Origin of the sequence: Massilia luteola, from assembly GCF_034420155.1 — a bacterium.
In the GTDB taxonomy this organism is placed as follows: domain Bacteria; phylum Pseudomonadota; class Gammaproteobacteria; order Burkholderiales; family Burkholderiaceae_D; genus Telluria; species Telluria luteola.
In genome coordinates, this window is the sequence record NZ_JAXOFN010000016.1 from 1 (window position 1) to 57,671 (window position 57,671).

Annotated in this window: 46 protein-coding genes, 1 tRNA gene and 4 pseudogenes (1 of these 51 running past the window's edge); 32 read left to right on the forward strand and 19 right to left on the reverse strand. The window is 66.1% G+C overall.

All coding sequences use genetic code 11. The annotated features are described in order from the left end of the window. Together U9J41_RS16685 and U9J41_RS16690 are read right to left on the reverse strand one after the other, a co-directional pair. Positions 1-269: transposase (locus U9J41_RS16685; protein WP_322400125.1), on the reverse strand; the 269-nt coding region annotated here is incomplete at its 3' end. 50 nt (positions 270-319) lie between these two features. Beyond that, positions 320-1,279: a hypothetical protein gene (locus U9J41_RS16690; protein WP_322403305.1), complete on the reverse strand. Its 960-nt coding sequence runs from the start codon at positions 1,277-1,279 to the stop codon at positions 320-322. Between the two features lie 372 nt (positions 1,280-1,651). Between U9J41_RS16690 and U9J41_RS16695 the strand changes: the two are divergent. After that, positions 1,652-2,007: pseudogene (locus U9J41_RS16695) on the forward strand (integrase core domain-containing protein); the annotation flags it as partial. A gap of 113 nt (positions 2,008-2,120) precedes the next feature. On the opposite strand, the gene U9J41_RS16700 reads toward U9J41_RS16695, so the two are convergent. Beyond that, a tRNA-Cys gene (locus tag U9J41_RS16700) sits at positions 2,121-2,191 on the reverse strand. 129 nt (positions 2,192-2,320) lie between these two features. Here U9J41_RS16700 and U9J41_RS16705 point away from each other — a divergent pair. Further along, on the forward strand, positions 2,321-4,102 hold the full coding sequence (locus tag U9J41_RS16705) for a PHA/PHB synthase family protein (protein WP_322403306.1): 1,782 nt from the start codon (positions 2,321-2,323) through the stop codon (positions 4,100-4,102). Between the two features lie 75 nt (positions 4,103-4,177). Here the strand turns inward: U9J41_RS16705 and U9J41_RS16710 are convergent, their stop codons facing one another. Continuing rightward, entirely contained in the window at positions 4,178-5,230 is a 1,053-nt protein-coding gene (locus tag U9J41_RS16710) for a hypothetical protein (RefSeq protein WP_322403307.1), read from the reverse strand. A gap of 241 nt (positions 5,231-5,471) precedes the next feature. Beyond that, positions 5,472-6,122 (reverse strand): NUDIX hydrolase, encoded by a 651-nt coding sequence (locus U9J41_RS16715; protein WP_322403308.1) that lies wholly within the window; start codon positions 6,120-6,122, stop codon positions 5,472-5,474. Positions 6,123-6,400: 278 nt separating this feature from the next. On the opposite strand from U9J41_RS16715, the gene U9J41_RS16720 reads away from it, so the two are divergent. The 5 genes from U9J41_RS16720 (at position 6,401) to U9J41_RS16740 (ending at position 13,059) form a co-directional block, all read left to right on the forward strand. Further along, positions 6,401-7,618: a patatin-like phospholipase family protein gene (locus U9J41_RS16720; protein WP_425260625.1), complete on the forward strand. Its 1,218-nt coding sequence runs from the start codon at positions 6,401-6,403 to the stop codon at positions 7,616-7,618. Then, positions 7,602-8,384, forward strand: coding sequence for a 3-hydroxybutyrate dehydrogenase (locus tag U9J41_RS16725; RefSeq protein ID WP_322403310.1), 783 nt, complete (start codon positions 7,602-7,604; stop codon positions 8,382-8,384). The genes U9J41_RS16720 and U9J41_RS16725 overlap by 17 nt, the downstream gene beginning before the upstream one ends. Before the next feature lie 102 nt (positions 8,385-8,486). Continuing rightward, positions 8,487-11,273, forward strand: a complete 2,787-nt coding sequence (locus U9J41_RS16730; RefSeq protein ID WP_322403311.1) for a xanthine dehydrogenase family protein molybdopterin-binding subunit — start codon at positions 8,487-8,489, stop codon at positions 11,271-11,273. Beyond that, complete coding sequence (locus U9J41_RS16735; protein ID WP_322403312.1) at positions 11,270-11,818, forward strand: (2Fe-2S)-binding protein; 549 nt, start codon at positions 11,270-11,272, stop codon at positions 11,816-11,818. The genes U9J41_RS16730 and U9J41_RS16735 overlap by 4 nt, the downstream gene beginning before the upstream one ends. Then, the gene (locus U9J41_RS16740) at positions 11,815-13,059 is read left to right on the forward strand and encodes a c-type cytochrome (protein ID WP_322403313.1); all 1,245 of its coding nucleotides are present in this window, start codon (positions 11,815-11,817) and stop codon (positions 13,057-13,059) included. Before U9J41_RS16735 ends, U9J41_RS16740 begins: the two co-directional genes overlap by 4 nt. A gap of 13 nt (positions 13,060-13,072) precedes the next feature. Here the strand turns inward: U9J41_RS16740 and U9J41_RS16745 are convergent, their stop codons facing one another. The 4 genes from U9J41_RS16745 to U9J41_RS16760 form a co-directional block, all read right to left on the reverse strand. Next, entirely contained in the window at positions 13,073-14,761 is a 1,689-nt protein-coding gene (locus U9J41_RS16745; RefSeq protein WP_322403314.1) for a beta-N-acetylhexosaminidase, read from the reverse strand. Between the two features lie 32 nt (positions 14,762-14,793). Further along, positions 14,794-15,507, reverse strand: a complete 714-nt coding sequence (locus tag U9J41_RS16750; protein ID WP_322403315.1) for an anti-sigma factor — start codon at positions 15,505-15,507, stop codon at positions 14,794-14,796. After that, the gene (locus tag U9J41_RS16755) at positions 15,504-16,082 is read right to left on the reverse strand and encodes a sigma-70 family RNA polymerase sigma factor (RefSeq protein ID WP_322403316.1); all 579 of its coding nucleotides are present in this window, start codon (positions 16,080-16,082) and stop codon (positions 15,504-15,506) included. Before U9J41_RS16755 ends, U9J41_RS16750 begins: the two co-directional genes overlap by 4 nt. Before the next feature lie 125 nt (positions 16,083-16,207). Then, entirely contained in the window at positions 16,208-17,122 is a 915-nt protein-coding gene (locus tag U9J41_RS16760; RefSeq protein ID WP_322403317.1) for a LysR family transcriptional regulator, read from the reverse strand. 102 nt (positions 17,123-17,224) lie between these two features. On the opposite strand from U9J41_RS16760, the gene U9J41_RS16765 reads away from it, so the two are divergent. From U9J41_RS16765 to pcaD, 8 genes are read left to right on the forward strand one after another with little or no spacing between them, the layout of a single operon-like run. Beyond that, positions 17,225-18,334 carry a muconate/chloromuconate family cycloisomerase gene (locus tag U9J41_RS16765; RefSeq protein WP_322403318.1) on the forward strand — a complete coding sequence of 370 codons (1,110 nt, stop codon included), beginning with the start codon at positions 17,225-17,227 and terminating at the stop codon, positions 18,332-18,334. Between the two features lie 16 nt (positions 18,335-18,350). Next, the gene (gene catC / locus U9J41_RS16770; RefSeq protein WP_322403319.1) at positions 18,351-18,641 is read left to right on the forward strand and encodes a muconolactone Delta-isomerase; all 291 of its coding nucleotides are present in this window, start codon (positions 18,351-18,353) and stop codon (positions 18,639-18,641) included. Positions 18,642-18,664: 23 nt separating this feature from the next. Beyond that, positions 18,665-19,585, forward strand: a complete 921-nt coding sequence (gene catA / locus U9J41_RS16775) for a catechol 1,2-dioxygenase (protein ID WP_322403320.1) — start codon at positions 18,665-18,667, stop codon at positions 19,583-19,585. Positions 19,586-19,594: 9 nt separating this feature from the next. Further along, positions 19,595-20,965 (forward strand): benzoate 1,2-dioxygenase large subunit, encoded by a 1,371-nt coding sequence (gene benA, locus U9J41_RS16780; protein ID WP_322403321.1) that lies wholly within the window; start codon positions 19,595-19,597, stop codon positions 20,963-20,965. Next, on the forward strand, positions 20,962-21,453 hold the full coding sequence (gene benB / locus U9J41_RS16785; protein WP_322403322.1) for a benzoate 1,2-dioxygenase small subunit: 492 nt from the start codon (positions 20,962-20,964) through the stop codon (positions 21,451-21,453). Before benA ends, benB begins: the two co-directional genes overlap by 4 nt. Before the next feature lie 11 nt (positions 21,454-21,464). Next, the gene (gene benC, locus U9J41_RS16790) at positions 21,465-22,496 is read left to right on the forward strand and encodes a benzoate 1,2-dioxygenase electron transfer component BenC (RefSeq protein WP_322403323.1); all 1,032 of its coding nucleotides are present in this window, start codon (positions 21,465-21,467) and stop codon (positions 22,494-22,496) included. Continuing rightward, positions 22,493-23,278 carry a 1,6-dihydroxycyclohexa-2,4-diene-1-carboxylate dehydrogenase gene (locus U9J41_RS16795; protein WP_322403324.1) on the forward strand — a complete coding sequence of 262 codons (786 nt, stop codon included), beginning with the start codon at positions 22,493-22,495 and terminating at the stop codon, positions 23,276-23,278. The genes benC and U9J41_RS16795 overlap by 4 nt, the downstream gene beginning before the upstream one ends. Positions 23,279-23,282: 4 nt before the next feature. Beyond that, entirely contained in the window at positions 23,283-24,104 is an 822-nt protein-coding gene (gene pcaD / locus U9J41_RS16800; RefSeq protein WP_322403325.1) for a 3-oxoadipate enol-lactonase, read from the forward strand. On the opposite strand, the gene U9J41_RS16805 is transcribed toward pcaD, so the two are convergent. The 3 genes from U9J41_RS16805 to garD are packed head-to-tail and all read right to left on the reverse strand — an operon-like array spanning position 24,064 to position 28,121. After that, complete coding sequence (locus tag U9J41_RS16805; RefSeq protein ID WP_322403326.1) at positions 24,064-25,428, reverse strand: MFS transporter; 1,365 nt, start codon at positions 25,426-25,428, stop codon at positions 24,064-24,066. The two genes, pcaD and U9J41_RS16805, sit on opposite strands and share 41 nt — an antisense overlap. A gap of 36 nt (positions 25,429-25,464) precedes the next feature. Then, positions 25,465-26,529, reverse strand: coding sequence for a porin (locus tag U9J41_RS16810; protein WP_322403327.1), 1,065 nt, complete (start codon positions 26,527-26,529; stop codon positions 25,465-25,467). Between the two features lie 44 nt (positions 26,530-26,573). Beyond that, complete coding sequence (gene garD, locus U9J41_RS16815) at positions 26,574-28,121, reverse strand: galactarate dehydratase (RefSeq protein WP_322403328.1); 1,548 nt, start codon at positions 28,119-28,121, stop codon at positions 26,574-26,576. Positions 28,122-28,430: 309 nt separating this feature from the next. Here garD and U9J41_RS16820 point away from each other — a divergent pair, with 309 nt between their 5' ends. From U9J41_RS16820 to kdgD, 3 genes are all read left to right on the forward strand, one after another. Next, positions 28,431-29,489 (forward strand): LacI family DNA-binding transcriptional regulator, encoded by a 1,059-nt coding sequence (locus tag U9J41_RS16820; protein WP_322403329.1) that lies wholly within the window; start codon positions 28,431-28,433, stop codon positions 29,487-29,489. 132 nt (positions 29,490-29,621) lie between these two features. Then, the gene (locus U9J41_RS16825; protein WP_322403330.1) at positions 29,622-31,247 is read left to right on the forward strand and encodes a methyl-accepting chemotaxis protein; all 1,626 of its coding nucleotides are present in this window, start codon (positions 29,622-29,624) and stop codon (positions 31,245-31,247) included. Between the two features lie 197 nt (positions 31,248-31,444). Further along, positions 31,445-32,356, forward strand: coding sequence for a 5-dehydro-4-deoxyglucarate dehydratase (kdgD, locus tag U9J41_RS16830; protein ID WP_322403331.1), 912 nt, complete (start codon positions 31,445-31,447; stop codon positions 32,354-32,356). A 157-nt stretch (positions 32,357-32,513) separates the two neighbouring features. Here the strand turns inward: kdgD and U9J41_RS16835 are convergent, their stop codons facing one another. Then, positions 32,514-33,872 carry an alpha-L-fucosidase gene (locus tag U9J41_RS16835; protein ID WP_322403332.1) on the reverse strand — a complete coding sequence of 453 codons (1,359 nt, stop codon included), beginning with the start codon at positions 33,870-33,872 and terminating at the stop codon, positions 32,514-32,516. 204 nt (positions 33,873-34,076) lie between these two features. On the opposite strand from U9J41_RS16835, the gene U9J41_RS16840 reads away from it, so the two are divergent. Together U9J41_RS16840 and U9J41_RS16845 are read left to right on the forward strand one after the other, a co-directional pair. Continuing rightward, positions 34,077-36,020, forward strand: a complete 1,944-nt coding sequence (locus U9J41_RS16840) for a TOL_0244 family TonB-dependent receptor (RefSeq protein WP_322403333.1) — start codon at positions 34,077-34,079, stop codon at positions 36,018-36,020. Between the two features lie 115 nt (positions 36,021-36,135). Continuing rightward, the gene (locus U9J41_RS16845; RefSeq protein ID WP_322403334.1) at positions 36,136-37,581 is read left to right on the forward strand and encodes an NAD-dependent succinate-semialdehyde dehydrogenase; all 1,446 of its coding nucleotides are present in this window, start codon (positions 36,136-36,138) and stop codon (positions 37,579-37,581) included. 106 nt (positions 37,582-37,687) lie between these two features. On the opposite strand, the gene U9J41_RS16850 is transcribed toward U9J41_RS16845, so the two are convergent. Beyond that, positions 37,688-39,106, reverse strand: a complete 1,419-nt coding sequence (locus U9J41_RS16850) for a GGDEF domain-containing protein (RefSeq protein ID WP_322403335.1) — start codon at positions 39,104-39,106, stop codon at positions 37,688-37,690. A gap of 402 nt (positions 39,107-39,508) precedes the next feature. Further along, positions 39,509-40,132: an ATP-dependent Clp endopeptidase proteolytic subunit ClpP gene (gene clpP / locus U9J41_RS16855; RefSeq protein ID WP_322403336.1), complete on the reverse strand. Its 624-nt coding sequence runs from the start codon at positions 40,130-40,132 to the stop codon at positions 39,509-39,511. Between the two features lie 162 nt (positions 40,133-40,294). On the opposite strand from clpP, the gene U9J41_RS16860 reads away from it, so the two are divergent. After that, the gene (locus U9J41_RS16860) at positions 40,295-40,984 is read left to right on the forward strand and encodes a sigma-70 family RNA polymerase sigma factor (RefSeq protein WP_322403337.1); all 690 of its coding nucleotides are present in this window, start codon (positions 40,295-40,297) and stop codon (positions 40,982-40,984) included. A gap of 118 nt (positions 40,985-41,102) precedes the next feature. Then, positions 41,103-41,474 (forward strand): hypothetical protein, encoded by a 372-nt coding sequence (locus U9J41_RS16865; protein ID WP_322403338.1) that lies wholly within the window; start codon positions 41,103-41,105, stop codon positions 41,472-41,474. A 68-nt stretch (positions 41,475-41,542) separates the two neighbouring features. On the opposite strand, the gene U9J41_RS16870 is transcribed toward U9J41_RS16865, so the two are convergent. Both U9J41_RS16870 and U9J41_RS16875 read right to left on the reverse strand, forming a co-directional pair. After that, complete coding sequence (locus tag U9J41_RS16870) at positions 41,543-42,148, reverse strand: PEP-CTERM sorting domain-containing protein (RefSeq protein WP_322403339.1); 606 nt, start codon at positions 42,146-42,148, stop codon at positions 41,543-41,545. 655 nt (positions 42,149-42,803) lie between these two features. Then, positions 42,804-43,160: pseudogene (locus tag U9J41_RS16875) on the reverse strand (thiamine pyrophosphate-dependent enzyme); the annotation flags it as partial. Here U9J41_RS16875 and U9J41_RS16880 point away from each other — a divergent pair. From U9J41_RS16880 to U9J41_RS16915, 7 genes and pseudogenes are all read left to right on the forward strand, one after another. Further along, positions 43,042-44,020: pseudogene (locus U9J41_RS16880) on the forward strand (IS5 family transposase). The pseudogenes U9J41_RS16875 and U9J41_RS16880 overlap by 119 nt on opposite strands. 1,113 nt (positions 44,021-45,133) lie before the next feature. After that, positions 45,134-45,496 (forward strand): hypothetical protein, encoded by a 363-nt coding sequence (locus U9J41_RS16890; RefSeq protein WP_322403342.1) that lies wholly within the window; start codon positions 45,134-45,136, stop codon positions 45,494-45,496. A gap of 537 nt (positions 45,497-46,033) precedes the next feature. Further along, positions 46,034-46,368 (forward strand): annotated as a pseudogene (locus U9J41_RS16895) (transposase); the annotation flags it as partial. After that, positions 46,367-46,762 carry an Lrp/AsnC family transcriptional regulator gene (locus tag U9J41_RS16900; RefSeq protein ID WP_322403343.1) on the forward strand — a complete coding sequence of 132 codons (396 nt, stop codon included), beginning with the start codon at positions 46,367-46,369 and terminating at the stop codon, positions 46,760-46,762. The pseudogene U9J41_RS16895 and the gene U9J41_RS16900, both read left to right, overlap by 2 nt. Positions 46,763-46,932: 170 nt before the next feature. Further along, the gene (locus U9J41_RS16905) at positions 46,933-47,880 is read left to right on the forward strand and encodes a hypothetical protein (protein ID WP_322403344.1); all 948 of its coding nucleotides are present in this window, start codon (positions 46,933-46,935) and stop codon (positions 47,878-47,880) included. A 92-nt stretch (positions 47,881-47,972) separates the two neighbouring features. Next, complete coding sequence (locus U9J41_RS16910) at positions 47,973-50,138, forward strand: FUSC family protein (protein WP_322403345.1); 2,166 nt, start codon at positions 47,973-47,975, stop codon at positions 50,136-50,138. 51 nt (positions 50,139-50,189) lie between these two features. Next, positions 50,190-50,984, forward strand: coding sequence for a DJ-1/PfpI family protein (locus tag U9J41_RS16915; RefSeq protein WP_322403346.1), 795 nt, complete (start codon positions 50,190-50,192; stop codon positions 50,982-50,984). Here U9J41_RS16915 and U9J41_RS16920 read toward each other — a convergent pair. Both U9J41_RS16920 and U9J41_RS16925 read right to left on the reverse strand, forming a co-directional pair. After that, complete coding sequence (locus U9J41_RS16920; RefSeq protein ID WP_322403347.1) at positions 50,962-51,939, reverse strand: tripartite tricarboxylate transporter substrate binding protein; 978 nt, start codon at positions 51,937-51,939, stop codon at positions 50,962-50,964. The two genes, U9J41_RS16915 and U9J41_RS16920, sit on opposite strands and share 23 nt — an antisense overlap. A 43-nt stretch (positions 51,940-51,982) precedes the next feature. Then, entirely contained in the window at positions 51,983-53,335 is a 1,353-nt protein-coding gene (locus tag U9J41_RS16925) for a 2-hydroxycarboxylate transporter family protein (protein WP_322403348.1), read from the reverse strand. Between the two features lie 152 nt (positions 53,336-53,487). Between U9J41_RS16925 and U9J41_RS16930 the strand changes: the two genes are divergently transcribed. The 3 genes from U9J41_RS16930 to U9J41_RS16940 form a co-directional block, all read left to right on the forward strand. Then, entirely contained in the window at positions 53,488-54,183 is a 696-nt protein-coding gene (locus tag U9J41_RS16930; RefSeq protein WP_322403349.1) for a trimeric intracellular cation channel family protein, read from the forward strand. Positions 54,184-54,402: 219 nt separating this feature from the next. Next, positions 54,403-56,988, forward strand: coding sequence for a bifunctional aconitate hydratase 2/2-methylisocitrate dehydratase (acnB, locus tag U9J41_RS16935; protein ID WP_322403350.1), 2,586 nt, complete (start codon positions 54,403-54,405; stop codon positions 56,986-56,988). A gap of 74 nt (positions 56,989-57,062) precedes the next feature. Continuing rightward, positions 57,063-57,671: the 5' portion of a sulfurtransferase gene (locus tag U9J41_RS16940; protein ID WP_322403351.1), read on the forward strand. It continues 360 nt past the right edge of the window; 609 of the gene's 969 nt are visible here — the first part of the coding sequence; its start codon is at positions 57,063-57,065; its stop codon lies beyond the right edge, outside the window.

The window sequence follows — 57,671 nt, forward strand, 5'->3', positions numbered from 1 at the left end:
GCGCCGAAATCGCCCTTGAGCGTCTTGGTGCTATGGCCGTTACGGGTGTTGGCGGTGCTGTTGGTCACCTCGCCGCTTTTGTCGTGGCCCAGGTGATCGGTCATCTCGACTTCCAGCGCGCGCTCGACCAGCATCTTGGTGAGCTGCTTGAGCAGGCCATTTTCGCCAATCAGGTCCTCCGGCTTCTGATAGTTCGCCAGCAGGCTGTCGGCCAGTTTGAGCAGTTCCGGATCGGGCTTGGCACGCTTGTTACGCTTTACAACGGTCATTGTTTCTCCTAGTGGCGGCAGTGTCCTGCCAAATGACCGTTTACACAATATTATTTACACCCTCCGAACTTTGGGCCCAAGGCGCGCGCCTGCATATCACTTAGCACAGCGCCTTTGCAACAATGGATAGCATGGGCAAGTCTTGTTGCTCCAAGACTGATGGCGCCCGACGCGCTACGATGGATACCCTGATCCGACGGAAGGGCTGTCGCGCGATCTTCCAACACCTTCTCAAGCACGGCGTAATCGAGCCGAAGGCGTTCAAGCATGTCGGGATCTGGCCACACGGCCGTTTCGCCCGCCAGGCGCACCAATTCCAGTAGAGCAAACCAACGGCATAACGCACGCGCGCCAATGATAAGTGGCGCGACCTGGGAATCGCGGCGCATGTGTGCGCCAAGTGAAAAGAAGACGTCGAGGAAGCGATCTTCCACATCGTCAAGATGGGTCGAACCTACTAACGCTGCGACGCCGCTGGTGCCACGCCGGTCACGGATACGGAGCTCGGAAATCAGCGAAAGCAACTGCTGACGCAGGGCTAATTCTGTTTGCTCCTGCATCGGCGTGGTGATTACGCGGTTACGCAAGCATTCAATCCCGCGCGGCGTCAACGAAAATTCAATTGTGCTGCCCCTGCTTTGAACTGCAAACAAGCCCGCCAGCGCCAGAAAGGCCGCCTCGTGCAGCGCGATTGCGCGCAGGGCAAAGCGACTGGAGTCGATATCGAGCCTAGGCATTGCCCCGGAGTTAGATACATCGCTCCCGGCAGCAGCAGCGTGCCGGCGTATCCAAGCGGCATCATCCCGCAATACTTCCTCAAGGAGCACAACCTGAGCCTTGAGGATTTCGTCGGGCATCAATGGCAATGCTCGCGGTCCAATTGCTTTGGCCTGCTTAAAGACCTCAGTAGAGTCATCGATTTGAGAAACTGGCAGTGAGCCAGCCCAATCTCTCCGCGTGCTAGCCACTGTGCGATAGGCCAAGGCCAATTGTGGCAGGTCTTTGTCCACGCGGTTACAGCTCTCCTCGCTGAAGGGCCGGCGCAAAAACGCCTTTAAGGAGTTCCACTCAGGCCGCACTAGCAGGGGCGGAGCCATATGGATCAGCATGACGACTGCACCGAGTAAGCGGGTAAAAACCTACGTGCGCTGACACCTGTGGTACGCGAGCGACGACAAGTATAAATTACGTAGAACAATTGGTTCGATTCCATATTGATCTGAAGATGAGAAGTAGCAATTCTATACATCCAGCGGAAGCTCGTAAGTGCACTCTCCTTGCTCGCCTCGATTATGACCTCGCATCTGCCGACAGCGACATCATGCTGGATATGTGGCGTAAGCTCAAGACTATCCGCGGCACTCATGTCCAGAGCACAGGTGCGAACCGAATTTGTGCTCGATGCACCGGAACAGGCGCTGTACGCGCGCAAACCGGGACGAAACACGCTGGGCCGTCATAGCAACTGCGGTTCTCAATACGTGTCGATAAAGTACAGTGAGCGGCTGGAAGAAGCCGGCGTCGAGCCGTCCGTGGGAAGCAAAGGGGACAGCTATGACAATGCAATGGCCGAGACCATCAACGGGCTTTACAAGGTTGAGTTGATCCACCGCCGCGCTCTTTGGAAAATGCGCAACGCCACCGAACTGGCTACGTTGGAATGGTGGCTTGGTTTAACCACCACCGGCTCAAACCACTCGGCTATATACCGCCAGCAGACGCTGAGGCAAACTATTAGAAGCAACTGAGCAGTCAAGCCTTCCCGGCATGACTCACACTAATCGGACTCCACGAAATCCGGGCGGTTCAGTTCTGAACCAGTCCTCAAGGGACTGTGTAGAGTGAATCGTGAGGCGAGGACGTGAGTCGAACACGTCTGAACGGCTTTGCAAGCCGTCGCATAACCGCTTTGCTACCTCGCCGAAGAAGATGGTACGTGTAGCGCTGCGTTCCTGCCTGCGCTGCATCAAGTAATCTCGCGCCCGTGCACGGCACCAAGCGGCGGAATCCCGGTCAAACGGTCATGTACCTTCGAAAGGAACCCGCACGCCATGAACATTCTGTCCGAGATCCCGCCGAGCGAGCAGCGGCGCGAAGCCAGCACGTGGCAGGGCGGGCCGCGGCCGCGCTATCCCGAGGCCAGCGTCGAGCACGCCCACGTCGACCTGGCGCTGAACGCCGCGCTGGGCCGCGTGACCGGCTACGTCTCGCCGGCCGCGCTGGCCGGCGCCTGGTTCGACTGGGCCAGCCACCTGCTGCTGTCGCCCGCCAAGCAGATGGAGCTGGGCGTGCAGGCCGTGAGCAACATGCAGCGCTGGCTGCAGTACAGCACCAGCGCCATGTTCGGCACGCCGGCCGAGCCCGTCCAACCGCTGGCGCAGGACAAGCGTTTCGACGATCCGCTATGGCATGCGTGGCCCTGGAACCCGCTCAGCCAGGGCTTCCTGCTGTCGCAACAATGGTGGCACCGCGCCACCAGCGGCGTGCGCGGGGTGTCGTCGCACCACGGCGACGTCGTCACCTTCGTCGCCCGGCAATTGCTGGACGGCGTCGCGCCGTCGAACTTCATCGCCACCAACCCGGTGGCGCAGCAGGTCACGTTCGCCAGCGGCGGCCAGAACCTCGTCCATGGCCTGGTCCGCGCGGGCACCGACACGCGTCGCGCGCTGGCGGGCACGACGGCGCCCGTCAGCTACCGCCCGGGACGCGACGTCGCCGTCACGCCCGGCAAGGTCGTCATGGACAACCACCTCGTCGAGCTGCTGCGCTACGATCCCGTCACGCCGCAGGTCCACGCGGTGCCGCTGCTGATCGTGCCCGCGTGGATCATGAAGTACTACATCCTCGACCTCTCGCCGCAGAACTCGCTCGTCCGCTACCTCGTCGGGCACGGCCATACGGTCTACATGATCTCCTGGAAGAATCCGCAGGCCGACGACCGCGACCTGTCGCTGGAGGATTACCGCCGCCACGGCGTGATGGACGCACTGGACACGGTCGTGCGCGAGACCGGCGCGCCCCAGGTCAATGCGTGCGGCTATTGCCTGGGCGGCACGCTGCTGGCGATCGCCGCCGCGGCGATGGCGCGCGACGGCGACGAGCGGCTGGCCAGCATGACCCTGCTGGCCGCCCAGGTCGACTTCACGGAGCCGGGCGAGCTGTCGCTGTTCATCGACGAGAGCCAGGTCAGCTTTCTCGAAGCCGTGATGTGGCAGCAGGGCTATCTGGACACGCGCCAGATGGCCGGCGCCTTCCAGCTGCTGCGCTCGAACGACCTGATCTGGTCGCGCCGCCTGCGCCACTACCTGCTCGACATTCCCGACAAGGACAACGACCTCGCCTCGTGGAATGCGGACGCGACGCGCATGCCGTTCCGCATGCATTCGCAATACCTGCGCAACCTGTTTTTGCAGAACAGCCTGGCCAGCGCGCGCTACGTCGTCGATGGGCGCCCCGTGTCGCTGACCGACATCCACGTCCCCATCCTCGCGGTCGGCACCATGACCGACCACGTGGCGCCGTGGCGTTCCGTCTACAAGATCATTCCATTGAGCGACACGCAGGTGACGTTCCTGCTGACGTCGGGCGGCCACAACGTGGGGGTCGTATCGCCGCCGGGCAAGCCGGGCCGCAGCTACCAGATGAGTACGCACGAACACGACGGACCCTATGTCGATCCCGACAGCTGGCAATCCGAAACCCGCGTACGTGAAGGCAGCTGGTGGCCGGCGTGGGAGCACTGGCTGGCGCGGCTCGCCGGTCCGTGGGCGGCGCCGCCGCCCGAGGGCCGCAGCTTGCGCGACGCCCCTGGCCACTATGTGCTGCAGCCATGAGCCTGGCCGACCCGCGCTTCGGCTGCGCACCTCGTCGCTACGCCCGTTCCGCCATGGGCGCGGGCGGGGCGGGCGTCAGTCCGGCAAGACGATGTTTGCCGTTCCCGGACAGACGTTGCGCGCAAACTCGCGCGAAAAATCGATGCAGCCGCCGTCGGCATAAATGCCGCGGCCATCGCGCAGGCGCGACATGCGTGCGACGACCGTTGCCAGCGCGGCAGGGTTGGCCGCCGTGTCCGCCACCTTCGCGTCGACGATCGCCTCGTTCATGCGCAGGTCGCCCTCCGCATCGACATAGGTGCCGTGGCGCCAGTGATACATTTCGAGGCACTTGGCGACGAGGCTGTAGGGCCGGTCGCGCTGCCAGAAATTGCTGAACAGGCCGTTGCCGAGGTAAATCACCCACGAACCTTCATAGCCCGACGCGTCCGACGACAGCGCATCCGGATTCCGGAACCAGACGCGATCGCCCGGCACATAATAGCGCGGCGGCAGCGGCGCTTCGAGGGAGCCGTACTCGACCAGGAACACGTCGTGGAAGGCGCCCGACTGGATGGCACTCGTTTCCCACTGGCGCTGCAGGGCCGCCAGCAGCGGCGGATTGACCCGTTCGAGTTCGCGGGCAATCCCGAGCAGCATCACGTATTCGCTCGCGCGGTAGCAGGAAAACGCGTACATCTGTCCATTGCCGGCGTCGGGCTGGGTGGCGAGCGTGAGCGCCTCGATCAACGGCTGTCCAGGCAGGATCGTGAAACCGCGGTCCTCGTCATACGTCCAGTGGCTCTGCGGGCGGTTCGCTTCGGCCGTGCCGAACGCGAGCTGCGTGGCACGCGCCGCCACGACGATGTTGCGGCGGATCGCGACGGCCGACAGGAACTCGGCGGCGCTCGCAAAACGCAGCGTGCGCGGCGCGGCGAGCAGCGCCAGCACGATTTCGCGTTCGAGGTGGACGAGGTTCGCGGCCGTGTCGAGGCCGAGGTCGCGGCACAGGTTCAGCGTGTCGCCGTCGTCGACGAGGGCGTGCGCGGTCTCCGCCGACAGCGCGAATCCGCGGCCGGGGCCCGTGGGTGCGAGATACGGCAGTAAAGCGAGCTCATCCAGTTTGTCCTGCACTTGGCGGTGCTGCACGGGATCATCCGGGATGAGATCAAGGCCACCTGTTTGCGGCGGGGCGAGTTCCGGGAACGCGGCTAACTTCACGGGGCAACGGCCTATAAAAAAGGACGAGAAAAAGGGCAAGAAATGCTTCCCATACGCAACAATCACGGTACGCCGCGAAACTGAGGCGAAAATTAAGATGTGCACCGCGAACATTACAGTTTGGAAAGGCTGAGCCTGTCTTGCGCCTCCTCATCACTTTTGACCTGCCTCAAACGGGCCCGTTTCCCTCCCCCAGCAGCGCCGCCAGCACGGCGCGATCCGTCTCGCGGTTCAGCAGAAGGCGCGCCTGTTCAGGCGTGACGAGGTGGACGGCCTGCGATTCCCACCCCATCCGGGCCGGATGGCCGCCGATCCGGCGGGCGACATAGAAGCGCGTGAACGTCTGCGTGCGGGCAAAGTCGCCGAGCCAGGCCGTCAGTTCCACGTGCAGGCCGGATTCTTCCCATACCTCGCGGATGGCGGTCGCCCGCAGCGTCAGCCCCGGTTCGACGCGCCCCTTGGGAAACGTGGCCGTGTAGCCGCCGAACGCGTTCGACGGCGCGACGAGCCAGAGCCGGCCGTCCGCCTCGCGCACGACGGCGCCCGCAGCCGCGTGCTTGTCGGCCGGAAGCGCGAAGGGCGGCTCGTCGAACGCCGGCGCGGCGCCCGCGCGGCGGCAGGCGTCGTCGACGGTCGACCGCGCGCACGTGGCCAGAGGTACATCGCCGAGCATGCCGTCGCACACGCTGCCGGGCACGAAGGTCAGCGCGGCCAGCGGATCGGCCAGGCCGTCGAGGTTCGCTTCGCACGACGGCGCGTGCAGGCGCACCTTGCGACCGTCGTCGTCCGGTTGCGGATGCCAGGTCCAGGTCTCGTTCATCTCCGTGTAAATCGTCGTTACGATGGCGCCGACTATAGCAGCGCGGCCGCGTAAACATGGCGCGCATCATCCAATCGTACGGCGGTCTCATCCGCAATCGGCCAGAATGGCGGACGAGGCGACGCGATGCCCGCGCTACCGCCGTTGCCTCGCCCTTCATATTGACTCAGCGAGGAATACATTGCTTCTGCCACCAATCCGATGCGCCGCACCCGGCGCCAGACAAAAAATCGCTCACATCCCGGTGCCCGGACGTGAATAGGCGCGACGAGAGCGTGCTGCATGAAGGCACGCGCGCGCCCGCCGAACCGCCGAAGCCCTGCGCCACCGAGTTCGACAGCATCGCCCTCGTGCTGCAGGGCGGCGGCGCGCTCGGCGCCTACCAGGCCGGCGTGTACGAGCGGCTGCTGGAAGCGGGTGTCGAGCCCACCTGGGTGTCCGGCATTTCGATCGGCGCCATCAACAGCGCGATCATCGCCGGCAACGCGCGCCAGGACCGCGTGGCGCGGCTGCGCGATTTCTGGGAACTGGTCAGCGCGGCCGGCGGCGGCATCGCCGGCGACGCCTGGACCGGCGTGCCGCTCGTCGACACGCTGCATGCATGGGTCAACCAACTCGCGGCTGGCCGCGTGCTCGTGCAGGGCGTGCCCGGCTTCTTCGAGCCGCGCCTGCCGCCGCCGTTCCTGACGTGGCCCGGCGCCGGCGCGACCAGTTTCTACGACACGGCGCCGCTGCGCGCGACGCTGGAACGCCTCGTCGACTTCGACCGCATCAACGCGCGCGAGACGCGCCTGTCGATCGGCGCCGTCAACGTCAGGACCGGCAACTTCGCCTACTTCGACAACGCGAGCGACCGCATCGGCCCCGAACACGTCATGGCCAGCGGCGCGCTGCCGCCCGGCTTCGACGCGGTCGAGATCGACGGCGAGCGCTATTGGGACGGCGGCATGGTGTCGAACACGCCGCTCGACTGGGTGCTGTCGGCGCGCTCGCGCCTGCACACGCTCGTGTTCCAGGTCGACCTGTGGAGCGCGCGCGGCGAGGTGCCCAACGACCTCGCCGGCGTCGCCACGCGCATGAAGGAGATCCAGTATTCGAGCCGCACGCGCAACGCCACCGACGCGTTCCGCCGTACCGAGAAGCTGCGCACGGCGTTCAACGAACTGCTGGCGCAAATGCCGCCGGCGCTGGCCGCCACGCCGCAGGCGAAGCTGCTGGCGGAAGCGTCCGACCGCGCGCTCTACAACATCGTCGAACTGGTGTACCGCTCGCCGACCTACGAAGGCCAGTACAAGGACTTCGAATTCTCGCGCCGGACCATGACGGAACACTGGCAGGCCGGCTACGCGGACGCCACGAAGACGCTGGCCCACGAGGAAATCTTCAGGCTGCCGCGCCTCGAGGACAACCCGGCCGTCCACGATTTCCTGACGGCGCCCGTCCACCCCATCCCCCTCCCCTCTTCCGACAAGGACAACCATGAACATGCAGGATAAAGTCGCCGTCGTCACCGGCGCCGCCAGCGGCATCGGCAAGGAAATCGCCAGGACCTATTTCGACCACGGCGCGAAGGTCGCCATCGCCGACCTCAATCTCGCCGCGGCCGAAGCCGTGGCGCGCGAATTCGATCCGTCCGGCGCGCGCGTCATCGCCGTCGCGATGGACGTGACCAACGAGGAGCAGGTCGATGCCGGCATCGCCCTCGTCGCGGACAAGCTCGGCGGCATCGACGTGCTGGTGTCGAACGCCGGCATCCAGATCGTCGCGCCGGTCGATGAATTCAAGTTCTCGGACTGGAAGAAGATGCTCGCGATCCACCTCGACGGCGCCTTCCTCACGACGCGGGCCTGCCTGAAGCGGATGTATGCGCAGGGCCGCGGCGGCACCGTCATCTACATGGGGTCCGTGCACTCGAAGGAAGCGTCGGTGCTGAAGGCGCCGTACGTCACGGCCAAGCATGGCCTCGTCGGGCTGGCCAAGGTCGTCGCCAAGGAAGGCGCGGCGCACGGCGTGCGCGCCAACGTGATCTGCCCCGGCTTCGTGCGCACGCCGCTCGTCGAAAAGCAGATCCCGGAGCAAGCGAAGGAACTCGGGATCAGCGAAGACGACGTCGTCAAGAAAGTGATGCTGAAGGAGACGGTCGACGGCGAATTCACGACCGTCGAGGATGTCGCGCACACGGCGCTGTTCCTCGCGACGTTCCCGTCGAACGCGCTGACGGGCCAGTCGATCGTCGTCAGCCACGGGTGGTTCATGCAATGACCGCGTCAGCCGTGCGCCCGTTCAAATTCGTTGTGAATATACTTTCCACCAAAACGAGTTACCCAGAAAAAACGAGCTGGCATTCCTGGCGGGCGCGCGGTCATGGATAATGGTGTTCGGTCTTCCCGTAGAAAATTCATCAAGTTCACCGTGATCTCCGGCGTCGGTGTCTGGCTGGCGCCGTTGCACGGCGACGCCCTCTCCGCGCTGTTCGAGGAAAACATCCTCACGCCGGTGAAGCCGGATGGCGCCGCCGGTCCGGCACGTTTCCGGATCGACGGCACGGCAAAGGTGACGGGCAAGAAGGTATTTGCCTACGATATCCGCGCGCGCAACATGCCGCACTGGCCGCAACGGCAGGCCCACGCGTTCTTCGTGCGCGCCACGCGTACCGATCGCCTGTTTACCGGCATCGATCTCGCCCTGCTCGACCCCGACCTCAAGCCGGACCGCGTCGTGACCGCGGAAGATCTCGCGCGCGACGGCTTGCGCTTTCCCGATTTCTACGGCGACGATATGCTGCTCCCGGCGGGCAAGCAGGCGGCCTATCTGGGCCATGCGGTCGCGATCCTGATCTATCACGATTTCAACCGTTTTCGCTTCGCCAAGAACAAGGTGCAATTCCAGGACCGGGTCGTCGTGTACGGCGATCCGGTCGCGCCGCAGCAGCGCGACCCGTGGGGCGCATTCCGTTATGTGCGCGTGGGCGGCAGCACGCCCTATGACGACGATGCGTTTTCCAGTCTCAAGAACAGCCCGCTTTTTCCCTCCGAAAAAAAGGTACCGCGCAAGACCGATGTGACCCTGAAGGACCAGGGGCCGGACGGCATTGCCTACGGCGAGCGGATCGCGCAGGAACTGGCGGCGCCGCCGGGCGACTGGCTGATCCTGAAACGCGACTACTTTTCGCAGTCGACCGATACGTCCGCCCTCGAACCGGACAACGCGAACGGCTGGTACGACGCCGCGACGCAATCGCTGCATCTCGTGCTGGCCACGCAGTCCCCGCAGGAAGTGATGACCGCGGCGGTCGACATGGTGAAGAAAAGCCGGTTTCCGCTGAAGCAGCTGTTCATCCATCCCTGCTATACGGTCGGCTATGGTTCCAAGGACCATTGCAACGTCCCGTATTACGGCCTGGTCGCGGCATTGTACGGGGACGGCAACCCGGTCCGTTTCGCCAACGACCGCTTCGAGCATTTTCAGACGGCGCTCAAGCGGCACAGCTTCAGGATGCATTACGAGATCGCCGTCGACCGGAAAACGGGCCTGTTCCAGACCCTCAGGACGGATTTCGAAGCCAACGGCGGCGGGCGCGCGAATTTCTCGCCGTCGGTCGCCATGGTCGCCGCGACCGCCGCGCAATCGATCTATTATTTTCCGAAGAACGACTGCACGACGACGGCCGTCTGCTCGCGCGCCGTCGACGCCGGCTCGGCGCGCGGGTACGGCACGCTGCAAAGCATGAATGCGACCGAAATGGCGGTCGATGAAATCGCCCAGATGCTGGGCATCGACGCCATCGAGCTGCGCCTGAAGAACGTGCTGAAATCGGGCATGAAGAACACGCAGGGCGCCGTTCCCGCGGGCGCCGTGCGTGCCGACGAGGTGCTGGAACGGGCGCGCCTGCATCCGCTGTGGACCGGGCGGGCGAAGCGCAAGCAGGCCTATGAGGTCGCCCATCCGGGCCAGCGCTACGGCGTGGGTTTCGCCTGCGTGCAAAAAGATTTCGGCACCGGCGCCGAAGCGATCTTCGCGCGCGTGGAATTGTCGCCCGAAGGACGCATCGCGCTGCATCACATCGGTGTCGATATCGGCACCGGCATGGCGACGTCCCAGGCCGTCGTGTGCGCCCGCTGGCTGGGGCGGCCGGCAGACAGCGTGCGCACGGCCGTCACCGAGTGGGACGAGCTGCCGCTGACGACCAGCGGCGACACCTACCTGATCAAGCAGGCGGAGCAGGACAAGTTCGCCAGGGACCCGATGTGGACGCCCGCGGCCGTATCGCCGTCCAGCGCATCGAACTCGGCGTACTTCTTCTCGCACGGCACGAGCGAGACGGCCAGGGTCGTGTTCGAACACGGGATCTGGCCGGCCGCGATGGCCATCTGGTCGGGCGGCTACGCCGGCGGACAGGCGGCGTCGTACGTCGTGCGGCGCGCGGATGCGCGCTGGGAAAACGGCAAGCTCACCGCCAACGGCATGGAACCGTTGTCGCTCGAGCAGCTGGCGAAGAAGGCGCACGAACTCCAGCTGGTGACGGCCGCCGTCGGCCACGCGTTCAACCGCTGGCAATGGGCCGAGGCGGATTTCGACGTGCATGGGGAAACCGTGCGCCGTCCGCTCGACGGCCTCGCGGTGCGCTACGGCGGCGCCGACACATTCACCGTCATCGGGCGGCGCAACGTCTTCTTTCCGGCCGCGCAGCGCAACAACGCCGGCGTGACCTATTACAGCGCGATCGGCACGCTCGTCGAGCTCGCGGTCGGCCGGTCCGACGGCGCGATCGAACTCCTGTCGCATCATTCGATCATGGAATGCGGCAACCAGATCGTGCCGCAACTGGTGTCCGGCCAGCTGCAGGGCGGACTGGCGATGGGCATCGGCCACGCGCTGCACGAATACCTGCCGCTGTACGAGGACGGTCCCGGCAACGGCACCTGGAATTTCAACCGCTACCACCTGCCGCGCGCGAGCGACGTCGCGGTGTGGAAGCAGTCCGGCGAGGTCCTGCCGCCCCTGTCGGCAACCGACCCGTCGAAAGGCATCGCGGAAGTGGTCATGATTCCCGTCGTCGCGGCCATCGCGAACGGAATCGCACATGCGGTCGGCCACCGGTTCACGGAACTGCCCATCACGGCGGAGAAGATTCAAGGAGTACTGTCATGAGCCTGACCATGCGGCCACTCGCGCTGACGATCAACGGCAAGGCGTTCGGACCGGTCGACGTGCCTGAAGGCCTGATGATGGTGGACTTCCTGCACGAGTATGCCGATCTGACCGGGTCGCGTTTCGGCTGCGGCATCGGCGTCTGCCATGCCTGCGTCGTGATCCTGGACGGCGCCAGGGGCAGCGAGGAAATCCGCACCTGCATCACGGGCGCGCATTTCTTCAACGGCAAGACCATCCGCACGGTGGAAGGCCATGCCAAATACGACGAGCATGGCGAGGTCGTCGAACTGTCGGCCATCCAGCAGAAATTCCTGGAACACTACAGCTTCCAGTGCGGCTACTGCACACCCGGTTTCGTCAACGGCGCGACGGTGCTGGTCGAACGGCTCAAGCGCGAACCGGTCGCGCGCGACCAGGTCGAGCAGACCATCTCGGCGGCGCTGAACCCGCACATCTGCCGCTGTACCGGCTACGTGCGCTATTACGAAGCCGTGAAGGACGTGATCCTGTCGACGCCCGGCCTGGTGAAGGCCGGATCGTGAAGACGGTGCGCACGACGGCGGCGCTCTGCCTCGCGGCGCTCGCCGCGGCGGGCTGCGCCCGGCAGCCCGACCGCGCGCCGGCCGCCACCACGGCCGCCAGCGCCGCCACGCCCGCGCAGCTCGGCCGGGGCAAATACCTGGCCGCGGCGGCGGACTGCGTCGCGTGCCACACCGCGCCGGGCGGGGCGCCGTTCGCCGGCGGCGTAGCGCTGAAGACGAATTTCGGCACCATCTACGGCACCAACATCACGCCCGATCCCGACACCGGCATCGGGCGCTGGAGCAGCGACGATTTTTACCAGGCGCTGACCGCGGGCAAATCGCCGCACGGCCACCTGTATCCCGCGATGCCCTACACGTCGTACCGGGGCATGACGCGCGCCGACAGCGACGCCATCTACGGCTACCTGATGCACCTGGCGCCGGTCAAGCTGGCCAACCGCCAGAACGACCTGCACTTTCCGTTCAACCTGCGCTTCGGCCTCGTGTTCTGGAACATGCTGTTCCTGAAGGATACCCTGCCCGCCAGTTCGCACGGCCAGTCGGCGGACTGGGTGCGCGGACGCTACCTGGCGAACGTCCTCGGCCACTGCAACGAATGCCATACGCCGCGCGGCAGGCTGGGACAACTGGATCTCGACCGGCCGCTCGCCGGCTTCGCGCTGACGCGCTGGTTCTCGTCGAACATCACCCCGGCCGCCCTGGCGGAACGGGGCTGGACCGCCGGCGGCCTGCAGGCCTTCCTGAAGACGGGCGTGGCGCCGCAGGGTTCCGCGTTCGGCGACATGTATGAAGTCGTCAACCTGAGCACGCGCCACCTGGACGATGCCGACATCAAGGCGCTGACCGTCTACCTGCTGGGCGAGCCGCCCCCCGCCGCGCCGGCGCGCCGCCAGGTGGCCGTGGACCAGGGCAAGGTCGATGCCGGGCGCCGCATCTACCTGAACGTGTGCGCCGGCTGCCATGCCGTCGACGGCGCGGGCAGGCCGCACACGGCCGTGGCCATGCGCGGCAATACGACGGTGCGCGAGGCGAATGCGCACAACCTCATCGTCACCATCCTCGACGGCCTGCCGGAACAAAAACTGGGCGGACTGGAAAACATGCAGCCGATGCCCGGTTTCGCGCAGGGCATGAGCGACGCCGACGTGGCCGCCCTCGTCAACTACCTGCGCGCCACGTGGGGCGACCTGCCCGCCGACGTCACGCCGGACCGGGTCGCGGTGCTGCGCCACCCCTGACGCGCGGGGACCGTCAGCGCGGCCCGCGCGGCCCATCCAGCGGGCGGTAGTTCACGTCCTGCGCCTGCAGCCGGTCCAGCGCGGCCGGCATCGCCCGTTCGAAGCGGCCGTAATCCTTGCGGGATGCGGGCGTCCACAAGACTTCCGCCAGCGCCAGCAGGCGCGGCCAGGCCATGTATTCGACGTCGCGCGGCGTCGCCATGTACTCCGTCCACAACTGCGCCTGGCTGCCCAGCACATGGCCCGCCTGGGCCGGCGGCAGCGCGGCCGGCAGCGGGTCGTACGCGTACACGCGCGCGAGCGTCGTCACGTCGCGCACGCCCATCGGCTCGCGGAAGCCCGGGCTGCCCGGCGCGGCCTGGTAAAAGTCGAAATAGGTCTCGCGCTCCGGCGTCATGACGACGTCGTGCCCGGCGCCGGCCGCCTTGATGCCGCCCGCCTCGCCGCGCCAGCTCATCACGGTCGCACCCGGTGCGAGGCCGCCGTCGAGGATCTCGTCCCAGCCGACCAGCCGGCGTCCATGCTGCGTCAGGTAGGCATCCATGCGGCCGATGAACCAGCTCTGCAAGCCATGCAGGGCCGGATGCGCGACCGGCTTGCCCTGCGCGTCGCGGTAGTCCTGCAGGTCGTGCAAGGTGGCCGTCGCGGGCACGAGCCCTACCTGCTTCATGCGCGCCAGCGCGGCCGGCGAATGCGCCCATTCCGTCTTCGGGCACTCGTCGCCGCCCACGTGCACATACGGTCCCGGAAACAGGTCCATCACCTCGTCCAGCACGTTCTGCAGGAAGGCGATGGTGCCGTCCTCCACGTTGAACACCTGGGGGATCACGCCCCAGTCGCGGCCCACTTCCAGCTGGCGGCCAGGATCGTTGCCCAGCGCCGGATACGCGGCGATGGCGGCCAGCGCATGGCCCGGCATCTCGATTTCGGGCACGATCGTCACGTGGCGCGCGGCCGCCCACGCGACCACTTCGCGGATGTCGTCCTGCGTATAAAAGCCGCCGTGCGGCTTGCCGTCGTAGCGTGGGGGCGAGTACGCGACCATGCTCTCGCGCCGCCACGCGCCGACCTGGGTCAGGCGCGGATAGCGCTTGATCTCGATGCGCCAGCCCTGGTCGTCCGTCAGGTGCCAGTGGAAGACGTTCATCTTGTGCTGGGCCAGCAGCTCGATGTGCTTCATGACGAATGCCTTGGGCATGAAGTGGCGCGCCACGTCCAGGTGGCTGCCGCGCCACGAGAACCGCGGCGCGTCCTCGATCGACACGGCCGGCAGCGCCCATGTGCGCCGCACCGGCGCCTGCCGGTAGATATCCGCCGGCAGCAGCTGGCGCAGGGTCTGGACGCCGTAGAACAGGCCGGCGGGCTGCGCGGCCGAGATGGTGACACCGCCGGCGTCGCTCACGAGGCGGTAGCCTTCCGCGCCCGTGCCGGCCTTCGGATCGAGGCGCAGGCGGATCGCGTTCGCGCCGTCGTGCGCGCCGACGGGCAGCGCGAAGCCGGTGGCCGGGCGCAGGTAGTCGCGCAGCATCGCCGCCTCGGGCAGCGCCGCGCCGCTCGCGACGATCCGGGTCGCCGGCGTCAGCACGTACTCGCCGGTCCCGCGCTGCAGGTGCGCGGGACGCGGCACGATGTCCGGTGCCGCATCCTGCGCATGCGCGGCGCCGATCAGGCAACAACAGGACAGGACGGTGAACATGCGCATGCCAGACCTCGACGATGAATGAATGGGTGGAATCACAGCCGCGCCCAGCTGCCCTTGTACAGCACGGGGCCGGTCGGCCCGTTCGGATCGGGCGAACCGCCTTTCGGCTCCAGGCTGATCGCGAGCAGCGCCACGTCCGGACCGGTGGCGCGCGCGTCGAGCGTCAGGTCGGTGCTGCGGTTGCCGGGCAGGATGCCGAGCGAGCGCGGCTTGCCGGCCTGCGTGATCGCCCACAGTTGCAGCGTGCGGTCGGCGGGCACGTGGACGTCGGCGGCGACGCGCACCTGGAGCTTGCCGCGGCGCGTGTCGGCCGTGACGACGAGCGCCGTATGCGACTGGGCGTCGGACAGCGCCGCGATCTGCTGCGGCGCGGCGGCTTCGTTCAGCGCGGTCATGCGCACGGCCAGCACGAGCAGGGCGGCACTCGCGGCCAGCGCCAGCACGCCCCATGGCCGCGCCGCGGCGGTGCGCCAGAACTGCCACCACGGCGCGGACGACGCGGACGGCGCGGGCGCGGGGTGGAGGCGGCGCTCGATGCCCGCCCATACGCGCGCCGGCGGCGTCACCGGGCGTTCCAGCTCGGCCAGCGTCGCGAGCCGGCCCTGCCAGTCGGCGACCCGGGCGCGCAGCCGGCGGTCGTCGCGCAGCCACGTTTCGAAACGGCGCCGCGCGCCGCCGCGCAAGGTGCCCAGCGCGTATTCGGCCGCGAGCTTGTCGGCCAGGGCCGGATTGTCCCCGATGTTCATGCAGCCTCCCGTTTGGCCAGGCATTCGCGCAGCCGCTCGAGGCCGCGCCGGATCCACGTCTTGACCGTGCCGATGGGCAGGTCGAGGCGCCCCGCCACTTCGCTGTGCGACAGGTCGTGCAGATACGCCATGCCGATCGCCTGGCGCTGGCGGCCCGCGAGCGTGTCCATGCAATCGGCCAGCGCCCGTGCGTCGCGCGACGCCTGCGCCAGCTCGTACGGTCCGGCGGCCGTGTCGGCGCGGACATCGGCATCGTCGAGTTCCACCTGCACGTCGGCGCCGCCCGTGCGCGCGCGGCGCAGGATGTCCAGCGCCTTGTTGCGCACGATCGTCACCATCCACGTGAGCGGCGCCGCCAGGTGCGGCTGGTAGCCGGACGCCGCGTGCCAGATCGCGACGAAGGCGTCCTGCACGGCGTCCTCCGCCAGCTCGTCCTTGCGCAGGACGCGCAGCGCGACGCCGAACAGTTTCGCGGACGTGGCGTCGTACAGGGCGCGGAACGCCTTGCGGTCCTGCAGCGCCACGGCGGCAAGCAGGTGGTACAGGCGGTCGTTCTGGTCGGTCTCCTCGCTCACGGCGCCCTTTTCATTGATTTAATGAAAACATTGTAGCGCGACAAGCCACTGACGGGGTGCCGATTACAAGCGTGCGGTGTCCATGCCCTCATATACGCGGCGGCGCCGGCGCCGGATTCAGCGATTCACAGTTTTTCGCCGCAGTGAGCGATCCCGTGGTCGTCGTAGACCGCGTACACGGCCGCCAGGATGTTTTCCAGCTCGGGCGAGCGGTCCATGTGGCGCACCGAAAAGAAGATCGGCGACACCGCGTGCGGCTCGTCCAGCGGGCGGTACACGACGTTCCGGTGATGCATGCCCTGCACGCTTTCCGGCACGATGGCGATGCCCTGCCCGGCCGCGACGAGTCCCATCGCGATCTGCAGCTCGCGCACTTCGGTCACGTGTTCCGGCGTCAGGTTCACGTCGCTGAACGCGGCCAGCACCTGGTCGGCGAAGCTCGGGCGCGGCGCTTTCGGGTAGACGAGCAGCGCTTCGTGGACCAGTTCCGTCAGGCGCAGGCCGCCCTCCCCGGCGGCGAGGCGGTGGCCGGGGAACAGCGCCACCACCATTGGCTCCTCGCGCAGCCGGATGCGGCGGATGCTCGGGTCCGCGCTCTTGAGGCGCCCGAAGCCCACGTCGATGCGGCCTTCCTTGAGGGCCTTCAGTTGTTCCACCGTGGTCATCTCGTGCAGCGCGATGTCGACCTCGGGATGGCGCTCGCGGTAGCGGCGGATGATGTCCGGCAGCAGGCCGTACAGGGTCGAGGCGACGAAGCCGACCGACAGCGTGCGTTCCAGCTTGCCGATGCGCTGGGTCATCGTGCGCAGGTCGCGCACCTGGGCGAGCAGCGTCCTGGCGTGGGCGAGGAAAAACGCGCCGGCCTCGGTCAGGCGCAGCGGCCGCACGCCTTTTTCGATCAGGACCACGCCCAGGTCTTCCTCCAGCTGCTGGATCTGCCGGCTCAGCGGCGGCTGGGCGATGTGCAGGCGCTCGGCCGCCCGGGTGAAATTCCGCTCTTCCGCCACGGCGACGAAGTAACGCAGGTGCCGCAATTCCATTTCAATACCTTTCGGGTATGGACTTGATACCACAACAGTGTTGGACGCCCGTTATTCGCAGGAATATCGTGGCATCACTCCACCGAATTATACGCACCGAATATGATCCAAACTATCGACACCTTCCTGCTCGACGTCCCGACGATCCGGCCCCACAAGCTGTCCGTCGCGACGATGAACACGCAGACCCTGGTCCTGGTGCGCATCCGCTGCGCCGACGGCATCCAGGGCTGGGGCGAGGCCACCACCATCGGCGGCCTGAATTACGGCGACGAGAGCCCGGAAAGCATCAAGGTCAATATCGACACCCACATCGCCCCGCTGCTGCTCGGCATGGACGCCGGCGCCCCGGCGAAAGCGATGGCGAAGGTGCGCCGGACCATCCAGGGCAACCGCTTCGCCAAGTGCGCGCTCGAGACGGCCCTGCTGGACGCGCAGGCGCGCCGCCTCGACGTGCCGCTGTCCGAGCTGCTGGGCGGGCGCGTGCGCGACACGCTGCCGGTGGCCTGGACGCTGGCCAGCGGCGACACGGCGCGCGACATCGCCGAAGCGGAGCACATGCTGGACATCCGCCGCCACCGCATATTCAAGCTCAAGATCGGCCTGCGCGAGGTCGACGCCGACGTCGCGCACGTCCTCGCGATCAAGCGCGCGCTGGGCGACCGGGCCAGCGTGCGCGTGGACGTCAACCAGGCCTGGAGCGAAGCCGACGCCGTGCGCGCCATCGCCAGGCTGCAGGGCGGCGCGATCGACCTGGTCGAGCAACCCGTCAAGGCCCGCAACACGGCCGCGCTGGCGCGGCTCACGCGCCGCTTCGACGTCGCCATCATGGCCGACGAGGCGTTGCACGGCCCGGACGACGCCATGCTGCTCGCCCGCATGGACGCCGCCGGCGTGTACGCCGTCAAGATCACGCAGTCCGGCGGCCTGCTGCCGGCCCTCGACGTGGCCGCCGTCGCGCGGCTGGCCGGCATCGGCCTGTACGGCGGCACGATGCTCGAAGGCGGCATCGGCACGGCGGCCACCGCCCACGTGTGCTCGACGTTCGCCGACCTCGCGTGGGACACGGAATTGTTCGGGCCCCTGCTGCTGACCGAGGAAGTGCTGAGCGAGCCGCTCGTGTACCGCGACTTCGCGCTGCAGGTGCCGACCGGTCCGGGCCTGGGCGTCGACATCGACACCGACAAATTGCGCCGCCTGCGGCGCCAATGACACCACGGAGACCACCATGCTGTTCCACGTACGAATGAACGTCCACCTGCCCGCGTCGCTGGCGCCGTCCGACGCGGCGGCCCTCAAGCAGGCCGAGAAAGACCTCGCCCAGCGCCTGCAGCGCGAGGGCAAATGGCGCCACCTGTGGCGCATCGCCGGGCAGTACGCCAACGTCAGCATCTTCGACGTCGCCGGCGCCGACGAACTGCACGCGCTGCTCACGTCCCTGCCGCTGTTCCCCTACATGCAGGTCGACGTGATGCCGCTGTGCCGCCACCCGTCGTCCATCCGCGACGACGACCGCTGACCACCCACCACAAGGAGACAGAAATGAACCACGCAGACATCGAACGACTGGCCCACAGCTGGGTCGTGGACGCCGCCGACCGCCCCGCCGACCCGCGCGTGCAGCAGGTCGTGCTGCGCCTGGTGGGCGATTTGTGCAAGGCCATCGAGGACCTCGACGTCACGCCGACCGAATTCTGGCACGGCGTGTCTTACCTGGCCGCCGCCGGCGCCACGGGCGAACTCGGGCTGCTGGCCGCGGGCCTCGGCCTGGAGCGCTTCCTCGACGTCCGCGCCGACGAAGCCGAACAGAACGCCGGCCTGGCGGGCGGCACCCCGCGCACCATCGAAGGCCCGCTGTACGTGGCCGGTGCGCCCGAAAGCGTCGGCTTCGCCCGGCTGGACGACGGCACCGAAACGGAGCGCGGCGACGTCCTGTTCATGCAGGGCACCGTGTTCGACCAGGACGGCCGCCCGCTGCCGGGCGCGAAGGTCGAGGTGTGGCACGCGAACCTGCTCGGCAACTACTCGTTCTTCGACCGCACCCAGTCCGACTTCAACCTGCGCCGCACGATCGTGACCGACGAGAATGGCCGCTACCGCTTCCGCTCGATCATCCCGGTCGGCTACGGCTGCCCGCCGGACGGCACGACGCAGCAATTGCTGGACCTGCTGGGCCGCCACGGCCGCCGCCCCGCGCACATCCACTTCTTCGTGAGCCACCCGGGCCGGCGCAAGCTGACCACGCAGATCAACATCGACGGCGACGACTACCTGTGGGACGACTTCGCGTTCGCCAGCCGCGCCGGCCTCGTGCCGCCCGTGCAGCGCATCGACGACCCGGCCCGCATCGACGCCCTGCGCCTGGACAAGCCGTACGCGTCGATCGACTTCGACTTCCACCTGTACCGCGACACGGACGCCGCCCCGGCCACGCTGGTCGACCGTCCGCGCGCCGCCGCCTGAGGACACGCCATGATTCCCATCGTTCCGGTCGGCGCATGCAAGCCGACGAGCCTCGACGACTACATGATCGAGGACGCCGCGACGGGCGACCACCGCCTGCACCGCAGCGCCTTCACCGACGAGGTCCTGTTCGACCTCGAGATGAAGCATATCTTCGAAGGCAACTGGGTCTACCTGGCGCACGAGAGCCAGGTCGCCGACGTCAACGACTATTACACGACGCACATCGGCCGCCAGCCGGTGTTCATCGCCCGCAACCGCAACGGTGAACTGAACGCGTTCATCAATGCGTGCAGCCACCGCGGCGCCCAGCTGTGCCGCCACAAGCGCGGCAACAAGGCGACCTATACCTGCCCGTTCCACGGCTGGACCTTCAACAACAGCGGCAAGCTGCTGAAGGTGAAGGACCCGGAAGGCGCCGGCTATCCGGACTGCTTCAACAAGGAAGGTTCGCACGACCTGAAGAAACTGGCACGCTTCGGCAACTACCGCGGCTTCCTGTTCGGCAGCCTGAATCCGGACGTCGAGCCGCTGGAAGCCTTCCTCGGCGAGGCCGGCAAGATCATCGACATGATCGTCGACCAGTCCCCGGGCGGCCTGGAAGTGCTGCGCGGCGCGTCGACCTATACGTTCGACGGCAACTGGAAACTGCAGGCCGAGAACGGCGCCGACGGCTATCACGTGACGGCCGTGCACTGGAATTACGCGGCCACGACGAACCGCCGCAAGGAAGAACACGCGGCCGGCGCCGACAATATCCGCGCGATGGATGCCGGCAACTGGGGCCGCCAGGGCGGCGGCTTCTACGCCTTCGAGCACGGGCACATGCTGCTGTGGTCGGAGTGGGCCAATCCCGAGGACCGCCCGAACTTCGCGCGCCACGCCGAGTACGCCGAGCGCTACGGCCGCGCGACGGCCGACTGGATGGTGGGCCGCTCGCGCAACCTGTGCCTGTATCCGAACGTGTACCTGATGGACCAGTTCAGCTCCCAGATCCGCGTGCTGCGTCCGCTCGCGGTGGACAAGACCGAGGTGACGATCTACTGCATCGCGCCCAGGGACGAATCGGCCGAGGCGCGCGCCCACCGCATCCGCCAGTACGAAGACTTCTTCAACGTCAGCGGCATGGCGACGCCGGACGACCTGGAAGAATTCCGCGCCTGCCAGCAGGGCTACAACGGCGCGGCCATGCAGTGGAACGATATGTGCCGCGGCGCGAAGCACTGGGTCCAGGGCGCGGACGCGGCGGCGCAGGCCATCGGCCTCGCCCCCGTGCTGAGCGGCGTGCGCACCGAGGACGAGGGCCTGTACACCATCCAGCACCGCTACTGGCTGGACGTGATGAAGCGGGCGCTGGCCGCACAGGGAGGCGCGACATGAGCACGGTGACGATGCAGGACATCCAGGCCTTCCTGTACCGCGAAGCGCGCCTGCTCGACGACGAACAGTGGGACGACTGGCTCGCCTGCTACGACGCGGCCGCGCGCTTCTGGATGCCGTCCTGGGACGACGACGGCACGCTGGTCGCCGACCCGGAGCGCGAGATCTCGCTGATCTATTACGCGAGCCGCCAGGGCCTGGAAGACCGCGTGTTCCGCATCAGGACGGAGCGCTCCAGCGCGACCATTCCGGACACGCGCACGAGCCACAACATCGCCAACGTGGAACTGGAACGGGTCGACGGCGCGCTGCACACGGTGCGCTTCAACTGGCACACGCTGAGCCACCGCTACCACACGACCCACAGCTATTTCGGCATGTCGCGCTACGTGATCGACTTTTCCGGTCCGGCGCCCTGCATCCTGGACAAGTACGTCGTCCTGAAGAACGACTACATCAGCCAGGTGATCGACATTTATCACATCTAAAGGAGCCGGTCATGAGCCATACGATCGCACTGCAGTTCGAGGACGGCGTCACGCGCTTCATCGGCTGCAACCCCAACGAAAAGCTGTCCGACGCGGCCTACCGCCAGAAGGTCAACATTCCCCTCGATTGCCGCGACGGCGCCTGCGGCACGTGCCGCGGGCTGTGCGAATCCGGCAGCTACGACATGCCCGCCGACGGCTATATCGAGGATGCCCTCGACGCCCAGGACGCCGCGGCCGGCCACGTGCTGGCCTGCCAGATGCGTCCGACCTCCGACTGCGTCGTGCGCATCCCGGCCACGTCGGCCGCGTGCAAGACCGGTGTCGGCGACTCCGCCGGCAAGGTCGCCGCGGTCGCGCAGCTGTCGCCGTCGACGATCGCGTTCTCCGTCGCGCTCGACGCGCCGGCGCAGCTGGACTTCCTCCCCGGCCAGTACGTCAACGTGCGCGTGCCCGGCACGGACCAGACCCGGTCGTACTCGTTCAGCTCCGCGCCCGGCGCGGCACATGCCGGCTTCGTCGTGCGCAACGTGCCGGACGGCGCGATGAGCACATGGTTGACCAAGCACGCGCAGCGGGGGGAGCCGGTCGCGTTCTCCGGCCCGTACGGCAGCTTCTACCTGCGGCCCGTGCAACGCCCCGTGCTGATGCTGGCGGGCGGCACCGGCATCGCGCCGTTCCTGTCCATGCTCGACGTGCTGGCCGCGCGCGGCTTCGCGCATCCGGTCCGCCTCGTGTACGCGGTCACCCACGACCACGACCTCGTCGAACTGGACCGCCTGGACCGCATCGCGGCCGCGCATCCGCAGTTCCAGTACGTGACGTGCGTGGCGCATGCGGCCAGCAATCATCCGCGCAAGGGTTACGCCACAGCGCACGTCGAGCCGGGCTGGATGCACGGCGGCGACGTCGACGTCTACCTGTGCGGCCCCGTGCCGATGGTCGACGCCGTGCGCACCTGGCTGGACGACGTCGGCATCGCGCCGCACGGCTTTTACTTCGAGAAGTTCGCCGCGGCCAGCACGACCGGAGGTGCCGCATGATCCATCCCGACCGCTTCGAGGACCAGGTCATGATCGTCACCGGCGCGGCCCAGGGCATTGGACGCGGCGTGGCGCTGGCCGCCGCGCGCGAAGGCGCACGGCTCGTGCTGGCGGACCGCGCGCCGCTCGTCCACGAGGTCGCGCAGGAAGCCGCCGCCTGCGGCGCGCAGGTCGTCGCCATCGAGGCCGATCTCGAAACGTGGGCCGGCGCCGCCGCGCTGGCGGCCCGCGCCCTCGCCGACCATGGCCGCATCGACATCCTCGTCAACAACGTCGGCGGCACGATCTGGGCCAAGCCCTACCAGGACTACGAGGAGGCGCAGATCGAGGCCGAAATCCGCCGTTCGCTGTTCCCGACCCTGTGGTGCTGCCGCGCCGTGCTGCCGGCGATGATCGCGGCCAGGGCCGGCGCCATCGTCAACGTGTCGTCGGTGGCCACGCGCGGCATCCACCGCGTGCCCTATTCGGCGGCGAAAGGCGGCGTCAACGCGCTGACGGCGAGCCTCGCGTTCGAACATGCGCAGGACGGCATCCGCGTCAACGCCGTCGCCACGGGCGGGACGGACGCCCCGCCGCGCAAGGTGCCGCGCAATCCGCAGCCTTTGAACGCACGGGAACAGGTGTGGTACCAGGGCATCGTCGACCAGACCCTGGCATCGAGCTTCATGCACCGCTACGGCACCGTCGACGAGCAGGTCGCCGCGATCCTGTTCCTCGCGTCAAGCGAAGCGTCGTACGTCACCGGCACAGTGCTGCCGGTGGGCGGCGGCGACCAGGGGTGATGCCATGCGCTTCGTACAAGTGGATGACGTGCGCCTGCATTACCGGGCCGACGGCGATCCGGCGCGGCCCTGCGTCGTGCTCTCGAATTCCCTCGGCACCGACCTCGCCATGTGGGAGCCGCAGGCGGCGATCCTGGCCCGCGATTTTTACGTGCTGCGCTACGACGCGCGCGGCCACGGCCGGTCGGGACGCGGCACCGCGCCCGTGACGCTGCAACGCCTGGGACTCGACGTGACCGGCCTGCTCGACACGTTGGGCATCGCGCGAGCGCACTTCTGCGGGATCTCGATGGGCGGCATGACCGGCCAGTGGCTGGGCATCCACCGGCCGCACCGGATCGCCGGCCTGGTGCTCGCGAATACGGCCGCCCGCATCGGCACCGAATCAGGCTGGACGGCGCGCGCCGAACAGGTGCGGCGCGCGGGGATGGACGGGGTGGCCGACGGCGCGGCCGCGCGCTGGTTCACGCACGGCTTCATCGAGCGCGAGCGCCCGCTGGTGGACCGCCTCGTCGCGACCCTGCGCGCACAGGATGCCGAAGGCTACGCGGCCTGCTGCGACGCGCTGGCACTGGCCGACCTGCGGCCGGACCTCGCCCAGGTCCGCGCGCCGACGCTCGTCATCGCCGGTGCCGCCGACCCCGTGACGACGGTGGCCGACGGCGAACGGCTGGCGGCGGCGATCGCCGGGGCGCAGCTGGCCGTCGTGCCGGCGTCGCACATCTCGAACCTGGAAGCGGCGCCGGCGTTCACCGACCACCTGCGGCGCTTCCTGGCCGGATGCGTCAGTGCGCGACCAGCGACTTCACCAGCTTCACGCGCTTGATCTCGCCCACGATGAACACATAGCTGAAGATCGTGACGGCCGCGTTCGCGCCCACGTACACGAGCGCGCCCGCGAACGAACCGGTGCCCTGCAGGATGTAGCCGATGACGATCGGCGTCGTGATGCCCGCGATGTTGCCGAAGGTGTTGAACAGCGCGCCCGAGAGGCCGCCCGCTTCCTTCGGCGACGTGTCGGCCACGACGGCCCAGCCCAGCGCGCCGACGCCCTTGCCGAAGAAGGCCAGCGCCATCACGGCCACGACGAACATGTCCTGCTCGATGTAGTTACAGGCGATCATGCTCATCGACAGCAGCATGCCGGCCACGATCGGCACCTTGCGCGACATCGACAGCGAGAAGCCGGCCTTCGCCAGGCGATCCGAGATCGTGCCGCCCACGACGCCGCCGAGGAAGCCGGCGATGGCGGGCACCGAGGCGACGAAGCCCGCCTTCAGGATCGTCATGTGGCGCTCCTGCACGAGGTACACGGGGAACCACGTGAGGAAGAAGTAGGTCAGCGTGTTGATGCAGTACTGGCCGATGTACACGCCCAGCAGCATGCGGTTGCCCAGCAGTTCCTTGACGCAGGCGATCGTGTCGACGGCCGGCGGCTGGGCGCTGCGCTGCGCGCCGTCCAGGTCGACGAGCGCCCCGCCCTCCTCGATGTATTTCAGTTCGCCGGCGCTCACGGACGGATGGTCCTTGGGGCCGTAGATCGTCTTGAGCCAGACGAAGGCCATCACGATGCCCAGGCCCCCCATCACGACGAACACGCTCTGCCAACCGTAGCTGTGGACCAGCCAGCCCATGATCGGTGCGAACAGCACGGTCGCGAAATACTGGGCCGAGTTGAACAGCGCGGACGCGAGTCCCCGTTCATGCGTGGGGAACCAGGCCGACGTGATGCGGCTGTTGCCGGGGAACGAAGGCGCCTCGGCCGCGCCGACGACGAAGCGCAGCGCGAACAGGGTGCCCACGGCGGCGGCGCCCGTCATGAAGCCGACGGCGCCCGTCAGCATCGTGAACAGCGACCACAGGAAGATGCTGAAGAAGTACGTGATCTTCGAACCGAAGCGGTCGAGCAGCCAGCCGCCCGGCAGCTGCGCCATCACGTACGACCAGGCGAACGCGGAAAACACGAAGCCCATTTCGACGGGCGACAGGCCGAGGGCCTTGCGGATCTCGGGTCCCGCGATCGAGATCGAGGCGCGGTCCGCATAATTGATCGTCGTGACGATGAACAGGATCGCGAGAATGGTCCAGCGCGTGCGCGACGCGAGTTTGGTCGCGGCGGCCGGCATGGCGGCGGTCGTTGTGTGCTCCATGGTTTCCTCCAAGGTTGTGGGGTGCGTCCGCCGCGGTCAGAACGTGTGGCGAATGCCCAGGTCGTAGCCGGTGTTGCCCGAGCCCGACTCCGAATTGTTGGCGACGGTGTAGCCGGCGCCGTTCTTGTTATTGATGTGCGCGTAGGCCGCGTACAGGCCCGTACGTTTCGTCAGCTCGTACAGGTAGCCGATGCCCCACGAGGTGGCGTCCTGGTTGAAATGGGTGCGGTCGTCCTTGTGCATCGTCGAGAACATCAGCGTGCCCGGACCGACCGGCGCCCGGAAGCCCAGCAGCATATCGCGGCCGTCGATGGACGGCGTCGGCTTCACGCCGCCGTACGGGTTGTTGGCATTGCCCAGCGTGGCGCTGTTGAAGCCCTTGTCGATGCCGTACGCCGCATACAGCCTGACCCATTTGAAGTCGTAGTTCGCGCCCAGCAGCGTGTTGCGACCCAGTTCATGGTTCGTGCCGGTCGCCGCGACGTCCGTGTTCTTGCTGTTGTACGCGAGGCGCACCGTGAGCGGTCCCGCGGCATAGCCGATCGCGCCGCCGAACTGGCGCCCCGCCGCCAATGCGGTCTGCTCGCCCGCGCTGTACGCGAGGTCGACGTTCACGCCGTTCACCCTGGGTGATGCGTAGGTGACCGTATTGCTGGCGCGGACGTTCGTGCCGTTGTCGGGGAAGAGGTTCTTCGCCGTGCCCGCGTAACCGGTGCCGAACGGATCGGCCACGGCGGCCAGGGTCGTGTGGTACGGCGTGTACTGGCGGCCGAGGGCGACCGATCCGGCCTTCGTCCTGAGGCCGACGAACGCCTGGCGGTTGAAGATCGTGCCGGCCGCGTCGACCTCGCCGGTATCGATCCTGGCGCCCGTCTCCAGCGTGAAGAACGCGGCCAGGCCGTCGCCCAGTTCCTCGGTGCCGCGGAAGCCGATGCGCGACGCCGAGGCGGCGCCGCTCGTCACCTTCGTGACATGACCGGCGCTGCCGCCGTTTTCGCCCACGAGGGCGGCGTCGACGATGCCGTAGAGGGTGACGTTCGTCTGGGCGTGCGCCCCCGCGCCCGCGGCCAGGCCGAGGGCGATCAGTGCTGCTTTTTTCAAGGTGTCTCCTTGGTTTGTGGGTATTTTTTTGGTCGCGCGGACGCTCAGGTCACGGGCGCCGGGTTGAACAGCGTGAGCGCGTTATGCAGCTTCCACTGCTCGGCCCACGTCTTTTTGCGGCCGCTCGCCACGTCGAGCAGGAAGTGGAACAGCTCCCAGCCGACGTCCGCGATCGTCGCCTCGCCGGTCGCGATGCGGCCGGCGTTGATGTCCATGAGGTCGTGCCAGCGGCGCGCCAGGTCGTCGCGCGTCGCCACTTTCACTACCGGGACGGCGGCCAACCCGTACGGCGTGCCGCGCCCCGTCGTGAACACGTGCAGGTTCATGCCGGCCGCGAGCTGCAGGGTGCCGCAGATGAAATCGCTGGCCGGCGTGGCCGCGTAGATCAGGCCCTTCTGCTGGAGTTTTTCGCCCGGCGCCAGCACGCCCGCGATGGGCGCCGTGCCGGACTTGATGATGGAACCCATCGCCTTTTCGGTGATGTTGGCGAGGCCGCCCTTCTTGTTGCCGGGCGTCGTGTTCGCGCTGCGGTCGACGCCGCCGCGCTTGAGGTACTCGTCGTACCACGCCATCTCGCGGATCATCGCCTGCGCGACACCGTCGTCGGCGGCGCGCGCCGTCAACTTGTCGATGCCGTCGCGGACTTCCGTCGTTTCCGAAAACATGACGGCGGCGCCAGCCCGCACGAGCAGGTCGCTCGCATAGCCGACGGCCGGATTCGCGGTCACGCCGGAAAACGCGTCGCTGCCGCCGCACTGCACGCCGACCACCAGTTCCGACGCCGGCACGGTCTCGCGCCGGCGCAGGTCCAGTGCGGCCAGGTGCGTCTCGGCCGTGCGCATGATGGAGTCGATCATGTCGCCGAAGCCGACGTGCGCCGCGTCCTGCAGGCACACGACGTCCGGTTCCTGCTGCGCGTTCCGGATCGCGATCGACCCCGGTGGGAACATGCGCATCGGCTGCAGCTTTTCGCAGCCCAGACTGACGACCATCACGCGTCCGCCGAAGTTGGGGTTCCGGGCGATGTTGCGCAGGGTACGGATCGGGATCTCGGCGCCGGGCGCGTCGATGGCGACGCCGCAGCCGTACGTGTGCTCGATGGCGACGACGTCGTCCACGTTCGGGTATTTCGGCAGCAGCTCTTTCTTGATGCGCTCGACGGCGAATTCGACGACGCCGGACACGCACTGCACCGTCTCGCTGATGGCGAGGATGTTGCGCGTGCCGACCGAGCCGTCCGGATTGCGGAAGCCCTCGAACGTGAAACCTTCCAGCGGCGCGAGCGGCGCGCGGTCGCGCACCGGTTGCGGCAGGTCGTCCAGGCCGCGCGCGGCCGGCATGCCGACCAGCGATTCCTCGATCCACGTGCCGCGTGCGATGGGTTGCAACGCGTACCCGATCGTCACGTCGTAGCGGATGATCGGCTCGCCCAGGGCGATGTCGCGCAGCGCCACCTTGTGCCCTTCCGGCACGCGCGTCTTCAATGTCAGGCCATCGGGAAAGACGGTGCCTTCCGGCAGGCCGCCGGCGTTGACGACGATGGCGACGTTGTCGTTCTCGTGCATGCGGATGGTGCGGGGGGTGGTCATCATCGTCTCCAAATCTACGGGCGCTGCGTTCTTCATGATTGCGCAATCATTTCGATCCCGAAAAAACGGCCGCTGCATTTCCGGACGTTCGGGACCGGCCGTGCATCCACATCACGCACAAATGACACCGCAATCATTTTGATCTTAAAAATATGGCCGTTCAGTCTCCGGCCATCGCTTTTCCAGTCGCGCAAGAGTGAGCAAAATCACCATCCTTGACCGACGTTTGGTATGATACCGCAATCATCCGTGAACGCAAGCGTTTTGTGGTCGGATGTCGTACAACTGATCATTTACCCAACAGACCCGCGCATGACCGAGCCGCTCGACCACGACCGCAACAACGACGACGACACGTTCCCGGAACGGCCGAAAAGCATCACGCTCAAGGACGTCGCGCGGCTGGCCGGCCTGTCGCCCATCACCGTGTCGCGCGCGCTGCACAACCCCAAGCTCGTGAAGCCGGACACGATCGCGCGCGCGAAGGAAGCGGCAGCCGCGATGGGCTATATCCCGAACATGCTGGCCGGCAGCCTGACGACGAAGCGCAGCCAGCTCATCGCGGCCATCGTGCCGCAGCTGTCCAACTCGATGTTCGCCGAGATGGTGCAGGGCCTGAACGACGAATTGTCGGCGCACGGCTACCAGTTGCTGCTGTCCGTCTCGAACTATTCGCAGCAGAAGGAAGAAGACCTGCTGACGGCGATCCTGTCGCGCCAGCCCGACGGCATCGTCCTCACCGGCATCCAGCACCACGCCAGCGTGCGCAAGAAGCTGCTGGCCACCGGCGTGCCCGTGGTGGAAGCGTGGGACCTGACGCCCTCCCCCATCGACATCGCCATCGGCTTTTCGCAGGAACGGATCGGCGAAAAGGTCGCGCAGTATTTACTGGGCAAAGGGTATAAACGATTTGCATCGATCTGCGCCCGCGACGAACGCGCCAACCGGCGCCGCCAGGCGCTCGAGGCGGAGCTGCGGCGCCACGGCGTGGTGCCCGTCGCCACGCACATGGCGACGCCGCCGACCGTCCTCAATCTCGGCCGCGAGGGCCTGCGCGCGATCCTGGCCGGCGGCCACGATCCGGAAGTCGTCGTGTGCAGTTCGGACGTGCTGGCCCAGGGCGCCCTGATCGAGGCGGCCGCGCAAGGCATCGCCGTGCCCGGTTCGCTCGGCATCATGGGCTTCGGCGACTTCGATTTCGCCGCGTTCACCCATCCCCCCATTTCCTCCGTCCACATCGACAAGCGGGCCATCGGCGCGCAGGCGGCGAAAGCGCTGATCGCCAAGATCGAAGGCCGTCCGCTGGCGGGCAAGGTCGTCGACGTGGGCTTCGAGCTGGTCGAGCGGGCGACGACGCGGACCGTCGGCTGACGAAGCGGCATCGACGCAACGTTTTTCGCAAAATTTCCAAGAAGAAATAGTCAGCACGAACGAGGCGTGCGATGATGCCCCGCCGCAAGGTCGAGCCCGGCCTTCAGCGTTCCCCTTTTTGCAAACTCAACCATGAAAAACATTACGATCCGCTTCAGCCTGATGGCGTCGCTGGGCCTGTTCGCCGTCATGCTCGTGATCGGCGCCGGCCTGGGCGTGTTCACCCTGCAACGCTCGAACAACGCGCTCGCGCTCGCGTACGGCCTGAATACCGACACGCAGGCGATCAACGACATCTACAAGGACACGACGCGCACCCGCTCGGCGCTGGTGCGCGCCTACACCGACTTCAAGGAAAACGGCAAGGCCACGTCCGCCAGCAGCGGGCTGGACAGTGCCGCGACGAGCCAGGGCCGCTCGGCCACGGCCTTGCAGGCATTCGTCGCGCGCCTGCCTCCCGCCGCCACCGATGTGCAATTGCGCAAGGAACTGGGCGACGCCGCGGCCCGCCTCGTCGGCACGCTCGACCGCGCCATCGACGCGCTGCATCATGACGACGCCGCGCAATACACGAAGATCAACGTCGAGCAGCTGACGTCGCAGGGCGCCGCCTTTTCCGCGCTGCTCGAGAAATTCCAGAAGCAGCAGACGGCGCTCAGCGAGCGGCTGATGGCGGAGCGTGCGCGCGAATACACGACGGTGCTGTGGCTCGTCGCGCTCGGCTGCGCGGCGGCGCTGGCGCTCGTCGCCGCCATGCACCTCTTCCTCAAGCGCGTCGTGATCGCCCCGATCGGCGAGGCCGTGACGCTCCTCGACCGCGTCGCCCAGGGCGACCTGACCGCGCACGCTGCCGCGCGGGGCGACAACGAAATCGGCCGCCTGATGGGCGGGATCGCGCGCATGCAGGAGAGCCTGACCGCGATGGTGTGCACCGTGCGCAGCGGCGCCCAGGCGATCGGCGCGACGGCGCATGAAGTGTCGCTCGGGAATGCCGACCTGTCGGCCCGCACCGAGCAGCAGGCGGGGTCGCTGGAAGAAACGGCGTCGTCGATGGAAGAGCTCACCAGCACCGTCCAGCAGACGGCCGGCAACGCGGCGCAGGCGCGCCAGCTGGTGCAGACGGCATCCACGATGGCGACGACGGGCGCCGTCGTGATGGAGCGGATGGTCGAGACGATGGCCGCCATCGACAGCTCGTCGCGCCGCGTCGTCGACATCATCGCCGTGATCGACGGCATCGCGTTCCAGACGAACATCCTGGCCCTGAACGCCGCCGTCGAAGCGGCGCGCGCGGGCGAACAGGGGCGCGGTTTCGCGGTCGTCGCCGGCGAAGTGCGCACCCTCGCCCAGCGCAGCGCCACGGCCGCGCGCGAAATCAAGGCCTTGATCAACGATTCGGCCGACAAGGTCGTCTCCGGCACCCACCTGGTCAGGGAAGCGGGCGATTCGATGCAGGCGATGGTCCACAGCGTGCAGCGCGTGTCCGGCATCGTCGTCGAGATCGCGGAAGCGAGCCGCGAGCAGAGCCTGGGCATCGAGCAGATCAACGGCGCCATCGCGAACATGGACGAGATGACGCAGCGTAACGCGGCGCTCGTCGAGGAATCGGCCGCCGCGGCCGAGGCGTTGAACGTCGAGGCCGGCAACCTGCTCACGACCGTCAGCCTGTTCAAGCTGCCGCCGGCCGTCGCGACCACACCGCACCTGCCTGCGGCCCGGCGCGCGCCAGCACGCCTGCCGGCGACGTTCGGCGGCTAGTTGTACGATCTCATGTCGTTTTAACATGCCCATCCGGGCAGCCCGATGTTGCCCGGATTCGCATTTCTCCCTGTAGATTCGGGCTGAACGGCGACAGCGACGCATCGACGTTGAAAAAATTCTTGCGACACCTCGTCTTTAGTTGTACGATGACTGACAAGTAAAGCCACTCTTCCTCATCCTCCACTGGAGCTACCATGAATCCGCAAGAACTCAAGCAAGTGATGTCGTCCGGCCTGCTGTCCTTCCCCATCACCGACTTCGATGCCGAAGGCAATTTCCGCAAAAACACCTACATCGAGCGCCTGGAATGGCTCGCCCCGTACGGCGCCACCGCCCTGTTCGCGGCCGGCGGCACCGGCGAATTCTTTTCGCTGACGCACGACGAATACGCGCAAGTGATCAAGACCGCCGTCGACACCTGCGCCGGCAAGGTGCCCATCCTGGCCGGCGCCGGCGGCCCGACCCGCAGCGCCATCGCCTTCGCCCAGGAAGCCGAACGCCTCGGCGCCAAGGGCGTGCTGCTGCTGCCGCACTACCTGACCGAAGCGAGCCAGGACGGCCTCGTCGCCCACGTGGAACAGGTCTGCAAATCGGTGAACATCGGCGTGGTCGTGTACAACCGCGCGCAATGCCGCCTCACCCCGGAGTCGCTGGAAAAGCTGGCCGACCGCTGCCCGAACCTGATCGGCTTCAAGGACGGCATCGGCGACATCGAACTGATGGTCTCGATCTGGCGCCGCATGGGCGACCGCTTCAGCTACCTGGGCGGCCTGCCGACGGCGGAAGTCTATGCCGCGGCCTATAAGGCGCTGGGCGTGCCCGTGTACTCGTCGGCCGTGTTCAACTTCATGCCGCAACTGGCGATGGATTTCTACCACGCGGTCGCCAAGGATGACCACGCGACGACCAACCGCCTGCTGGATGAATTCTTCCTGCCCTACCTGGCGATCCGCAACCGCAAGGCCGGCTATGCCGTGTCGATCGTCAAGGCCGGCGCCCGCCTGGTCGGCCACGACGGCGGCCCGGTGCGCGCACCGCTGACCGACCTGACGGAAGAAGAACACGCGATGCTGGACAAGCTGATCAAGGCGCAGAACGTGCGCTGATCCGGCGCCGCGCGCGGACGAAAAATGACGGCCGCGGCCGTCATTTTTTTCGCCCGCATCGATGCTCGCAGCCGACGTCGTCGCCGCCGCGGTCAGCGCAGGCCGGCGGCCACGCGTCGCGCGCACGGCGCCGGAACGCGCCGGCATGGCCGCGCTGTCAGCGCACCGGCGCGATCGCGGCGGCGGGCGACGCCAGTTGCAGGGCCACCACCGTGTCCATGTCGTCGCGCGCGTCCGGCGCCACGGCGATCTCGACGCCGCGCGCGGACTGCGCGACGCTTGCCGCACCGCCGCCCAGCACGGACGCGCGCACGACGCGGGCGGGGATCGCGGGCAGCGTCAGCGTGGCGCCGTTCCAGTGCAGCACGTGGACGTAGATCGTGTTGCCGCGGTAGGTGGATGCGCCCCAGCTGCCCGGCAGGAACGGGCCGCCGCGGGTGCCGTAGATGCTGTCGCCATGCTTGCCGAGCCAGGCGCCGATCTCGCGCAGCCGGTCCGCCTGGGCCGCGTCGATGCGCCCGTCGGGACCGGGCCCCACGTTCAGCAACAGATTGCCGTCCCGGCCAGCGACGTTCGCCAGCAGCCGGATGTAATGCGCGAGGGGTTTCGGCTGCATGCCCGGCTGGTAACCCCAGGCGCCGGCAATCGTCGTGCACAGCTCCCACGGGTGCGTGTTGTCGAAGTCGCCCAGCGCGCCCTCGCCTTCGCGCGCATGAAAATCTTCCGGCATGTCGGCGCGGCCGTTGATGACGACGTCCGGCTGCAGGCGCCGCAGCATCGCGTACACCTTGTCGTGCTGCCAGTCGAAGCCGCCGCCGTAATGCCGGCCCGGCGCCCGCTTCTTCCACTCCGCGCCGGCCCAGTCGCCGCCGAAGTTCAGCCAGTCGGTCTCGCCGCCGTCGAACCACAACACGTCGATCTTGCCGTAGTTGGACAGGAGTTCGCGCATCTGGCGGTGGTACTGGGCGCGCATCGCTTCCGCGCTGTCGCGCTGCAGGTCGGGGAAGAAGAAGCCGGGATAGCGCCAGTCCAGCGGCGAGTAGTACAACCCCACGCCCATCCCGGCCTTGCGCGCGGCCTTCACGTAGTCCGCGACGAAATCGCGGCGAGCGGCCGTCTTCGTGCTGGAGAACGGGTTGTCGCCGTCGTCGAACATCGCGAAGCCGTCATGGTGGCGCGACGTGAACACCATGTATTTCATGCCGGCGGACTTCGCCAGCTGGGCCCACGCGTCCGCGTCGAACCCCTCCGGCTTGAACCGGTCGGCCAGTTTTGCGTATTCACCGGTCGGGATCTGTTCATTCCATTGCACCCACTCGCCTCGGCCGGGAATGGCGTACAGGCCCCAGTGGATGAACATGCCGAAGCGGGCCTGGCGCCACCAGCCGATGCGCGCGGCCGGATCGCCCGCCGCGGCCTGGCCGGGCGCGGGCGCCTCTTGCGCCGCGGCGGCGCCCGGTGCGCCGCACAGGGCGGCGGCCAGCAGCAGGCTGGCGCGCAGGGAAAAGATCGTCATGCCGGTGTCTCCCGATGTGTGATTGTCCATGATGGCGTTAGTGCGCATTGTCCGAACGGCAACCTGCCGGCGCAATTACAAAATTGCCGAACGCAAGTAACGAAATTTGTGACGTAGCGCGCACGCACGCGAAACAACATGTTTGGGATCAATATTTTGATTTCTGCAATACAATCTCGCAAACCGCTCAAGTATGCCACTCCCATGCCCAGATCCACCATGTCGCTGTCTCCATTGCATACCATCCTGGCCGGATGCGCCGCCGCGCTGCTGGTCGCGCAAGGCGCCTCGGCCGACGAACCGCTCCAGTCGCGGGACATGGCGGAACTGACCCTGGAAGAGCTGGCGAATATCCAGGTCACGTCGGTGTCCCGGCGGTCGGAATCGCTGTCCGACGCGGCCGCATCCATCTTCGTCATCACCGGCAACGACATCCGCCGCTCCGGCGCGACATCGCTGCCGGAAGCGCTGCGGCTCGCGCCCAACCTGCAAGTCGCGCGCGTGGATGCCCGCAACTATGCCGTCACGGCGCGCGGCTTTTCCAGCCCGTTCGAAAACAAGCTGCTCGTCCTCATCGATGGCCGCACGGTGTATTCGCCGCTGTTTTCCGGCGTGTTCTGGGACGTGCAGGACGTGGTGCTGGACGACGTCGAGCGCATCGAGGTCATCAGCGGTCCGGGCGCCACGCTGTGGGGCGCGAACGCCGTCAACGGCGTCATCAACATCATCACGAAGCCGGCCGCGGCGACGCAGGGCGTGCTGCTCTCCACGACGCTCGGCAAGGATGCGCGCGACGGCGCGGTGCGCTACGGCGGCAGCCTGGGCGGCGACGGCCATTACCGCGCGTACGCCAAGCATGCCGAGAACGACGATACCCACACGGCCACGGGCGCCACGGTCCCGACCGGGTGGCACCGCGACCAGGCCGGATTCCGTACCGACTGGGGCGACACGGCGCGCGGCCTGACCGTCCAGGGCGACGTCTACGACGCACGGCTGCGCCAGGCCGGCACGCAGGACATCCGGGTGGGCGGCGCCAACCTGCTGGGCCGCGTCTCCCGCACGTTCGCGGACGGCTCGTCGGGCACCGTCCAGCTGTACTGGGACCATACGGAGCGCGACCAGCCGCTCGCCTTCCACGAACGCCTCGACACGTTCGACCTGCAGCTGCAGCACGCCGTGCACCTGGCCGGGAATCACCACGTCGTCTGGGGCGGCGGCTATCGCCTCGGCCACGACCGCGTCGAGAACGGCGTCCGGTTCGGCTTCCTGCCCGGCACGCTGAACCTGCACTGGGCCAATCTGTTCGCGCAGGACGAGATCGCGCTGCGGGACGACCTGCGCCTGACGGCAGGCCTCAAAGTCGAGGACAACAATTACACCGGCGTCGAAGTGCTGCCGACCTTGCGCGTTGCATGGAATCCGCGCCCGGCGGCGCTCGTGTGGAGTTCGCTGTCGCGCGCGGTGCGCTCACCCTCGCGCATCGACCGCGATTTCTACAGCCCGACGACGCCGTCGGTCGTCAACGGCGTGCCGCAGTACGGCGTGGCGGGCGGTCCCGACTTCGCCTCCGAGACGGCCAATGTGTTCGAACTGGGCTACCGCGCGCAACCTCACCGGGCGCTCTCGTATTCGGCGACGCTGTTCTTCAGCCGCTACGACGGGCTGCGCACGCTGGAACCGAACCCGCACGGCACGGGCGTCGTGTTCGAGAACCTCGCGGACGGCCTGACGCGCGGCATCGAGGCGTGGGCCAGCTGGCAGGTGGCGGATGCATGGCGCCTGTCCGGCGGCGGCGTGGTGCAGCGCGTCGGCACGTCGCTGCAGCCGGGCAGCCGCGACCTGTCGGGCGCGACGGGCCTATCCACGGCCGACCCGACCCATTACTGGTCCGTGCGTTCGTCGTACGACCTGGGCAACGGACACGAGTTCGACGTCACGCTGCGCCACGTGGGGGCGCTCCCGCAGCCGGCCGTACCCGCGTACACGGCGGTCGACGCCCGCTACGGCTGGCACATCGGACCCGACCTCGAATTGTCGCTCATCGGACAGAACCTGTTCGATCCGCGCCATGCGGAATTCGGCGCGCCGGCGACGCGCAGCGAATACGAACGCGCCCTCGCCGTACGCCTCGTGTGGACGCCCTGAGCGCCCGGTTCGCCATGTGTTAAGCAAACAATCCACAGGGGTGCGATCATAGCGGCTTGCGCACAGCGCGACCGAATATAAATATCCACCACTGAACACAGGAAACGACGCTTCCATGACGACTTCCAGCTATCCCGACACCCGCCTCCTCATCGCCAACGAATGGGTCGAAGCCACCGGCGGCAAGACGATCCCGGTCGTGAATCCGGCCACCGGCCAGGCGATCGGCACGGTCGCCCATGCCGCCATCGCCGACCTGGACCGCGCCCTCGCCGCCGCCCAGAAAGGCTTCGAAGCCTGGCGCTTCGTGCCCGCCGCGGAACGCGCCGCCACGATGCGCCGCGCGGCCAACCTGCTGCGCGAACGCGCCGGCGACATCGCCCGCCTGCTGACCCAGGAACAAGGCAAACCGCTGGCCGAGGCGAAGATGGAAGCCATGGCCGGCGCCGAGATCATCGACTGGTTCGCGGCCGAGGGCATGCGCGTGTACGGCCGCATCGTGCCGGCGCGTAATCCGCAGGCGCAGCAGCTCGTGCTGAAGGAGCCGGTCGGCCCCGTCGCCGCGTTCACGCCGTGGAACTTCCCGATCAACCAGGTCGTGCGCAAGCTGGCCGCCGCGCTGGCCACCGGCTGCTCGTTCCTGTGCAAGGCACCGGAAGAGACCCCGGCCTCGCCCGCCGCGCTGTTCCAGTGCTTCGTCGATGCCGGCGTGCCGGCCGGCGTCGTGGGCCTCGTGTTCGGCGATCCGGCCGAGATCTCGGGCTACCTGATCCCGCACCCGGTCATCCGCAAGGTCACGTTCACGGGTTCGACCCCGGTCGGCAAGCAGCTGGCCGCGCTGGCCGGCGCGCACATGAAGCGCGTGACGATGGAACTGGGCGGCCATGCGCCGGTGATCGTCGCCGAGGACGCGGACGTGGCGCTGGCCGTGCGCGCGGCCGGTGCGGCCAAGTTCCGCAACGCGGGCCAGGTCTGCATCTCGCCGACCCGCTTCCTCGTGCACAACGCGGTCAAGGACGAATTCACGCGCGCGTTCGTGGCGCACGCCGAAGGACTGAAAATGGGCGACGGCCTGGCCGAAGGCACCACGCTGGGTCCCCTCGCCAACGCGCGCCGTGTGACGGCGATGACGCAGGTCGTCGAAGATGCGCAGGCCCGCGGCGCCATCGTCGCCACCGGCGGCAAGCGCGTGGGCGGCGCCGGCAACTTCTTTGCGCCGACCATCCTCGCCGACGTCCCGCTGGACGCGTCCATCTTCAACGACGAGCCGTTCGGCCCGGTCGCCGGCATCCGCGGCTTCGACAGCCTGGAAGACGCGATCGCGGAAGCGAACCGCCTGCCGTACGGCCTGGCCGGCTATGCCTTCACGCGCTCGATCAAGAATGCGCACCTGCTGATGAACCGTGTGGAAGTCGGCATGCTGTGGATTAACCAGCCGGCCACGCCGAGCGCCGAGCTGCCGTTCGGCGGCATCAAGGATTCGGGCTACGGTTCGGAAGGCGGCCCGGAGGCGCTGGAGTCGTACCTGAACACGAAGGCCGTGTCGATGGTCGGCGTCTAAGCGCCTGTCCGGTCGGGTGGACACGCCGTGTCCACCACGTGCCGGCGTGACGCAGGCGTGCGCACCAAATGTCCCCGCCGCCGCTGCCGGGCGTTCAGGCCCTGCCCTACGCCGCGTCCAGCACGACGCGGTTACGCCCGTCGTGCTTGGCGCGATACAGCGCCGTGTCGGCCGTCGACAGCATCGTGCCGACCGGCGTCCCCGGGGCGCTCCAGCACCCCAGGCCGATGCTGACGGTGGCGCGCAGGCGCGTGCCGTCGGCCAGCGCCACCGTGTGCGCGGCAAACGCGTCGCAGATGCGCTGGGCGATGGCGCGGGCGTCGTCCACGGCGCAGCCGGGCAGCAGCACGGCGAACTCTTCCCCGCCCAGCCGGCCCAGCACGTCGCCGCTGCGCAGACATCCCGCCGCCAGGCGCGCGAAGCCGATCAGGACTTCGTCACCCGCCGCGTGGCCGTAGGTGTCGTTGACCTTCTTGAAGAAATCGATATCCATCATCAGCACGGCTGCCGGCCACCGCGCCGGCGCGACCAGCACGTTGTCCGCGCGCGCCATGAAGCCGCCGCGGTTCAGCACCTGCGTCAGCGGATCGTGCGAGGCGGCGTGCTGCAGGCGCGCCAGCAGCTCATTGCGCGCGACCATCACGCTCGCCACGGCCAGCGGCGCCAGCGCCGTCAACGTCACGCCGACGCGCAGCGACATGATCGCTTGCGGGGTATCGACCGGGGCGCCGATCACGAGGACGCCGCTGGCGATGGCGAGCAAGGTCCACATCGAAAACAGCAGCGTGATGCCGGCCGTGGCGAACAGGCTGTACGTCAATGCGCACCACAGCATCGCGGGAATCGGAAAGGCGATCACGCCCGGTCCGCCCAACTGGGTCTCCAACCACAGGCTGCCCGCGAAGGCGGCCAGCGGCGCGACCTGTTCGGGGCGCCAGCTGCGCCAGTCGCTGCGGCGCCTGGGGCCGATCATCCGGCGCAGCAGGTCCGGCATGGTCAGCAGCACCGGCAGGATGGCGATGTAATTGACGAGCTCCGTCGAAAACCAGAACGTGAAGCCGTAGGCCGGCGTGCCGCCGAACAGCGCGGGATGGATGAAGAGACCGCCCACCCCGGCCGCCGCCGCCGCGCTCATGGCCACCGGCACGAAGCGCAGCATCGAGCGCGGGTGGCGCAGGCCGCGCACGTCGTCGCTCATGCGCGCGAGCAGCAGATAGCACACCGACACGCCCATCATATTGGTCGACGTGAGCATGAGCGTCTTCGGCCAGCCGTGGTCCATGTACAGGTCGGCCACGATATAGCCGGCTACGGCGCACAGCCAGTGGGCCGGCCGGGGCGGATGGCCGCGCCGCAGCAGCAGACCGACGAGGACGGCGTTCGTGGGCCAGAATGCCGCCAGCACGCCCGGCGGCGCCGTGTAGATGCCGAAGATGGAACAGACGACCACGATCGCGCCGACGAGCAGCGCGTCTTTCAGGTCGAGGCCGGCGCCCGGTGGGTGTGTTTCAAGTGGTGGTTGCACGGCTGGGACGACGGGTGGATCGGTAGAAGCGACTCCGGCAGATTAGCACAGTTCCATATGGAAACTATTGGTTCTTCGGTGAAACGTATTCGAAACGCAACGCGCATCTGCCGCCGCCCCGCATGGCCGGCGGCAGCCGTGGCGTCACTGGTGTCTTGTTATGGCTTGCCGACGCCGATGCCGCGTCCCGCCGTGCTCATGTAGATCACACCGAACGTATTCATGTCGCCCGCCACGAAATGGCCGTTGCCGGACCGCCGTACTGGTGTGCGCTGTCGTTGATGCGCGTCCAGGTCTGTCCCGTATCCGAAGAGCAAGAATCCCCGAAACATATCCGATGAATTTGACCGCACAGGGTGGTGTAACGATGCCTGGACAAATTGTTCAGGCACCTGGCACCTTTCATAAAGGCGTGGCTGCGCCCCGCGCCTCCAGCACTCGGTCGATCAGGCCGTATTCCGCGCCCTCGGCCGCGGACATGTAGCGGTCGCGGTCCGTATCCTTCTCGATCCGCGCGAGCGTCTGCCCCGTGCGCTCGGCCAGGAGGGTGTTCAGGCGATGCCGCTGGTACAGCATCTCGCGCGCCTGGATGTCGATGTCGGCCGCCACGCCCTGCGAGCCGCCGTGCGGCTGGTGGATCATGATGCGGGCGTTGGGCAAGGCGTAGCGCTTGCCGGGCGCGCCGGCGGCCAGCAGGAACGAGCCCATGCTGGCGGCGAATCCGGTGCACAGCGTGGACACATCGGGCTTCACGAACTGCATCGTGTCGTAGACGGCCATGCCCGCGTACACGGACCCGCCCGGCGAGTTGATGTACAGTGCGATGTCCTTGTCCGGATTGTCCGACTCGAGGAACAGCAGCTGCGCGACGATCAGGTTGGCGGATTGCTCCGTCACCTCGCCGACGAGGAAGATCACCCGCTCCTTGAGCAGGCACGAGTAAATGTCGAAGGCGCGTTCGCCGCGTCCTGTCTGTTCGATGACGGTGGGCACGAGGCCGAGGCCTTGGGGGAAACGCGATGTCATGATGGTCCTTTCGTGGCAAGTCGAATCGCAAAATGGATTCGCTGCCCGCATGACGCTCGCCGCGCACCGCCGTGTGACGGCAAAAAAATAAATCGCCGCCGTGTCACATCCGGCCGCCGCCGCGCGTCAAGTGGCACCACCACCGCAACGAGGAGAATAGCGATGCCATGTATCACCGATACCGACGTCACCGATACCGACGGCGCCCTGTTCGAACGACTGCGCCCGCGCCTGAAAGCGATCAGCGTGCGGATCGTCGGCAGCGAGGCGGACGCCGAGGACGTCGTGCAGGACTGTTTTCTCAAATGGCATGGCGCGGACCGCGACGCACTGGCGACGCCGGCGGCCTGGCTGACGACCGTCGTGCGGCACCAGTCGATCGACCGCCTGCGCCAGCGCGTGCGCGACGCGGCGGCGGCGCAGGCCGCGCTGGAACTGGTGCCCGCCGCGGCGCCCGCGCCGCCGGAAGACGGCCTGCTGCGGCGCGCGGCACTGGCCGGGGCGCTCGCCCGCCTGCTGGCCTGCCTGTCGCCTGCCGAGCGCCTGGCGTTCGTGCTGCACGACGTATTCGACTGCGGCCATGCCGACATCGCGGCGGCACTCGGCCTGAGTCCGGCGAACGCGCGCCAGCACCTGTCGCGCGCGCGCCGGCGCCTGCGCGCGCACGCGGACCAGACGCCGCCTGACGAGAAGCTGTGCCGCGAGCTGATCCGGCGCTTCCATGCCGCGCTGGACGGCCGCGACGTCCCCGCGATGATGACCTTGCTCAGCGACACGCAGCCGATGGCCGTGCGCGCGGGCACGCGGGCGTGTGCCAACGATGCGGTCTATGCCGTGCTGGCTGCGGCTTAGTGCGGCTGCCAGGGCCGCCACACGGAGGCATGCGGAAGTCTGCTATCGGGCCGTGCGGTCAATCGGTTGTGACTGCCGATACGTTTTTCTCGCATGGCGAGATGCGATGCGGGGATAAATGGCCGGGTTCGGCCAAAAGCAGACAATAGATAAACCAGGAATGAAAAAATATCTACTTTATGGGTATCTTGGGGTGATGTTCACCTGCCTCCTTGGCGCAGGAAATTTGACAGAAACATACCAAAAGCCTGTAGTTGCCCTCGGAGTGTTTCTTTTCGGCATTTTTTTGACAATAGGAATGGCTTTCGTTTGGCGTAAAAAAGCTCCCTTGCAAGGACGCGGGCTGAACGTTGAGTTTTCGAAACACCCGATCGTCTACGGCATTTGGCTGCTCGTGGTCGGTGGCTTCGGACTTGCCATGGTCGCTGCTGCAATGACCTTTACGATTTCGCATGCGTTCGGGATCGTTCTCGTCCCCTGGCTAAATTAACTGTAGAGCGTCACTATCAGTTAAGCCCGCCAGCGGACGAACATCGCCCGCATTGCGGGCGTTTCATTTCAGGCGGCGCCGGGCTTCGTACGCTTGCGCAGGCGGCCCATCAGGCCCAGGCCGGCCGCCACCAGCGCCAGGCTGGCCGGTTCCGGCACGCTCCCTGGCACGGGGGCTGGCACGACTTCCTGGAAGCCCGAGCTACCCGATTCGAGCAGCGCCAGCAGGCCCGGATCGATCTGGCCCAGTTCGACGCTGCCCGACTGGATGGCGTGGGATCGCGGCAGCTCGCCCGGCTGCGCAAACAGATACGTGCTGAACTCGCGGCCCGACAAGGTATAGCTGGCCGAGCCCGTGTCAAAACCGAAATACAGGTAGATATCCCCATGGTAGTCGCCGATGTTCTCGGACCAGGCGTCAAAGCTGGTCGGGCCGCCATTGGTCGTGATCGAAGCCGACGTCACGTTCGAGTCGAAGGCGGGGATATAGTTTTGGTAGCCGGTTTGAAAGTCGTAGAACGCGATGGCCTGGTTGGTCGTGTTCTGGACGAACCAGCCGGTCAGCGGCAGGCCGTCGTCGAACGTCACGTTCTTGAAATCGTACTGGATAAAGGCGGCCGACGCCGACATCGACACGCAACCGGCAAACGCGAGAACGAGCAATTTTTTGAGCATGGTTGACTCCGTGGTTGGGGAGCCAGAAGCGACGCAAGAACCGTGCCGCAAAAAAATCCGCAAATAATCAACCACCTAATCGGCAAAAACGGTAGCAGGTGCGGATATCTGTAAAAACCGTCGACATTCCTATTGCATGGCAGCTGCGCCGGCGCCCCAATTACCCCATTTTTTATTCGTCCAGCGGCAGCGTACAATCGCGACCACTTCACTTCTGATCATTTCATTTTTTACGGATGAAAGAAAAGTGATTCGATTTGCCTTGAACGCATCAGTTCTTACACTTGAATGATCCGGACCGTCTTCCGCGCTGAATGTCTGCAATGGGCCCGGTTCCGGTCGGTCGTGATCGTTCGAGACTTTCCGCTCATGCAACCTGCCATGTCCGGTTTATAAATCCTCTAGAACGCGTCAAATACCGGACCGTCGCAAAAGGAATGCTGGCCTGGTTCGTAAGTGCGGCGATGGCGGGATCCGTTATTTCAATGACGATCGCAGCGACGGATCATTTGATGCGGTAGCCTGAGACATCGGACGGTACGCAATGGGGTCGAGTGTCTGAAAAAACTCTACTTCATCATTCTTCCGAAAACACTGAGGTTCATAGCACACAGAGTCCGGTCGCTCGAATCGGAAAGCAGTTTTCCGTCTGCGCCGCGACGAAATCCGGCAGCGCTTCCGAGTAACTATGGCAGTAGCACCCATCGTAATGCAATTCCTGCCACTGGCGCACCATCCCCACGCAACCGCTGTTCGACAAGATCACCTTGACGGGACAGCCGTGCTGGACCGCCATCCGGACGTGCTTGAAGGGCACCTCGAAAAACCTCGGCTGACCTGACGCCGGCTGGGTAAAATCCGGACATCGAACCCAGCCAGCGAGTGTCGTCATGATGAAACCCCGGATCAGCCTTTTTGCCGAGCAGGAGCGCGAAGACCCGCGAGCAAAAATAGGCGATCCTTTGGTAGGCCTGGCCAAACACGTCGATTTCGACGCACTGGCCGCTCGCATTGATGCAGCCGCGCCGAGGCCTTCTCGTGCCAAGGGTGGTCGTCCGCCTTACCCGACAGTGCTGATGATCAAGATCCTGGTGCTGCAACAGTTGTACAACCTGGCCGACGACGCCCTGGAGCACCAATTGCTGGACCGCCGCAGTTTCCTGCGTTTTCTCGACCTGACCGAGAGCAGCAGCATCCCCGACGCCAAGACGATCTGGCTGTTCCGTGACCGACTGGCCCAGGCCGGCGTGGGCAATCAGGTATTCGAGCAAGTCCAGCAACAACTGCTGTCGCAAGGTTATTTGGCGCGCCGCGGGCAAATCGTCGACGCCTCGCTGGTGCAAGCGCCGATCCAGCGCAACAAGCGAGAGGAAGCCGGGACGGTCAAGGAAGGCACGATGCCGCTGGGTTGGAAACCACACAAGCGCGCGCAAAAAGATGTCGATGCGAAGTGGACCAAAAAGCACGGCAGGAATCACTTCGGCTACAAGCTGCACGCCAGCGTCGACAAGCGCTGCAAGCTGATCCGCAAGATCGCCCCCGAGCAATACTAGCCGCGACATCTATGCCGATCGCGGCTACCCCAGCATTGAAAGGGAAATGAGGTTGAAGCAAGCCGGCTGGCGCGTGCACATCCAGCGACGAGGCCACGCGACCAAAGGTATTTCCGAGACACAGAAACAGCGTAACCGCGGTATCGCTACGCCGCGTGCTCGTGTCGAGCATGTGTTTGGCGCCTTGGCCCAAATGGGCGGCAAACTGGTGCGTTGTCTGGGGATCGTACGCACCACATTCGTCCTGCAGCTAAAGGCCGCCGGTTATAACCTCAAGCGCCTCGTCTTTTTGAAGGAACACGGCGTAGCACCGTTCTGAACCAGCAGTTTGGCAGCCTGCGGCTGCCAAACTGACCTCATCCAAGTTCACGTAACTATCGACATCCCGACGACGCGCCGGCATGGCGACGCCGAATCAAGCCTGAGATTGCCTCGCTCATGCCGACAATCGGGTTATTCGAGGTGACCTTCAGGGCCGCTTGGTCATCGCTCCAACGGCGTCGGCCACTCTTTCGGGAAGAGACAAATTCGGTATCAAGGGCTCCAGCGCAATCCATAGCTCTTTGCCAACTCTTCGCCTGCATGCCCCCTACGAAAACCCCGGCATTGCCTCACGTCCAATTGGGTTAGCGACTCTAAGCGGCTAAAACCGTTTCGACGTCTGGGAGCCGCGAGGGCCCGCACTTCAAGTAGCAACAATAATGAACCGAAAAATCCATCTAACATTACATTTTGGAAATGTTACATTTTGGTAGAATTTTAAGCGATGTTGCGAATTAGAATTATTGACAGTTCGGCAAACTGAAAGCAGTCGAAAGAAGATATTAACTAGCCAGATGCATCTTACTCCGCGATTGGCGTTATTAAAAAATCCGGAGGGAGGCTAACTATCGATAGTCAGTTTGGAGGGGAATTTTCTATTAGAAACTTCGCTAAAGAACTTACAAAAAAAGTTCAACGCGAAAAATTTTTATGCGGCGTACGCCGGATGGAAGAAAGATTTACCGTTAATATACCCGAACAAGTATCGGTCGTTTCCCTACCAGAAAATGTTTCCTATGAATACGCATCCATAAAATATAATTCTAGCTATCAAAAATTAGGCAACAAAGTATTAATATCGAGAATTCTCCAGAATGATACTCCTCGACTGGAGTGCAGCAATAACAATACCTTTGATTTGAAACGATTGGCAAATTATGTTCAAGCTGATCTTGAAAAACCTTTTCAATATCGATTTGTAGTAAACGAATAGTATTGTTTGTGCATATAGATAATTGTTTGGTTTCGTGTGAGATTTGCCGTGTCGAAACCAACCTTTGTTTTGTGCAAGAGCTATGCTGGAGGACTTTAGGGGCACCTCGAAAAACCTCGGCTGACCTGACGACGGCTGGGTAAAATCTTGACATCGAACCAGCCAGCGAGCGTCGTCATGATGAAACCCCGGATCTGCCTTTTTGCCGAGCAGGAGCGCGAAGACCGGCGAGCAAAAATAGGCGATCCTTTGGTAGGCCTGGCCGAACACGTCGATTTCGACGCACTGGCCGCTCGCATTGATGCAGCCGCGCCGACGCCTTCTCGTGCCAAGGGTGGTCGTCCGCCTTACCCGACAGTGCTGATGATCAAGAATCGGGTTATTCGAGGTGCCCTTAAGTCTATCGTTTCGAGTCAAATTTCGCCAGATTTAATAATGCGCCAGATCTTGATAACTAGAAAAGGGGTAATTATAGAAAGCGAAATAAATTGGAAAATTAAACTACTCATCTCAGTGTCAGTCGTGCCGCAAGTAGATTGATTTGGATCATAACTAGAGTATGAGACCTGTAATGAAGCCCCAAGCTTCGCATTGGCACAAGCGCCAAACCCGCAAGTCGAAGCCGATTCAGTACCTACGTAACGTTCTTTTCCAACAAAATACTCATATTCTATCAATCCATGGTTAGAGCAGTTCGTTGAAATTACATGGGCAATGACGGACTGCTTTGTTCGCTCTATCGTCGATATTCGATTATATTTTTCAAGAATAACAAAAAAAGGAAAAAATAATCCTAATAAACATACAACGGCGAGGATATACCGACCCTTAGCTGATAAGTATAATTTGGTGGTCATAAATCAACTGAAACGCAAATTTAAAAATCACAAAGAAGTTCACGAAATATAAGACTATATCACACTTAAGGAAGTGCTGATTTAATCGGTTTTTTGCTGCCACGCCGATCGTAAGTCGTTGATTTATAAAAAAATTTATTATCGCGCAGTTAATAAATCAGTCGCTCCTTAGCAAAGAGTTGTGAATAGCGCTGGTGGCCTTGATACCGAATTTGTCGCCTCCCAAAATGGTGTCCGACTCCGTTCGATCGATGACCAAGCGGCCCTGAACGACATCTTGTATGTCCTATAGACAGGCATTCCTTGGGATGCGTTGCCGCTAGAACTGGGCTTTGCCAGCGGAATGATGTGTTGGCGCCGACTACATGAATGGCAGCCTGCCGGGGTTTGCGCGAAGCGACATCTGGCCATGTTGTAAAGGCTGCGCGAGTACGACCAAATTGATTGGAGTCATGCCAATATTGATGGGGCGGCGTAGCCAGCCCCAGGGACCAGGAAACTGGCCCCAACCTGACTGACCGAGGAAAACTCGGCAGCAAACGTCATATCGCCGTTGCAGGAAATCAGTGCCGTCATCGGCCTGTCGAGCACGTCGTGCTGGAACCGGATCAAGCGGATGAGCAACAACAGCCTGCTGCAGACCTATACGGTCAAGGTCGACGTCGAGCTCCTCGGCTACCAGAACACCGTCATCGTGCAGGTCACGCTCGACAACAACAGCGAGGAAACGTTGTACGAATTCGGGCGCGCGCCGCAGGAGATACCGGAAGTGCTGGAAGAACCGCTGATCTCGGGCGACTATGACTATTTCATCTGCATCGCCGTCAACAACACGAAGGATTACGAACGCATGCTGCGCGAAAAGCTGTACAAGATCCACGACACCCGCCACAGCAAGTCGAATCTCGTGTTACGCACGCTGAAGCGCGTCGATACGCCGCTGGACTGATCCGGCCCTGCGTCCCTCTATCACGAACACAAACGCGGCGTAGCGACGATGCGCAAGTGCCCCCCCCTGTTCCGATTGAGCTGACGCAATCCTGCCCCCGCCATCTGTCCCGATACTTGATGCATCCCGCATACAACCGCATCGAGCAAAGGGCGTGACGAGAGGCCAACATGAAGCGTGAAAACCGGCGTCCGCCGCGAGCGCGGCTCATGAGAGTCAAGAGTCCGAGTGAAATTCTCGCGACATTGGATGAAGAAGGAAAACTCGATGGCCTGCCGTTCATGCCCGAAATGGTGGCGTATTGCGGATCCTGCATCCGCGTGCTTCGAAGCGCGCGCCGGACGTGTGTCGTCGGCCATGGCTTTCGCGAAATGAAAGACGCTGTCTTTCTACAGGACGCCCGCTGCGACGGCAGTTTTCACGACCAGTGCCACCGTGCCTGCCTGCTGTTCTGGAAACAGGGTTGGCTGGCGCCGGCAGAGTCGGCTCCCGTCGCCCAGCCCGCGGCCGACTGGCCAGCGCACGATGCCGCGGCGGCGGCGCGGCTGCGGCGCCTGCCCACGCGCGACGGCGCGCGCTACGTGTGCCAGTCGACGGCGCTCGAATCGGCGACGACGGCCCTCCATCGCTGGGACGTCCGTCCCCTGCTCCGCGAAATCCTCGCGCGCGAGTTGTCGCTGTCCGACTTCGTCCGCATCCTCTTCCGCACCTTGTGGCGACGGGCGGGCGGCGGCAAGCAGGTCCAACTCATCGGCGTCCCGGGACCGAAGAGCCGCGGCAGCCTGAACTTGCGGCAGGACGAATGGGGCGCCATCAAACCCATTGATGAGCTCCGGCGCAACCTCGATGAAAAAGGAAGGAATTGCGGACTGACCTTTCCCCCGACCATGCATCATGCGATCGGCGGCCGTTACCGGGTCGCCTTCCCGGTCCGTCAAATCATCCTCGAGAAAACGGGCATGATGATAAGACTCGACAATACCGTCGCACTCGACGGTTTGCTGTGCGAAGGCATCGACGTGGCGAAGTGTCCGCGCGCGGAATTTTTATATTGCCGCGAAAGCTGGCTGAGGCGCGATGCGGCGCCGGCCGATCGCCCTGGCGCGAACCGCGGCTGACGCGTCCCGCGAGGCGTGCCGCGAAGGCGCTTGCTGCGGCGCTATAATGGGCTCATCATTTCCGGCCGAACCCGCTCGCGTGCCCTGAACACATGCATTACGCCCTCGCGCCCCGCACGCTCTTCTTCAGTCATTATTTCTACACCGGCCTGCGGATCGCCGCCGGCGTCGTCGGCCTGACGGGCCTGGTGTACCACTTCGCCGACCTGCCGACCGCGATGGCGGTGGCGATCGGCGCGCTGTGCACCAGCATGATGGACCTGCCGAGCCCGTTGCGCCACAAGTTCAACGAGATGCTGGCGGGGGTGCTGACGTCCTCGCTGGTGGCGCTGCTGGTCGGCCTGTGTTCGCCCGTGCAATGGCTGCTGCGCACCGTCATCGTCCTCGTGTCTTTTCTGGCCAGCATGATGACGGTGTACGGCAGGAAGGCGATGCCGCTGCAGTTCGTCGCCCTGTTCGTGATGATGCTGTCGAGCGGCGCGGCCGCCACGCCGCTGCAGGCGTTGCGTCAGGGCGCGCTGTTTTTTGCCGGCGGCGCCGGCTACATGGCGTATGCGATGGCCGTCGTGTGGATCCTGCGGCGGCGCCTCAAGCAGCAGGTGCTGGCCGAAGCGCTGTACGAACTGGCGAGCTACACCTGCATCAAGGCCGGCTGCTACGACATGGCCAACTTCCTGCCGGCGCAGATGGAAAAGCTCGTGCGCCAGCAAAGCGCGCTGGCCGAGCGGCAGCAGGCCTCGCGCGACCTGGTCCTGCGCGGCAAGCCGAAAGCGGCCGAGGCCGTCCTGGTGCAAGTGCACTACGCCATGTTCGACCTGTATGAACTGGTGCTGTCGACGCATACCGATTACGCCCTGCTGCGCCAGCATTTCGCCGGCGGCCCCGTGCTGCCGCTACTGGGCGACCTGATCGGCAAGGCGGCGCGCGACATCGAATCCGTCGCCTATGCGATGACGCGCAACCGGCCCTCGCATGCCGCCGTCGACTACGGCGACCCGTTGCGCGCGCTCGACGCGGCCCTGCGCGCCCTGCCCCCGGCCGACAGCGACGACTTCAATGCGCAGGCGGTATTGCGCGCCACCTCCAACAAGATCCGCGACATGATCGCGATGATCGCGCGGCTGCATGAGGCCAGCGCGGCGACCCATGGCACGCTGCCGATGGCGGCCGGCGCGGACCTGACGCCGTTCCTGACCCAGCAGCGCTACAGCATCGGCATCGTGCTGTCGCACCTGCGCTGGACGTCGCCGACGTTCCGCTTCGCGCTGCGGGTGGCCATGGCGATTTCGGTGGGCCTGCTGTCGGCTGAATGGCTGCCCTACAAGTCGCACGGCTACTGGACGGCGCTGACCATCGCCGTGATCCTCAAGCCGAACTTCAGCATGACCCGCAAGCGCCGCACCGACCGCCTGATCGGCACGCTGGTCGGCTGCTTGTTGACGGCCGTGATCCTGCATGTCGTCCACGCGCCGGCCGTGCTGATCGGCGTCCTGTTCGTGGCGACTGCGGCCGGCCCCACGTTCCTGTCCATCAAGTACCGCTACACGGCCATCGCCGCCAGCATGCAGGCCCTGCTGCTGATCGGGCTGACGGTGCCGCACGGCGCCGGCGCCATCGAGGAGCGCCTGCTGGACACGGTGCTCGGCACGCTGATCGCCACCTTCTTCAGCTACGTGCTGCCGAGCTGGGAATACCAGGACCTGCCGCGCCTGGTAGATGCGGTGGTCGATGCCAGCCGCACCTACCTCGATGCCGCCGCCGACCTGCTGCAGGGGCGCGCGGTCGACGACTTCCGCTACCGGATCAACCGCAAGCGCTTCATGGACAGCCTGGGAAATCTCAGCGCCGCGCTCGGGCGCATGCTCGACGAACCGGCGGCCCAGCAGCGCGCTCCCGCCGAACTGAACCGCTTTACGGTGCAGAACTACCTGCTGATGGCCCATATGGCGGCGCTGCGCCTGCTGCTGCTGCGCTACGCGGCGAATATGCCGCGCGCGGAGGTCGAGGCCGCGCTCGACGGCGCGTTCGCCAAGGTCAGGAGCAACCTCGGGGCCCCGCCGCCGGCGGACACCGCGGCGCCGGACGGCCGCACCGTCTGGATCGCGGCCTGGCCCGGCTGGGCGCCGCTGCAGCGACGGCTGCGCCTGCTGCAGCAGGATGCCGCGCTGGTGGCGCTCAGCAGTGCCGCGATCGACGGCGTGCTGGGCCGGGATGCCCATCGCCCCGCCTCAAAAACCGCGCGCACCGAATGGAACTAAAGGTCGCCGAATCCGCTCTGTGAGTCATGATCCTGGCGCGGACACGCGGTCATGAACACCATCAAGATATTGGCTGGAAAACGAATCGCCGTACTCTCGGCCGACGGGTGCGAGCAGGCGGAACTGAAGACCCCGGTGGCGGCCCTCACCGAAGCGGGCGCCGACGTGACGCTCGTGTCGCTGCGGCGCGGGCGGATACGCGGGATGCACATGCACCAGCCCGGCGAGCTCGTCCGCGTCGACCAGACCATCGACGACGCCCAGGCGTCCGACTACGACGGCCTCTTCATCCCCGGCGGCTACGTCAGCCCCGACATCCTGCGGCAGTCGGCGCCGGTGCGTGCGTTCGTGCGGCAATGCGATGCGGCAGGCAAGCCGATCGCCCTGCTGTCCCAGGCGGCGCTGGTGCTCGTCTCGGCCGGACTCGCCACGCGCCGCATCCTGACGTCATGGCCCGGCGTGCGAGACGACGTCGTGAACGCGGGCGCGACCTGGCTGAACCAGGACGTCGTGCGCGATGCCCACGTGTTGTCGGGCCGCGGCACGCAGGACATGGCCGCGTTCGTACAGGCGCTAGTCCCGTTCTTCGCGGGCGAGCCCGCGGCGGCGCCGACGGCCGGCGCGCAATCGGACCCGGCGCAGGACAAGCCGCTGGAACAGCCGAACCAGTCGCTGCGCTGGCTCGCGGCGCCGTCGTTCGGCACGATGCTCAGCCTGGCGCTGCTGGGTGTCGGCGTCGTGGCGGCCCAGCGCGTCCGGCACAGGCACGCGGCCGCCGGCGCGCCCGTCGAACCGCACGGGATCGCCGCCGCGCCACCGGAGGCTAGTGCTCCCGCACCAGATTGAATTGCCTCGCCTGCCGCTTGTACGCGGCGACCGCTTGCCGGATGTAGCGGGTCAGCGCGTCCCCCGTGAGCGCGAGGGGATACAGCCCGCTCTGCGCGCGCATCCGTGCGAATTCCGGTGCGGACTCGACGCGGTCGAAGGCCTGGACCCAGCGGCGATAATCGGCTTCCGACACGTCCGGCCCCATCCAGATGCCGCGGATCAGCGGCCAGACCACATCGAAACCCTGCTCGCGCGCCGTCGGCACGGTGGCCAGCGCGCCGGGCAGGCGGCGGTCGGACAACACGGCCAGCACGCGCGCCTTGCCGGAGCCGGTGTACAGGCCCGTCTCGGACACGTCGCTCGATACCACCTGGACATAGCCCGCCTGCATCGCGACGAATTCCTCGCCGCCGCCTTCCAGCGCGACGAAGCGCAGGTGGAGCGGGTCGATCCCGGCCTGGCGCGCCAGCAGCGCCATCTTCATCCAGTCCTGGCTGCCGATGGTGCCGGACATGCCGATCACGATCTTCTCGGGGTCGCGCCGCAACGCGTCCATCAGGTCGTGCAGCGAGCGGTACGGCGAGTCGCCGGGCACGGCGATGACGCCATAGTCGATGCCGAGTCCGGCGACCCAGCGGACATCGTCGGGCGTGGCCTTGCCGAACTTGCCCTGGGCCAGGTTCAGCAACGAACCGCCGGAAAACGCGACGAGGGTGTCCGGCTCGCCACGGCGCTGCGACACGATCGTGTGCCACGCCACCGCGCCGATGCCGCCCGGCATATAGCTCAGCTTCAGCGCGGGCGCGCCCGGTTTGCCCTGCAAGGCCTTCTGGGCCAGCTTGCAGGTCAGGTCCATCGCGCCGCCCGGCTTCGACGGGACGAGGCATTCGGCCTCGGCCGGCTGCTTCGCCGTTGCCGGCGCCGCCAGCAGCAGCGCGGCGAACAGCGGCAGGAAGATGCGGTGTGCGTTCATGGGTCCCATCATACTCGCCGGTACGTGTGCGTCGGCGGATTCGTCAGTGCAGCTGCGACATCAGCAACAGGGTCAGCGTGACCGTGATCGCGCCGCCGATCCGCGTGGCGATCTGCGCGAACGGCATCAGCTGCATGCGCTCGGCCGCGGTCAGGATCGCGACGTCGCCCGTACCGCCCTGGCCGCTGTGGCAGGCATTGATGATCGCCGCTTCGATCGGATACATATTCATCTTGCGGCCGACGAAGAAGCCGGTCGCGATCAGGCTGGCCACCGTCGAGAAGATGATGACGAGGTTGACGACGTTGAATGCCGACACGAGCTTGTCCCAGGGCGTCATCGACGCGCCGATCGCGAACAGCAGCGGATACGTGACCGCGGTGGAAAAGAACTTGTAGACGATGTACGAGCTCTGCTGCAACTGCGGCGACACGAGGCGCGACAGCTTGAACATCACGGCCACGAACAGCATCGCCACCGGTGCCGGGAAGGCGAACAGGCGGAAGCACATCATGCCGACCATGTACAGCGAAATGGACGTGATGCCGGCCGCCGCGATATTGCCGATGTCGAAATTGCCGGACACCGCCTCGGTCTGCGGTTTCAGGTCGCCGTCGTCGTTCGGCTGCAGGCGGCCGTTGCCGGTCAGGTGGGGACGCTTCTTGCCGAGCGAATTCAGCATGCCGGACAGCAGGATCGCCGTCAGGCTGCCCAGCATCACGGGCGGCAGGACCTCGGCAAAGATATGGCCCTGTTCCTGTCCCAGGATGCCCGCGTAACCGATCGATAGCGGAATCGCGCCTTCACCGACGCCGCCCGCCATGATCGGCGCGACGAGGTAGAAGAAGGTGTGGTACGGACCGAGGCCCAGCACGGTGCCGACGGTGGTGCCGACGATGCCCGCCACGACCGAGCCGATGGCCAGCGGCACGAAGATCTTGAGGAAGCCCTTGATGAGCACCGCCCGGTCCATGCTCAGGATGCTGCCGACGATGATCGACGAGATGAACAGGTACAGGAAATTGGTCGATTTGGTGAAGTCGACGACGTTCTTCAGGACCGGCGTCGGCAGCAGCTTGCTGAACGCCAGGTAGGACGGGATGAACGTGGCGAAAATCGCCGCGGCGCCGATGTTGCGGAAGAACGGCAGGCGCTTGCCCAGCTCGGCGCAGGAAAAGCCGCCGACGGTCAGGATCGCGATCGACACGCAGATATCGTTCGGCACCTTGCCGGTCGCGACGAAGCCGCCGATCAGTGCCAGCAGCAGCAGATAGACCGGCAGCGGCACGATGCCGATGCGGACCTGCGCGATCCGGCGGCAGGCGCCCGCGAAGGAGGTGGCGGCCGGCTTGGCGTCGTCGTGCGCCGGCGTGTAGGTCGTCGTAGTCGTATTCATGGTGTGCTCCTCTTCTTGGCTCAGGCGCCGGCATTCCCGGCAGGTAGATATGGAATGCGGTGATACGGATGATCAGCCTGGTGAATGGAGCCCACTATAGCGACGCAACCCTTCAATTACCTTTCAGCCGGCGGGCGCGGCATAATGTGGACATGTTCCCATCCGTTTCCCTCGACGTCAGCGCCGCCATCAAGACTCTCCTGCTCACGCTCGACCTGCTCGGCACCTTCGTGTTCGCGCTCTCCGGCGCCGTGGCCGGCGTGCGCCGGCGGCTCGACCTGTTCGGCGTGCTGGTGCTGTCGTTCGTCGCCGCCAACTCGGGCGGCATCGTGCGCGACGTCCTGATCGGCGCGGCGCCGCCGGCGGCGATCCGCGACTGGCGCTATCTCGCCGCGTCGCTGCTCGCCGGCGTGCTGATCTTCTTCTGGTATCCGGGCATCAAGCGCCTGCGCAGCCCGGTGCTGGTGTTCGACGCGGCCGGCCTGGCCCTGTTCTGCGTGGCGGGCGCGCAGAAAGCCCTCGTGTTCGGCCTGTCGCCCGTGATGGCCGCGCTGCTCGGGATGCTGACCGGCGTCGGCGGCGGCGTCGCGCGCGACGTACTGCTGTCCGAGATCCCGGCCGTGCTGCGCTCGGACATCTACGCCGTCGCCGCGCTGGCCGGGGCAGCCGTGATGGTGACGGGCGACGCGCTGGGCCTGCCCGGCCCCGCGAGCGCCTGCGCCGGCGCGGCCCTCTGTTTCGGGCTGCGGCTGGCGGCCATCCAGCTCGACTGGCACCTCCCCGTCGCGCGCGCGGCGCGCCACGCGGCGGACGATGCCGAGGCGGCCGGGCGCCGCGACGAGCGCTAGCCGGCGCCCACTTACCCGAAAGATGCGCCACGGCCAGGGTTCACGACGCATTTCTGTGTACCGGCAGCAACGGAAGCGGTATTTCTCGAAACGGCGCACGTTCGTTCCGCCGATCTGACGTTTACGTCTTATGTCTTATATAAGAGTGAGGTACAATATCGGTCAGCACAGGCGAGTCACCCGCTTTCCTGATTTTCACAACGACTGAAAGAGCTTTTCATGTTAGCTGCATACCGCACCCACGTCGCCGAGCGCGCCGCCCTCGGCATCCCCCCGCTGCCCCTGTCGGCGGCCCAGACCACGGACCTGGTCGAACTCCTGAAGAATCCGCCGGCGGGCGAAGAAGCCTTCCTCGTGGACCTGGTCACGAACCGCGTGCCGGCCGGCGTGGATGACGCCGCCAAGGTCAAGGCCGCTTTCCTGAACAATGTGGCCAAGGGCCTGGAAACAAGCCCGCTGGTCTCGCGCGAACTGGCGACGCGCCTGCTGGGCACCATGCTCGGCGGCTTCAACATCAAGCCGATGATCGACCTGCTGGACGATCCGGTCGTGGGCAGCGTGGCCGCCGCGGGCCTGAAGAAAACCCTGCTGATGTTCGACTATTTCCATGACGTCAAGGAACTGGCCGACAAGGGCAGCGCCAACGCCAAGGAAGTGCTGCAGTCCTGGGCCGATGCCGAGTGGTTCACGTCGCGCCCGGCCGTGCCGGACAGCCTGACGCTGACCGTATTCAAGGTCTCCGGCGAGACCAACACCGACGACCTGTCGCCCGCCCCGGACGCCACCACCCGCCCCGACATCCCGCTGCACGCGCTGGCCATGCTGAAGAACGCGCGTCCCGGCATCGAACCGCAGGAACCCGGCAAGATCGGCCCGATCGCGCAGATCGAGGCGCTGAAGGCCAAGGGCAACCTGGTCGCCTACGTCGGCGACGTGGTCGGCACCGGTTCGTCCCGTAAATCCGCCACCAACTCGGTGCTGTGGTTCACCGGCGAAGACATCCCGTTCATCCCCAACAAGCGCTTCGGCGGCGTGTGCCTGGGCACCAAGATCGCCCCGATCTTCTACAACACCATGGAAGACGCCGGCGCCCTGCCGATCGAACTGGACGTCTCGGGCATGGAGATGGGCGACGTCATCGAACTGCGCCCGTACGAAGGCCGCGCCCTGAAGAACGGTGAAGTCATCGCCGAGTTCAAGGTCAAGTCCGACGTGCTGTTCGACGAAGTGCGCGCCGGCGGCCGCATTCCGCTGATCATCGGCCGCGGCCTCACCGCCAAGGCGCGCGAGTCGCTGGGCCTGGCCCCGTCGGCGCTGTTCCGCCTGCCGCAGAACCCGGTCGATTCCGGCCGCGGCTTCTCGCTGGCGCAGAAGATGGTCGGCCGCGCCTGCGGCCTGCCGGAAGGCCACGGCATCCGTCCGGGCACGTACTGCGAACCGCGCATGACCACCGTCGGCTCCCAGGACACCACCGGCCCGATGACCCGCGACGAGCTGAAGGACCTGGCCTGCCTGGGCTTCTCGGCCGACCTCGTGATGCAATCGTTCTGCCACACGGCCGCCTATCCGAAACTGGTGGACGTCAAGATGCACAAGGAACTGCCGGCGTTCATCGAGAACCGCGGCGGCGTCGCGCTGCGTCCGGGCGACGGCGTGATCCACTCGTGGCTGAACCGCCTGCTGCTGCCGGACACCGTCGGCACCGGCGGCGACTCGCACACCCGCTTCCCGATCGGCATTTCGTTCCCGGCCGGCTCGGGCCTGGTCGCCTTCGCCGCCGCCACCGGCGTGATGCCGCTGGATATGCCGGAATCGGTGCTGGTCCGCTTCAAGGGCGAGATGCAGCCTGGCGTCACCTTGCGCGACCTGGTCAACGCGATCCCGCTGTACGCGATCCAGCAAGGCCTGCTGACCGTCGACAAGAAGGGCAAGAAGAACATCTTCTCCGGCCGCATCCTGGAAATCGAAGGATTGCCGAACCTGAAGGTCGAGCAGGCGTTCGAACTGTCCGACGCGTCGGCCGAGCGCTCCGCCGCCGGCTGCACGGTCCACCTGGACAAGGCACCGATCATCGAGTACATGAACTCGAACATCACGCTGATGAAGTGGATGATCGCCAGCGGCTACCTGGACCGCCGCACCCTGGAACGCCGCATCAAGGCGATGGAAGCCTGGCTGGCCAAGCCGGACCTGCTCGCGCCGGACGCGGACGCCGAGTACGCCGCCGTCATCGAGATCGACCTGGCCGACATCCATGAACCGATCGTCGCCTGCCCGAACGATCCGGACGACGTCAAGACGCTGTCCGACGTCGCCGGCGACAAGATCGACGACGTGTTCGTCGGCTCGTGCATGACCAATATCGGTCACTTCCGCGCCGCCTCGAAGCTCCTGGAAGGCAAGACCGACATCCCGGTCCGCCTGTGGGTCGCGCCGCCGACCAAGATGGACCAGCAGGTGCTGACCGCCGAAGGCCACTACGGCACGCTGGGCCGCACCGGCGCGCGCATGGAAATGCCGGGCTGCTCGCTGTGCATGGGTAACCAGGCGCAGATCCGCAAGGGTGCGACCGTGATGTCGACGTCGACGCGCAACTTCCCGAACCGCCTCGGCATCGACACCCGCGTGTACCTGGGCTCGGCCGAACTGGCCGCGGTCTGCTCGACCCTGGGCAAGATCCCGACCCGCGAGGAGTACATGGCGCACACCGGCGTGCTTGCCCAGAACGCCGACCAGATCTACCGCTACATGAACTTCGACCAGATCGCCGAGTTCCGCGACGTGGCGGATTCCGTGACTGTCTGAGACTGAGCCTTCGGGCGTGCGAGGGCCGGGTCCTGTACCATACGGGGCCCGGCCCTTTTTACGTCGTCTCTCCTTTGAACAGCACCCCTCCTTTCGGCTTCCGCCGCGACCTGCACCGCTGGCGGCAACTCGTCACGCCCGCCTGGGTGGCGGGACTGGTCGACGGCGCCGGCATCGCCGCGCCACCCGCCGGCGAATGGCGCCTGTTCGAAACGGGATGCGGCGCCGGCGGCGCGTTCGCCGCCGGCCATATTCCGGGCGCCGGCTACCTCGACACGGCATGGTTCGAACACGGCCCGCTGTGGAACAAGGTGCCCGACGCCGCGCTGGAACGGCTGCTGATCGCCCATGGCATCCGCCACGACGTCACTGTCGTCCTGTACGGACGCAACCTCCTCGCGGCCGCGCGCGTGGCGCATCTGCTGCTGTATGCCGGCGTCGCCGACGTGCGCCTGCTCGATGGCGGTTTCGCGGCGTGGCGGCGGGCCGGGCTGCCGCTCGAACCGGGACCGCCGCGCCGTTATCCGGCCGCGGACGATTTCGGCACGGCGCTGCCCGCGCGTCCCGACTACCTGGTCGACATGGCCCGGGTACGCAACCTGCTGGCGCGCGGTGACGCCACGCTGGTCAGCATCCGCACGTGGCACGAATTCGTCGGCACGACGTCCGGCTACAGCTACATC

Bases quoted from the DNA above. Each gene is read 5' to 3' on its own strand.
- U9J41_RS16725 (WP_322403310.1), top strand. From the start codon at position 7,602: ATGAACATGCAGGATAAAGTCGCCGTCGTCACCGGCGCCGCCAGCGGC.
- U9J41_RS16730 (WP_322403311.1), top strand. From the start codon at position 8,487: ATGGATAATGGTGTTCGGTCTTCCCGTAGAAAATTCATCAAGTTCACC.
- U9J41_RS16705 (WP_322403306.1), top strand. From the start codon at position 2,321: ATGAACATTCTGTCCGAGATCCCGCCGAGCGAGCAGCGGCGCGAAGCC.
- U9J41_RS16845 (WP_322403334.1), top strand. From the start codon at position 36,136: ATGACGACTTCCAGCTATCCCGACACCCGCCTCCTCATCGCCAACGAA.
- U9J41_RS16870 (WP_322403339.1), bottom strand. From the start codon at position 42,148: ATGCTCAAAAAATTGCTCGTTCTCGCGTTTGCCGGTTGCGTGTCGATG.
- U9J41_RS16805 (WP_322403326.1), bottom strand. From the start codon at position 25,428: ATGGAGCACACAACGACCGCCGCCATGCCGGCCGCCGCGACCAAACTC.
- catC (WP_322403319.1), top strand. From the start codon at position 18,351: ATGCTGTTCCACGTACGAATGAACGTCCACCTGCCCGCGTCGCTGGCG.
- clpP (WP_322403336.1), bottom strand. From the start codon at position 40,132: ATGACATCGCGTTTCCCCCAAGGCCTCGGCCTCGTGCCCACCGTCATC.
- catA (WP_322403320.1), top strand. From the start codon at position 18,665: ATGAACCACGCAGACATCGAACGACTGGCCCACAGCTGGGTCGTGGAC.
- kdgD (WP_322403331.1), top strand. From the start codon at position 31,445: ATGAATCCGCAAGAACTCAAGCAAGTGATGTCGTCCGGCCTGCTGTCC.
- U9J41_RS16890 (WP_322403342.1), top strand. From the start codon at position 45,134: ATGATGAAACCCCGGATCTGCCTTTTTGCCGAGCAGGAGCGCGAAGAC.
- U9J41_RS16745 (WP_322403314.1), bottom strand. From the start codon at position 14,761: ATGCGCATGTTCACCGTCCTGTCCTGTTGTTGCCTGATCGGCGCCGCG.
- U9J41_RS16820 (WP_322403329.1), top strand. From the start codon at position 28,431: ATGACCGAGCCGCTCGACCACGACCGCAACAACGACGACGACACGTTC.
- benC (WP_322403323.1), top strand. From the start codon at position 21,465: ATGAGCCATACGATCGCACTGCAGTTCGAGGACGGCGTCACGCGCTTC.
- benA (WP_322403321.1), top strand. From the start codon at position 19,595: ATGATTCCCATCGTTCCGGTCGGCGCATGCAAGCCGACGAGCCTCGAC.
- U9J41_RS16760 (WP_322403317.1), bottom strand. From the start codon at position 17,122: ATGGAATTGCGGCACCTGCGTTACTTCGTCGCCGTGGCGGAAGAGCGG.
- U9J41_RS16835 (WP_322403332.1), bottom strand. From the start codon at position 33,872: ATGACGATCTTTTCCCTGCGCGCCAGCCTGCTGCTGGCCGCCGCCCTG.
- U9J41_RS16865 (WP_322403338.1), top strand. From the start codon at position 41,103: ATGGCCGGGTTCGGCCAAAAGCAGACAATAGATAAACCAGGAATGAAA.
- U9J41_RS16750 (WP_322403315.1), bottom strand. From the start codon at position 15,507: ATGAACATCGGGGACAATCCGGCCCTGGCCGACAAGCTCGCGGCCGAA.
- U9J41_RS16860 (WP_322403337.1), top strand. From the start codon at position 40,295: ATGCCATGTATCACCGATACCGACGTCACCGATACCGACGGCGCCCTG.
- U9J41_RS16915 (WP_322403346.1), top strand. From the start codon at position 50,190: ATGAACACCATCAAGATATTGGCTGGAAAACGAATCGCCGTACTCTCG.
- U9J41_RS16735 (WP_322403312.1), top strand. From the start codon at position 11,270: ATGAGCCTGACCATGCGGCCACTCGCGCTGACGATCAACGGCAAGGCG.
- garD (WP_322403328.1), bottom strand. From the start codon at position 28,121: ATGATGACCACCCCCCGCACCATCCGCATGCACGAGAACGACAACGTC.
- U9J41_RS16795 (WP_322403324.1), top strand. From the start codon at position 22,493: ATGATCCATCCCGACCGCTTCGAGGACCAGGTCATGATCGTCACCGGC.
- U9J41_RS16910 (WP_322403345.1), top strand. From the start codon at position 47,973: ATGCATTACGCCCTCGCGCCCCGCACGCTCTTCTTCAGTCATTATTTC.
- pcaD (WP_322403325.1), top strand. From the start codon at position 23,283: ATGCGCTTCGTACAAGTGGATGACGTGCGCCTGCATTACCGGGCCGAC.
- U9J41_RS16825 (WP_322403330.1), top strand. From the start codon at position 29,622: ATGAAAAACATTACGATCCGCTTCAGCCTGATGGCGTCGCTGGGCCTG.
- U9J41_RS16905 (WP_322403344.1), top strand. From the start codon at position 46,933: ATGAAGCGTGAAAACCGGCGTCCGCCGCGAGCGCGGCTCATGAGAGTC.
- U9J41_RS16925 (WP_322403348.1), bottom strand. From the start codon at position 53,335: ATGAATACGACTACGACGACCTACACGCCGGCGCACGACGACGCCAAG.
- U9J41_RS16920 (WP_322403347.1), bottom strand. From the start codon at position 51,939: ATGAACGCACACCGCATCTTCCTGCCGCTGTTCGCCGCGCTGCTGCTG.
- U9J41_RS16930 (WP_322403349.1), top strand. From the start codon at position 53,488: ATGTTCCCATCCGTTTCCCTCGACGTCAGCGCCGCCATCAAGACTCTC.
- acnB (WP_322403350.1), top strand. From the start codon at position 54,403: ATGTTAGCTGCATACCGCACCCACGTCGCCGAGCGCGCCGCCCTCGGC.
- U9J41_RS16715 (WP_322403308.1), bottom strand. From the start codon at position 6,122: ATGAACGAGACCTGGACCTGGCATCCGCAACCGGACGACGACGGTCGC.
- benB (WP_322403322.1), top strand. From the start codon at position 20,962: ATGAGCACGGTGACGATGCAGGACATCCAGGCCTTCCTGTACCGCGAA.
- U9J41_RS16840 (WP_322403333.1), top strand. From the start codon at position 34,077: ATGCCCAGATCCACCATGTCGCTGTCTCCATTGCATACCATCCTGGCC.
- U9J41_RS16765 (WP_322403318.1), top strand. From the start codon at position 17,225: ATGATCCAAACTATCGACACCTTCCTGCTCGACGTCCCGACGATCCGG.